This window comes from Zhongshania marina (assembly GCF_002915595.1).
GTDB classification, from domain to species: Bacteria; Pseudomonadota; Gammaproteobacteria; order Pseudomonadales; family Spongiibacteraceae; genus Spongiibacter; species Spongiibacter marinus_B.
The window spans coordinates 1-56,984 of the sequence record NZ_PQGG01000003.1 but is presented as its reverse complement, the minus strand read 5'-3'; the positions used below and the strand labels follow the sequence as shown (position 1 = coordinate 56,984).

The window sequence follows — 56,984 nt, the reverse complement described above, 5'->3', positions numbered from 1 at the left end:
AACCTTGTTATCTTGGCGTTGATGATGAGCCGGCAAGTATTCAAGATGTGCAGTCGTGGTTGGCTGACGAGCTAAATGTGGTCTACGCAACAAAGGGCCAAGCTATCGCTCGAACTGGCAGCAAGCGCTGTGCTAATAAACTATTGCGAGAAAGCGGCTATCAATTGAAATACCCAACATTTAGGCAGGGGTTTGTGCCGGTGCTAGAAGAATGGCGTAAAACAGAGGGTAACTAGAAAGATATTGGGCCGATTAACTCGGCCCAATATGAATTATTACAGCGCTAAAATAACTTCCACTTCGATCATTGCACCCCGTGGCAGCGCAGCGACTTGCACGCAGGCGCGGGCGGGATAAGGTTCGGCAAAAAACTGTGCCATTACTTCGTTAACCTGCGCAAATACACCGAGATCGATCAGCGAAATATTTACCTTGGCGGCGTCGTTCAAGCTTCCGCCAGCGGCCTCGGCAACCGCCGACAGGTTTTTAAATACCTGGGTGGCCTGCTCTTTAATACCGCCCTCAATCATTTCCATGGTCTCTGGAATCAAGGGAATTTGGCCAGACAAATACACCGTGCTGCCAACCTTAACCGCTTGGGAATAAGTGCCAATGGCTTGTGGGGCGTTATTGGTGCTGATGATTTCTTTGTTGCTCATGGTAGCTCCTGATGACTAAGTCAGGCGTCGGACGTCTGACGGAAAAGCTGTTGGGTGGATGGCGTCTTGCGTCAGACGCCTGACATCCGACGTGTAATTAATGTCTTTCCCGCGTGATCTTAATAACCGCAGGAATATTGCGAATTCGACGCATCACATTTGCTAAATGCACCCGCGAACGCACACCGACCACAAGGTGGATGGTGCTGATTTTGGGGTTTTCGTCTTCTACGCTGATTTTTTCGATGCTGCCGTCGGCGCCGTTAACGCGGGTTGCCAGTACGGCGATAATACCGCGTTGCTTGGATATTTCTATTTTCATTTCAACTGAGAAGTCGCGGTCGATATTTTCGGCCCAGCTCAGTGGCACGACGCGTTCGGGTTGGCTGCTGAGTTCAATGCTGTTATGGCAGTTTTCGCAATGCACCACCACGCCTTTCTCAGAGCTGACGATGCCGACAATATGGTCGCCTGGTATTGGATAGCAACAGCGTGCAAAGTTGACCAAAAAGCCCTCTGTGCCGTGAATGACCATAGACTGTCGGGTAAGTGGCGCGCGGAGTTTGTCGTCGCCGTCACGGATTTCATCGCGAAGGTTTATTAGCTGGCGGGCGGTTAAATACGCCACGCGGTTACCCATGCCGATTTGCTCGTAAATATTGTCTGTCGATTTGGCGTGGGTGGAGTCCACCAGTTGAATTAAATACTTGTCTTCTATGTCTGCCAGATTTTCGTCCATGCTCGCAAGCGCCCGTTCGAGCATGCGGCGACCCAAGGTGACAGCCTCGGTTTTGCGCTGGTGTTTTAAGTGGTGGCGAATGCCCGTGCGAGCTTTTGCCGTGACTACAAAGTGTAGCCACGCCGGATTGGGTTGCGCGCCGGGGGTGGTAATAACTTCTACGGTTTGGCCGCTTTGCAGTGTTTCTGACAAGGGGGCTAAACGGCGGTTGATTCGGCAGGCAACGCAGCTATTGCCGATGTCGCTGTGCACAGAGTAGGCAAAATCGACGGCGGTGGCACCGGCGGGTAATTCCATAATGTCGCCACGGGGCGTGAAGACATAAACCTCGTCGGGGAATAAATCGATTTTGACGTTTTCGATAAATTCTAGTGAATCGCCGGCGCGCTCCTGCATTTCCAATAAACCTTGTACCCATTGGCGGGCGCGGGCGTGGCTGGAGTTGCGCTTAGGTTCTTGCTCGTTGGATTTATACAGCCAGTGTGCGGCAATGCCGTTGTTGGCCATCTCTTCCATTTCGTGGGTGCGGATTTGTATTTCTATCGGCACGCCTTCTAGGCCAAATAATACAGTGTGCAAAGACTGGTAGCCGTTGGCTTTGGGGATGGCAATATAGTCTTTAAATTGCCCCGGCACCGGTTTGTACAAGCTGTGTACGCAGCCTAAAACACGGTAGCAGGTGTCGACGGAGTCAACCACAATGCGGAAGGCATAGAGATCCATAATCTCTTTTAGCGACTTTCGCTTGTTGCGCATTTTGGTGTAAATGCTGAACAGGTGCTTCTCGCGGCCAATTACATTGGCAGTGTGGCCTTCTTCGGTGAGGCAGTTTTCAATGCTTTCGCGGATGTGAGAAATGGTCTTTTTGCGGTCGCCAAAGCGGGTGGTAATCGACTTTTTAATACGTCGCGCGCGCATGGGATGCATCGACATAAAGCCCAAGTCTTCAAACTCTACCCGAATATTGTGCATGCCTAGGCGCTGGGCAATGGGGGCGTAAATTTCGAGGGTTTCGCGGGCGATGCGGCGGCGCTTTTCCGGCGGCATGGCGCCGAGGGTGCGCATATTGTGAAGGCGGTCAGCGAGCTTTACCAAAATCACGCGAATATCTTTGGCCATTGCCAGGGCCATTTTTTGGAAGTTCTCAGCCTGCTGCTCTGCCTTAGACTGGAACTCAATTCGAGTCAGCTTAGAAACACCGTCAACCAGCTCAGCCACCACATCGCCAAACTGATTACTTAGCCCTTGCTTGGTCACGCTGGTGTCTTCTATTACGTCGTGCAGCATGGCGGCCATTAAACTTTGGGCGTCCATATGCATTTCAGAAAGAATGGTAGCAACAGCTAAGGGATGGGTGACGTAGGGCTCGCCGCTGCGGCGGTTTTGACCTTCGTGGGCCTGCTCGGCGTAATAGTAAGCGCGCCGAACCTGATTAACTTGATCGGCAGAGAGGTAGTCAGAAAGAGATTTTGCAAGGGCGTCAATCGATCCCGCCGGCTCAATTTTGCCGGGATTGGGATTGAAAAAACTGTATTGATGCATTGGCGCCCCTGTCAGACGCAGAATTACAGTGCAGCTGCGCCCAGTTCAGCGCTTAGATCCAGCTCTGGTTCTTCTGCAGTAGTGTTTGCGGCCATGACTTCTTCACGGGTGATTTTGCCTTCGGCAAGTTCGCGCAAAGCGATTACTGTCGGCTTGTCGCCTTCTTCAGGAACTAGAGAGTCTTTTCCGCCGGTGGCAAGGGCGCGGGCGCGCTTGCTCGCAACCATTACTAATTCAAAGCGGTTATCGACGGCTTCTAGGCAGTCTTCAACAGTAATTCGGGCCATGATCTATATCCTGCGTACTAAATAAAATCAGCGCACAAATTGTGCGCTGTCAATTACGTGATAGTTTAACAAATAGCCAGCGCTTATGACAGTAGTGCAGAAAGTAAAGCTTGATGACGCAATTGTTGATTGGCGAGGCTCAGGCGATGGCTGCGAACAATGGCCTCTAAGTCTGCGAGCGCAGTATTGAAATCGTCGTTGATGACCACGAAATCGCTTTCAATATAGTGAGACATTTCCGCAACGGCGGCATCCATGCGCCGTTGAATTACCGCGCTATCGTCTTGGCCGCGACCAGTTAAGCGCTCATTCAAGGCCTCTTTCGACGGCGGCATAATAAAAATAGCCACGGTGTCAGGCATTAGGCGGCGAACTTGCTGCGCGCCCTGCCAATCAATTTCCAGAATGACATCCTCGCCAGCAGCAAGCTGAGACTCTACCCATTGCTGTGACGTGCCGTAAAAATTATCAAACACCTGCGCATGTTCAAGAAACGCTGATGATTCCAGCATTTTCTCAAACTCGGCGTGGCTAACAAAATGATAGTTCACACCATCCACTTCACCGGGCCGCATGGGGCGAGTGGTATGCGACACCGACACCCCAAGTCTAGGGGTGCGTTTGAGTAATTCAGCAACCAAACTGGTTTTACCTGCGCCAGACGGAGCGGAAATGGTATAGAGGGTGCCTTGGCTGTGCATAGCGAAAAGGGCGTCCTTTGTATCGTGTTCGCGTCGTTGGCCGCGAGAGAGATTAGGGATTATACGACCTGATTGGAGGGGCGTCACGGCGCTGATTTGCGATTTGTTTAAGAGCGCGGGTAATCGCAGCCCAGAAGGGGCCGGCTTAGTGCTAGCTGCGAGTAATCACGGGCATTGCGCAATATTTTTGATCAGCTCATTGAGCGGCGGCCCAACACCTAAGAAACTCAATGGTTTAGCGAAAAGAAGCCGAAGCCCTCCAAGCTGCCCGCCACTCGCTTGACAAGATAAATGAGCAACCGAGCGCCTGATGCAGCAGGTCTACAAATTGTTACAAATAAAGTAACAATTTGTAGACCTGCGCTTATTTTATAACAAAACGGTTTGACCGCGACGGTGATTAGCGGCTATGACACAGTTCCGCTATTCTTTAAACGAAAGGGATGATGGCGAACAATCTCGAGGTGCCAGCTACTTAGAAATTGCTGAATTTATTTCCAATTCTGGTGCACAAACAGAAGTTGATTTAGCGCAGTTATGGCGTCGTATCGTGTTTAATATTGCGGTGTCCAACACGGATGATCACCTACGTAACCATGGGTTTTTATTAACAAAGAATGGTTGGAAGTTATCACCAGCTTATGATTTAAACCCGATAGTGGGTAAGCACGGCCTGCATCTGAATATTACGGATACAGGCAACGCTTTAGACTACCAATTGGCCTTTGACGTAAAAGACTTCTTCCGACTCTCTCAAACCCAAGCTACTCAAATTTACGATGAAGTATTAATGCGGTTAAGCAATGGCAAACCGTTGCAAAGCGGCTGGGAATTAGCCGAGCCGAGCAAGTCATGAAAGAATCGGCGTTTAATGAGCGAGTGAAAATATCTTTTCATTTTCTAATGACTAAAGAGGTTATAGATTTGGGGCGCGTGTCGTGGGCTACCTCGCATGTACTCTGTTAAAGGCAGTATCTGAAGGACTAGCTGAACGATTAATTCAGTAGTGACCTGTCACCTTCCTGCATATTGCTAGTAGGTACTGTGGTATGGCTAGGTTTAAAGTCCATTGCAGGCAGTAACTCGAGAGTATCGCTTGTGAGTGCTGGCTTTTAATGCGCTAAATGGAAAATAACTTTGTTCTCTTATCAGTGGATGATAAGATGGTGGCTATGTATAAATGTACAGTTGCTAAGAGGTGTGCAATGGAAGAGCTTAGATTGGGTTTTAATTCTAATGATATACCGACAACGCTGAGTAATAATACATCGCCAAATGATACTTGCGCATCGTTCTATTTCCGGCAGGGTGGTGAGTACTACCTTCTCTGGGTTGAGCATCAAAACGTTGAGTATCGAGAGAGTGAAAGTTTGCCAAGATACGCCGTAAGCTGTGCCTTCAATGAAGGGAATGATGAGGCGCCGGAAATTTATAGCGATTCATCCAAAGACGATATTTTTAAATCGGATAACGTCGAAGACTTGATAGCTTATTTGAGTCCTTAGGTTTCGTCTTCAATTTTTAGTCAGTAGAGAAATATGGAAAATGCTAAGCAGCCGCGCTGTGTGATCGGCATTAAAGGGCAAGCACCCGACCCCAATTACCCTGTCGATATTTGGTTCGACTCCCTTAAATCGGTAGCCAATGTGTTATCGAAAGAAAACCAGCAGCTATTAAAAGTGATAGCTGAACAGCAGCCGCAGTCGGTGACAGAACTTGCTGAGCTAACAGGGCGGGCGGTGAGTAATGTGTCGAGAACGCTAAAGACCTTAGGTAAATACAACTTAGTAACAATGCAGAGCGCAAAAAAGAGGCTCAGACCTAAAGCCATCCATCAAGAATTTTTAGTCGTAGTGAATAATGAAAAATAGAACTAACATCTTGCAACAAGTAGAAGTGTTCCTCCAATCTTGGGCGCTGCCTCATGTTCCACCGGCAAGCGACGTAGATGCAGTTGTTGATCAGTGGATACATGCAATAGCAACGGATAGCCAATTTTACTGCAACCCTGCATTGGCAACGCCAAAGAAGCTAAAAGCCAGTGTAATAAGGCTTTTAAAAAAGAATGATTTATTTTTATCAAGAGAATTATTCTTTAGCGATGTATTTGGCGGTTTAAAATTAAAGCCAGACTTAAATGCAAAATTTCGGTTTATTGATCTTTTTGCGGGTATTGGCGGTGTTCGGCTAGGTTTTCAGCAAAATGGCGGTGTTTGCGTTTTCTCTTCTGAATTTGATAAACACGCGCAGCAAACCTACAAGAAAAATCATGGTGAAGTACCATTTGGCGATATCACACAAATACCTGCCGATGAAATACCTGATCATGATGTTCTTTTAGCTGGATTTCCATGTCAGCCATTTTCCCATGCAGGTCTCAAGCTAGGGATAGAGGACACAAGAGGTACTCTGTTTCATGATATAGCCAATATTTTAGAAACTAAAAAGCCTAAGTTCGCGTTGCTAGAAAACGTGAAAGGACTAATTAGCCATGACAAGGGATACACACTAAAGGTAATTTTAAAAACGCTAACGAAGATTGGGTATAGCTGTAATATTCCGAAAAATGTTATTGAGCATGGAACTACAAAAGAAATTCAAACCTTAGCCAAGGAAATGGTGCTTAAATCAGTGGACTTTGGAATACCGCAGAATAGGCAGCGCATATACATAGTCTTATGGCGCGATGGCGAGATCGGTAAGTTTGAATATCCAAAACCACTAAATGTTGAAGTTAAAGTTGGTGACAAGTTAGAGAAAAACCCAGATCCTAAATTAACTATTTCGGAGAGGCTATGGGAGGGTCATCGGCGCAGAAAAATTGAGAATAAAAAAAATGGCAAAGGCTTTGGTTTTGGCTTAGTAACAGAGGAGTCACCTTACACCAATACTATTTCAGCAAGATATTATAAAGATGGTAGTGAGGTTTTAATTGATCAAGCTGGAAAAACCCCAAGAAAAATTAGCCCAAGAGAAGCAGCTCGATTACAAGGCTTTCCAGATGAATTTGAACTGAGTCCTTCAAAAGTACAAGCATATAAGCAGTTTGGGAATAGTGTTACGGTTGATGTTGTGAAGGCTTTAGCAGGACGTATCGTTTCTCACATGGAGTAAAGGGATAATATGTTAAGAAAACTTGATGAAATAAAACTGAAACAGCCTTTGGTTAATAAATCTAAACTTTTCGATTACAGATTAACTTCAGAGCAAAAGGCTGCATTACAGGAACAGCTTGGTTCTATTGGATATGGTTTTGATACCTTTACTTCATTTGCAATTACGGATAAAGAAATAGATGATAAACCTGCAAATTATGCTTTGATTCCTAATCAATATTTTGTTTTTGCGAGCGAAATGTTTGAGTTTGCAAGTGAGCTGTTCAAGTACTTTGAAATATATGAAAAATTAAGACTCCACTCTAATAGCCTTCTAGGAAACTCTGAACAAATAAAAAGCAACATTCGAACTAACCAAGATTTAATGAAATGCTTTGATTCAGAATCTGATTTAGATCTTTTTGCAAGATTTTTGGATAAAGATGATGCTAAGTTTAGGCTAGGCTCGAAACGATTAATTAATGATCAGGGCAAGCCAAGAGGGTCAAGAGATTGCTTTGGTTCTGTTATTTTAAAAGAAATTAATTTGCCAGATGCGTCGTCTAGTGTATTTGGGCGTCTTGTATATGATCTTTGCCAAAATCCAAGCACATATAAAAGTGTTTATGACGCATATAGTTTAGCAACAAAAGACAATTTAACTGTTAAAAGTGATATTTTAGTAAATGAGGCTGTTTTATCAAAACCCTTCCTCCTCCTTGCCGGCATCTCCGGTACAGGTAAAACCCGCTTTGTGCGTGAGCAAGCGAAAGCCTCAGGTCAGTTTAACGAAACCTATTGTTTAACCTCAGTAAGACCCGACTGGCATGAACCCAGTGATTTGCTAGGGTACATTTCGCGCCTTGCCAAAGACGGAAAAGCAGAATACATCACAACCGATGTCCTACAGTTTGTTGCCAAAGCCTGGCGCGGTATAGCTGATAGAGGGTTAAGTATTGAAGTTCAGGATGTTGAGGAGCAGGGTAAACGGTTGGTGGTAACAGGTGAGCGTGATGTACTTGAAACGGTATTACCCTACTGGCTGTGTTTGGATGAAATGAACCTTGCCCCCGTTGAGCAGTATTTTGCTGATTATTTGTCGGTACTAGAAACCCGCGAATGGCAGTGGGATGGTGATGCCTTTACTTACAGCAGTGATGCTTTATTAAAACCTACGACAATTAGCGCAGTGGCAGATAAAAGCAAGTTGCGGGCGGATTTGGGTTTTGAATCTTCTCGTTACGATAAACTGTGGCAGTTGATTTGCGACTATGGTTTGGCGATTCCCTTTAACTTAATGGTCGCGGGCACGGTCAATATGGATGAAACCACTCATGGCTTTTCACGTAAAGTGATTGATCGTGCGTTGAGTTTTGATTTTGGTGCGTTTTTCCCGAATGACTATGATGACTTTTTTACCCCTAGCAGTTGCAATAAGCGCCTAAGTTACCCAATTTGGTCACAGGCGAGTAAAGCGGATTTAGTTAATACCATTGATACTGATGGCTCGCAAACCGTTGCGTTTTTATCGGCCGTTAATGCAGTGCTAAAAAATACGCCGTTTGAACTCGCGTTTCGTGCTTTAAATGAACTTCTTCTCGCTGTTGCCAGCAACCAACCACAAGATGACTTGACCCTAAAAGCCGTGTGGGACGACTTTATGATGTGTAAGGTTCTGCCGCGAATCGAGGGCGATGCCGATAAACTCACCACATTCGATGGTAAGGCTTTGTTGGGCGAACTCAACACTGTGCTGGCAGACCAGTTAGCCCCCATTTGGTTAGCGCCTGAAACGGACGAAGCCAATCAACGCCCTGACTTGTATCGCGAGAAAATCGTAGCCGATGGTGCTACTGATGAGGAAAAAGTACTTCGCATACCTTGCCGTTCAAAAGCCAAGTTAAAGTGGATGAGTGATCGTTTGGCGAGTGCGACCTTCACCAGTTTTTGGCCTTAATAGATTGGCATCAGGGAGAGTGGGTACATGCCAGAATTATTAAGGCTAAAAACAGACGAATTTGTATTCACCGTTAAAGCTGCATCTATCGAAAATCGCAGCCGAACTTTAAGTAAAACCCTGCGCACTCGTCATGGCGGTGATTCTGATGTTTTTTTAAAAGTCGAGCCTGCAATGCAGCTTAGTGAGCCACCGAGAGGTTTTGTTGATGGCTCGTGTTCATTTTTGCATGCAGTAGAAGATATTAATCAGAGTGACCAGGTTAATTTAGATTTCCCTGTTTTTTTTGAAAACACGCTTTATCAAGTTGAATGGATTTTTCTGCAAAGAGTACAAGAGGCGAGGCTAAATCACCGTTCTAAGACCTTTTGTGATTCGTTTATTTTTACCCCCGGTGAAGACGGATTAAATGCACGTTTAACCGGCACCATTAATACCGGTAATGACGTGGGTTGGTTGCGTTTGTCACTCACGTTTGAGCTTGATGGGAAAACTCAGACTCAGCATATTGCGTTTGAAGTGTTGCCAACCAAAATGGCACTCCACCAAGACTTGCCCGTTATGTATCAAGCGATTGACAAGGTTTACCCGCTTTGGCGCTTTAGTCTGGTAGAAAAAACCGAGCAAGATGCAGCCACTAGCCAACAGCGGGGTCATTTCCCGCTAATGTGGTTGGCTAATTTTGCAGCGTTAAGGGAGCGTTTTGAGCAAGGCTTAAAAGTGATTTGTGCTGCACCGCATAGCCGTTTGCAGCCGACGGTGGCCAATATTAAAGCCGCAAAATTAAAAGGCCGCTTGCCACATAAGTTAGCCGAGCAAGTAAAACAAGATTTTGCTAATGGCCAGCACGATAAACGCTACGCAGTTGAAAAAAAGCAACTGAGTGTCGATACCCCAGAAAACCGCTTTATCAAAATGGCGGTGAGTAGAAGCAAACGGCAATTGGCAGAGTTTGAACAAAAGCTTAGGCAAAGTAACCAAGCGCCAGAGCGTCAACGGTTATCAGATGAATTTTTAAACGAGTTACATAGCTGGCAACAGCCGTTACAAAATGTATTAAGCCAAAGTTTTTTAAAGGAGGTTAGCGCTTATACAGGCTTAAGCCGTGAATCCTTAGTGCTACAACAAAAAACCGGCTACAGCGCGGTATATCGTGTTTGGCAGGAGCTAAAGTTTTATTTAGATGTGTTTGGTAACCAGGCTAGCATTTCCATGAAATCGGTGGCCGAGATTTATGAAGTGTGGTGCTTTTTGTGTCTGAAACAAATATTGGAGCATGATCTTGGCTTTGAATTGGTGGAAAACGGTGCGGCTAAGCTCGCACAAAATGACTTTTTCGAGTACCAACTAAAAGATGGTTTTGCCGGTGCATTTCGTTTTAAGCGTAGTGACGGTGTTACTGCTAGGTTGGCACACGAGCCAAAGTTTACTAAAAAAGGTCAATCAATACGGTCGTACTTGGTTAACCAAGAGCCGGATATTGTTTTGGAAGTGACGCTCCCGAAATGGGAAAGTTCAGACTCAGGTTCATCTGAAGAGAAGCAGTTTATTTGGTTGTTTGATGCCAAGTACCGGATTAAAACCGATAAGAACCGCTTTGATGATAGTAACGAAGATATTGAAAGTACCGATTACGTGCCAGACGATGCTATTAATCAAATGCACCGTTATCGGGATGCCTTGATTCGCTTGTCTGAATCGCCATCAAGTTCTGCGGCTGCTCAACCCGCCAAGAAAAGCCGCCCAGTATTTGGTGCTTTTGCCTTATACCCAGGTTTTTTTGATCAAGCCCAAGAACGCAATCCCTATACGGCTGCGATAGAAGAAGTAGGGATCGGCGCATTCCCATTGCTGCCCAGTCAAGCTGAAAATGGTAATTCTGGTCACCAGTGGTTGTTGGCGTTTTTACAAGCACAAATTGGTACTGCACCTAATCCTCAAACAGGACAAGGTAATGAGGCTCAATATCCTATGGCAGGTATGGCCGAAAAGCTCTACGTGCAAGAAGCGGCGAGAATTCCGTATTACGGCATGCGGCAAGTCTTGTATTCAGATCTTACTCTTACCGCAGCGTTAGGTCCTCAAAAGGGGCGTGATGAAAGTTATCTTGAAAACTTCGAAAATGGCGTTGCTCGTTGGTACCACATAAAAGTAGCAGCGATTAAGCAGCTAGAAGATAAAATTGCTTCCCACCATATTGCCGAGGAAATTAGCTATTTAGCTTTAGCAACGCCATCAAATAAAAATACAGGGACTAAGTCGATAGAAAAGGTGTGGCCGGTGAAGACGGTAACGATATTGCCGCGTCGCTCCATTCCTGCAGAGAAGGCTGGCAAGGCTGTTGATTCATCTGAACTTTATTATCTTTTTCAATTAGGTAGACCATTGATTCTTCATGTACCAGTGACCCACGTTCCATTGCGAAACTTTAGTCACTCGATGAAACTCACCACCTTAACTCGCCTAGAGAGCGTGGCTAAATTTGCCGAAGTCGAAGAAGTGTATGAAGCGGCAATGGTGTGATTAAGCGAGTCCTGTCAATTACGCAAAAGGTTAACTGAATGACAGATAATACCCCGCAGGCTCCACAGGGAGAGTTTCTTCTTTTCACTAGCGCTGATGGTGAAGCTCGCGTTGAGTGTCGCTTTGAGTTCGATACATTGTGGTTATCTCAAGCTGTGATGGCAGAGCTTTATGGAAAAGATGTTCGTACAATTAATGAGCACTTGATTAACATCTTTAATGAAGGCGAGCTTGTACAAAATTCAACCATCCGGAAATTCCGGATAGTTCGATTAGAAGGTACTCGGCAAGTCTCTCGCGAGATTGATCACTACAATCTTGATGCCATTTTGGCGGTGGGCTATAGGGTTCGTTCACAGCGCGGTACACAGTTTAGGCAATGGGCAACTGGGATATTAAAAGAATATCTTATCAAAGGTTTTGCCATGGATGACGAACGCCTGAAAAACCCGCCGGTCGGCCATTCTGCTGTCCCAGATTACTTTGATGAAATGCTGGAACGTATTCGCGATATTCGAGCCAGTGAACGGCGTGTTTATTTGCGGGTTAAAGAGATATTTACTATGGCCGCTGATTACGAGCCATCTAACCAAGATACAAACCGCTTCTTTCAAACAATCCAGAACAAGCTGCATTATGCCTGCACGCATATGACGGCTGCGGAGCTTATTGCTAGTCGTGTGGATGCCAGCAAACCAGATGCTGGCCTTACCAGCTACAAAGGCGATGAGGTACGCAAGACCGATGTCACCGTCGCAAAAAATTACCTGCGGGAAGATGAAATTAAAGAGCTAAACCGCATTGTGAATATGTGGCTCGATTTTGCCGAAGACCAAGCACTGCGTCGAAAGCAGGTATTTTTACAAGACTGGGCTGATAAGCTGGATCAATTCTTGAATTTTAACGATCGGGATGTTCTGAGTGGAGCTGGAAAAATCTCCAAAAAAGCAGCGGATGAAAAAGCAAAATTGGAATTTGAGAATTTTGCAGAGCAGCGTCGCCGCTTAAAAGAAGCCGAAGGCGAGAAGACAAACATAGCAGCACTTAAGGCGATACTAAAAAAGGATAAATAGACGTCTTAAAACGACTTCAGCAAAAATACCAGCCATCCTTGGCTGTAAAAACTACTCAATATTCTGAATCTGCTACATTGACGTAACCAAGCCCTAACAAACTCAATAGCTTATCGAAAAGAAACCGTTCAAAAATGCCTGTTCGCCCACCACCTGCCTACGGGTTTTACCAAATCATAGTGGTGCTTCTTGGTTATGAGTACGGAAAAACAGTGCCGTTTTTTGCGCTGCTTTTAAGATTCAAAAGTAGTAGTTTTGAAAGGCTTTATCGATCACGATTTCTGTCGACATAGCATGGCCATTCTTTCGCTTGTATTATGCGATAGTTATGAGTCGGCAGAAAACTGGCCTAACCTAAAATGGATATCATAGTGTCTTATTTCATAAAAATAAGTTCAATATGGGTACTATGGTTTCCAAGCATGATAAGCCAGAGTGTCGAATGGCAGGCATCAAGGCCTACAGACTGAGACCTATAAGTAACTTTGTGCAGGCCTCAGGCCACTGCATCTCCCCGTTCAGTAAAACGCATGGACGAGTATTCAATTTGCATTTCACGCTTTTACGCGCATAAAAGTGTTATTGCGTTCTAGTTGAGTATAAAGCAGTCCCTCAATAGTTCTCTTTCTTCTTTGCGGATGCCCGCTTGTTGGGCAAGGCTTTCCCATTGTGAAACGGCTTTTAACAATCTTTGGTGGATGGCCTTGGCTTTACTTTCGGTAACGTGAAAATACTCTGCAACGTCCAATGCCAAGTCAATCGAAAGCGCGTTGCTTACGTCATCTATATTTAGGTGTAGACCAGTAGCGTATAACATAGGGTTGATATCGTAGGCGGGAGATAGTCGCCAACCAGTCGACTCCAGAATGAACCCGTGATTTCTAAGATGATCATCACAATTGGATACCATGATATTAAACAGTATTCTGGTCCAAAGTTGTTCAAGATCTGCCTGAGTATTCGAGCCGTGTTGGATCAGAAATTCAGCTAGCTCTAAGTAACTTGCTCCATCATCCTGACCATCAAAGTACTCTAGTTGAGTCATTGCAGAGCTGAAGTGTAGCCGCTTTCCTGTTTCGGTACGGTCGAACCTTTTTGTTAAAAAAATATGGTGTCTGCTAATGGCATCAACTTTTGATTCAGCCATTTCGATGCCAGACTCTATGGCCATTTGATAAACAATGAACTCCCATAAGCCAATATTGTAATCATCGTGACGACTAGGAAACTTGGCTAACCACAAACTGTTATCGTGATTTCTAATTGACGCCTTTGGCCTGGCTCCACCTAGTGATGAGCCCGGTGAGATCAGCATATTGAGCCATTTCAGATAATCTGGATTATCCAAATCCGGAGTTTCTTCGATTTTATTGGCGGCATGTTGTAGCTCAGGTAAGCTGGTTATTGCGGGCGCTGAGAGCTCATGGTTATCGTCTAAAAATGGACCAGTTGGCGATGTACGAAAGCGCAGTGCCCCCATGCGAAATGAATCGTGAACGCCTAGTAAGTAATCCGTCTCGTATAGGCTTTTTGCTCGCCGATTTTCTTGTATAGCAACCGCCACTTCTCTGCGTTGCATCAACAGTCGACCCCAACGATCAGGGCATGAGTCGAGAAAAGTTTTGAAATTCTTATCGTCCTGCGCATGTTGTTCGCCAACGAATAGCTTTAAAGAAGGGTCAATCTGGCGAATATAATCGGAGGTTAGCCATGTTTTGTCATAACTAAAGCTGAAATGTTCTTTGCCTCTAATTTCTGACGACCGTAATGTACCAACTAATATAGGGTCACTTGATTCAGTCCAATCAGCATAAACGTAGATTTCCATCATGCGACGCTCTTATTTTTTGTTCAGCAATTGGATGTCTTGCAGCTTTCTTCCTAGCTCGTCATCAAAGGCGACTTTGGTTAGGTCTTCCAAGAGACCTAGGGAGGCCAATACGTTGACATAGTGGCCAAGTGAAACGGAAGGATCACCCTTTAGGATTTTTCGTAGCGTTGGTTTAGACAGCCCTGTTCGACTATGCATCATTTCTTGGGTAATGCCGCGTCGCTTCATTGCTAGAGTTAAGTTCTCACCTAAGATGCTTAACACCTTTTTGTGCTTTGGAAAAACGACAGCGGTGCGCTTTGATGTTGGTTTGATGGCATTCATAGTGAAACTATAATTTCTCAAATATCTAAATAGTGAAAGTATAGCTTCACTTTTTGCTTTTAGTAAAGTGGAAGTTTGATCATCAGTCAAGCTTAAGTGAAACTATATTTTCATTTATTGATGAATAAAGAGTCTATAGTTTCACTTTTACGCTTTGCCTCATGCTTCATTTGTTGTAGTACGCCATCCTTGGCTGTAAAAAACTACTCAATATTCTGGATCTGCTCCCGCATCTGTTCTATCAGCACCTTCAGTTCCACCGCTGCCTGCGTGCTTTCTGCAACGACTGCCTTCGATGACAGGGTGTTGGCTTCGCGGTTGAGTTCTTGCATGAAGAAGTCGAGGCGTCGGCCGCTGGCGCCGCCCTTTTTTAGTACGCGCCGCACTTCTTTTACGTGGGTGTCTAGGCGGTCGAGTTCTTCGTCTACGTCGGCCTTTTGGGCGATGAGTGCAATTTCTGTTTCTAGTCTGCTGGGGTCGAGTTCGACTTGGAGTTCGGCGAGGCGCTGTTGAAGTTTGTCGCGCTGTGCGGTGACGATGCTGGGCATTTTGCTGCGAATGTCGGTGACGATGTCGCTGATGCTCGCTAGGCGTTGCTCAATGAGTTGGGCGAGTGCATCGCCTTCACGCTGGCGGGTGGCAATGTGTTCGTCTAGCGCGGTGTTGAATCCTTCTAAAAGCTGTTTGCTTAGGGTGTCGTTGTCTAGGGTTTGTGGTTCGAGTACGCCGGGCCAGCGCAGTAGTTCTAGGATATTGACGGGGGCGGTATGGGCGATGTGCGCTTTTAGGCCGTTAGCGGCGTCTAGTATTTGATTGGCAAGTGCGTCGTTGAGTTGCAGTGCTTGTTGTTGATTTTGTTGCTGCACGCGGAGTGCGCATTCTACTTTGCCGCGCTGGAGTTTGCTGCGCAGGGCGTCGCGCAGGCTGGGTTCTAATTGGCGCCAGCTCTCCGGTAGTTTAAATGACAGTTCTAGGTAGCGGTGGTTAACAGAACGTAGTTCCCACGTGACACTGCCCCAAGGGTATTCAAAACGTTGATGGGCAAAGGCGGTCATGCTGCTGGTGGTCAAAGGATTCCCCTGTGGTGCTAATGTGTAGATGGTCAGTGTAAGCGTAAACCCTCGCTGAAGGTAAGCATTGCGTGCGGCGGGCATTACTCGCTTTGCTATTCGTCGCCTGCACTTGCTTGAGAGAGGTATACTATGGGCTTACACAAAGGAGAGCAATATGACTGTAGTCCGTCCGAGCGAACGCGCATACGATGAAAAGCGCGCTTTGCGCATTACCCGAAATTTTACTTGTCATGCCGAGGGCTCGGTTCTGATCGAGATGGGCAATACCAAGGTTATTTGTACTGCCTCGGTGCAAAACAGTGTACCTGGGTTTTTGCGTGGCAAGGGGCAGGGCTGGGTGACTGCGGAGTACGGTATGTTGCCACGCTCGACGGGTAGCCGCATGGATCGTGAAGCGGCGCGGGGCAAGCAGAGTGGTCGCACCCAAGAAATTCAGCGCTTAATCGGTCGTTCTTTGCGGGCGGCAATCGATTTAAACATGCTGGGTGAAAACACCATCTATTTGGATTGCGACGTGATTCAGGCTGATGGTGGCACCCGTACCGCGTCTATCACCGGAGCCTATGTTGCATTGGCGGATGCGGTGGCGAGCTTGCAGGCCAAGGGTTTAATTGAAGGCAATCCTTTGCTGCAACAGGTTGCGGCGATTTCGGTTGGGGTGTATCAGGGCGTGCCGGTGTTAGATCTGGATTATGCCGAAGATTCGACTGCTGAAACCGATATGAATGTGGTGATGGACGACAAGCAGGGCGTTATTGAGGTTCAGGGCACCGCTGAGGGGGCGACCTTTAGCCGTGCTGAAATGAATGCAATGATGGATTTGGCTGAAAAGGGAATTGCTGAGCTGGTCGCCGCGCAGAAGGAGGCGCTGAAGGCTTGACGGGAGAGAGGGGACGCTAAAGATTCCGGAGTCCAGAGGTGTAACGCTAACGCGGGAGAGGTAAGTTAGGGAGCCATCGAGGATCGTGGCCTTGCCTCTCCCGTCTCCCGTTCAGCATCAAGCTGGCTTAAAACGGGCTCTCTGGTAGTTCAAAGTCGTAGTCCATGATCAGCGGCGCGTGTTTGCCAAATTCCTGAACTTTGTAAATTGCGCCGTATTCTACCCGAGGGGTCATATGCTCCGAGGTTACTTGCATATCTACCCGCCAGCCGTTGCTGCCGCGCTCGCCATCTGGCCACCAGCTGAACTCGTCAGCGTCGTTATTCACTAAGCGGAAGGCGTCTGCGTAATGCTGTTCACGGAATAAGCGATCCAGCCACTGTTGTTCTTCTGCCAAGCTACCCGGTTTGCCGTGATTGCCGCGCACGTCTTGGATGTCGATGGCGCGATGGGCAATATTCCAGTTTCCACAAATGATGAAGTCGCGACGTTTGTTGCGGACTTTGGTCAAGTGGTTTAAATACTGCTCAAAAAATTGGTTTTTGCGGATTAGGCCGGCGTTGTCACCCTCATCTGCGGTGGGTGCGAGCAAACTGCCAATACTGATATTGTCAAAATCGGCCTGAATGTAGAGGCCGTCCATGTCGAAGTCTAAAAAGCCCAAGCCGGTCATGATGGCTTTGGGAAGCTGGCGGCAATAAATCGCAACGCCATTGTGTTTACCGTCGGCGGCATCGAAGAAGTAAGGGTTGTAATCGCGGGGAAAGTACACGTCGTCGCGAAGTTTGTATTCGGCGATACCAAGGTTTTGAATGCAGATTATGTCCGCGTCTTGTTTAGTGACCCAGTCAAAAAAGCCTTTTTTGGCGGCATCTACTATGCTGTCAGCGCAAAAGCTGATGATTCTCATGTGTTTCCTATCGCGTCGATCATAGCCAGTGGTGTGGCTAAAGGGTGTGCAGTCTTAGTGGCTGGGCGCGCCAGACTAAGATGGTTAAATACTATAAAATCAGCTTGTTCTGGATTTTAGATATAAACAGGGGCTTAGACTACAATGAAACCCTAACGACAACAATCACAGCGGTTAATATCTACTAAAAAACTCTGTAATTACCGTCGACGCCTACAGTAGATCATGACATTTACGTGCATTTGTCGCCAATTCTATGGTTTTCGCTAGTAGCCAGCCAAGGTGGCCGCGTAAAATGGCGCCACTACCACTTAGCCAATTTTTTAGAGGGTGCGGATGAGCATTCAGAAATACCAGCAGCAATTTATTCAACAAGCTATCGCCAGCGAGGCGCTTTGTTTTGGCGAATATACGTTGAAGTCGGGCCGCGTTAGCCCTTATTTTTTTAACGCAGGCCGCTTTAGCAGTGGTGGGGCGCTGGCGGCTTTGGCCCGTTGCTACGCAGATGCCATCGTTGCGTCTGGGGTGGAGTTTGATGTTTTATTTGGCCCAGCATATAAGGGCATTCCGTTGGCGGCGGCTACAGCGTGTGCCTTGGCGGATCATCATCAGCGCGATATTCCCTATGCTTACAACCGCAAAGAAAAGAAAGACCACGGTGAGGGCGGCAGCATTGTTGGTGCGGCATTGCAGGGTAAGGTACTCATAATTGATGACGTAATTACCGCCGGCACGGCAATTCGCGAAGCTATTTCAATGATTGAGCAGGCGGGTGCCAGCGTTGCCGGCGTTGCTATTGGCCTAGATCGTCAAGAGCGCGGTCAGGGTGAGCGCTCAGCGATTCAAGAGCTGGAGCAGGATGCGTCGCTTGCGGTTATTAGTATTGTTGGTTTGAATGATATCGTCGATTACTTGTCTACTGCCGCGAGCGATGAGGCATTGGTGGCGCGTATTAATGCGTATCGAGATCGCTATGGTGTTGAGGTATAAGACCCTATAAAGCATTTATGCGTTTGAGAATAGGAAAGATTGTGACTGCGAGTCCTTGGTTTTTGTCGGTAATGTTAATGTTAGTAGGGGCGCCCTTATTGGCGGAAACCCTCTATTACCGTTACCCGAGCACCAACGGCACGGTGGTTATCGACAGCAGCGTGCCACCTGACGCGGTGCCGCGCGGCTACGATGTTATTCGTATTGATGGTTCGGTGGTAAAGACGGTTCCTCCGCGGCTTAGCGAGGCTGAATTAAAGGCGCGCGCCTTGGAACTTGAGGTTGCCGCAGCCAGAGCTGAGGCAGATGCTAAGACCCGCAAATGGGACGAATCTCTATTGCTCCGTTATAGCAGCGTTCAAGATATTGAGGTTGCGAAGGTGCGGGCGCTGAATGACATCAAAGTTAGAATTTCTATTCTAAAAAGTAATTTGTCGACGATTAAGCAGCAAATACTAAAGAACCAGAGTGAGGCGGCGGAGTTAGAGCGTCGTGGTCAAGATGTGCCAGAGGCGCTGATGGAAACGCTAGCCTCTTTGCGGCGAGAAGTAACAACCACCGAGCAGCACATAAACAGCAGGACGTTGGAGCTGGATAGTGTGGCGAATAATTATGAGCGCGACAAAGCGCGCTTTGCCCATCTGCAAGAGCAGGTCGAAAAGCGTATGCAGTACTACGCTCCCCACAATAAGTAGCGCTAGCGGAAAATCGCGGCGCTGAGCTGCTGCCATTGCTCGTCCCAGTGTTCGGTGGGCTGGCGTTTAAAATCACTGCGCACAAATTGCCCGATGCGGCCTTCGGCGGCAGATAGCAATAAATTAGCGGTGCTATTTACTGTGATGACCGTGCGCAAACCTTCCCGTAATTCTGCCTCTCGCAATATAGTTTTTAGCTGAGTTTCTAGACGGTCGTAAAACTGCACGACACGGTTGCGCAGGCGTTCGTTTTCGCCGGCAAGGGCGTCGCCGTTGAAAATACGAGTAATGCCGGGGTTGCGCTCGGTAAAGCCAAGTAATAGCTGCAAAATGTGACCGATTTGCGCGATGCTTTGGCTTTCCTCTTTCAAAATCAAGTTGACGCGACTGAAGATGGCGTCTTCTACAAACTCAATGAGACCTTCAAACATTTTTGCCTTGCTGGGAAAGTGTCGGTACAGCGCCGCCTCTGACACGCCGACTTCGGCGGCCAGTTTGGCGGTGGTAATGCGCGTGCCCGGTTGGGTTTCCAGCATGGTGGCGAGGGCTTGTAAAATTTCTTCGCGTCGTGAGGGACGTTTGTTCATAGGGTGTAGCTGACCTTAGCGGGCGCGGGGCCCTCGCTGTGTAAAATATTGTCGACAAACTTAAGCGAGTAATTTCTGGCTATTGGTTATGAGGGTGCCCACGCCAGTGTCGGTGAAGATTTCTAGCAGCACCGCATGGGGAACACGACCGTCGATAATATGCGCGCTGGTTACGCCGGCATTAACGGCGTCGAGTGCGCAGCCAATTTTGGGCAGCATGCCGCCGTAAATTGTGCCGTCTTCGATTAAGGCATTGACTTGCTCTGTGCTTAGTCCGGTTAAGACTTTGCCAGATTTATCCATCAAGCCTTCAATATTGGTAAGCAGCATCAGCTTTTCTGCTTTTAAAACTTCTGCGACCTTTCCTGCGACCAAGTCGGCATTGATATTGTATGAGGCGCCATCTGGCCCCACGCCAATCGGTGCAATAACGGGAATAAAGTCGCTGTTTACCAGCATATCTAGAACTTCGGTATTGATCTTTTCGACTTCACCGACGTGACCGATATCAATAATTTCAGTTTTTGCTAGGTCGGGTGTGCGCTGGGTGACTTTAAGTTTTTTGGCGCGAATTAATTGGCCATCTTTACCGGTTAAGCCAATAGCTTTGCCGCCATTGCGGTTGAGCAGCGATACAATTTCTTTGTTAACAGAGCCGCCGAGTACCATTTCTACCACGTCCATTGTTGCGGTGTCGGTGACGCGCATGCCGTCAACAAAGTGAGATTCGATGGCCAGGCGCTTTAGTAGGTCGCCAATTTGCGGGCCGCCGCCGTGTACGACTATCGGGTTCATGCCAACTAGTTTCATAAGCACGATATCGCGGGCGAACTGCTCTTTCAGCTTGTCGTCGATCATGGCGTTGCCGCCGAATTTGACCACGATAGTTTTATTCGTGAAGCGCTGGATGTAGGGAAGGGCTTCGGTAAGTACGCGGGCGACATCGCCTGCGGCGGAGCGACTCATAGACATGATGAATTCTCGTAAAGTCGGTGGCTGAAAAAAGGACGCCTATTAAAGACTATCTGCCAGCGTTGGATCAATCCTTAGCAGCAAATCCTTAAAGTCATTTTGAATCCTTGCGAGTGAGGCCTCACTTTCGGCTTCAAAACGCATGGTTATTGCGGGGCCGGTATTCGAGGCGCGAATTAGACCCCAGCCTTGGCGAAACTCAACCCGTAGGCCGTCGATATTTATCAGCGCGGCGTCGGCGAAATTTTGGTTTTCGGCAAAGGTTTCAACAAGGGCGAATTTACGCTCATCGGCAACGGGAATCAAAATTTCTGGGCTGCTAATTAAGGTGCGCTGGCTGTCTAGGGCTTCATCCATAGTGCGGCCGGACAGGGTGAGAATTTCCAGCAGGCGGGCAGCGGTGTACATGCCGTCGTCGAATCCGTACCAGCGCTCCTTGTAAAAAATATGGCCAGAAAACTCGCCGCCCAACAGCGCGCCGGTGTCGGCCATTTTCTGTTTCATAAAGGAGTGGCCGCATTTCCACATGGTGGGGCGGCCGCCGGCATCTACGATTAGCTCAGAGAGGAGTCGAGAGCACTTTATGTCGAAGAGAATTTCAGCACCGGGATTGCGTGCGACCATGTCGGTGGCGAGTACCATCAACAATTGGTCTGCGGCGGGGCTGCGGCCCTCTGCGGTGACGACGGCGACGCGATCACCATCGCCGTCGAAGGCGATGCCGATATCTGCGCTGTGTTCTGCCACGGCGGCTTTGAGGGCGCTTAAATTCTCCTCGACGGTTGGGTCGGGGGCGTGATTGGGGAAGTTACCATCGACTTCGCAAAATAAGGGGATGACTTCGCAGCCTAATTCTTCAAATAGCGCGGGGGCGATGTTTGATGTTGCGCCATTGCCGGCATCAATGACGATTTTTAGGGTTTGGGCGATGACAACGTCGCTGATGACGCGATCGATATAGCGCTGTTCTATGCTGTCGCTGTCGAGGCGGCCTTTTCCGGTTTCAAATTCCTGGGCGTCAATGCGGTGGCGCAGTGCTTGGATGTCCCGTGAGCTCAGCGATTTAAATTCCAAGCTAATTTTCATGCCATTGTAGTGGCCGGGGTTGTGGCTGCCGGTGATCATAATGGCATTGCCAATATTGAGGTCTTGGCAGGCGTAGTGAAGCATTGGTGTAGCGAGTAGGCCGAGGTCGGTGACATCAATGCCGGTGCTGAGTAGGCCTTTTATTAAAGCGTCGTGAATACGAGAGCTGCTCAAGCGGCCATCTCGGCCTAGTAGCAGCTTTGTTTGGCCGCGGCTGAGGGCTTCGCTGCCCACTGCGCGACCAATGGCAAAGCAGGTGTTGTCGTTTAGCTCGGTGTCGGCAATGCCGCGAATATCGTAGGCACGAAAACAGTTAATGGCGAGGCTTGGGGCCTTGCTTGATGATTTGGTTTCTGGATCGTTAAGTTCGGGTAGCGGTGGTGCGCTGTCTGGTGCTGGAAAGTTGTCGCGCTTTGCAAAATTACCTTGGCGGCTGGCCGCGAGCTTTTTGGCAAGTGCTTGCTCAAGACTCGGGGTTTCGGGTGTTTTGGGTGCTGGCGCTTTAGGGCTCGCCTTGGGTGCTGCTGGAATTTGGTAGCTGCGCACAAAGAAAATAGCGTGGCTGGCGGCAATGAGGGCAACGCAAAGGACGCAGATCAGCCACAGCAGGGTGCTGTCTGAGCTGAGGCTTTGCACGGTAATGTCTTGTGGGTATACCTGCAGGGTCCAGCCTGGCACAGGCAGGGGGCGACTCTGCATGGCTTCTGGGTAGCTGATTGCGGAGGGCTTAATAACGCTGTCACGGCGGGTCTTGTAGGTTTGAATCAGTTCTATGCTGACCGCGTTGCCGGCTAGACTTTTTAGCATTCTTTCAAAGTATTGGGCATTGAAGGTGACGTATACCGCGCCGTGTTTGCTAGCGGTGCCTACAAAGGAGATTAGCCATTGCTTGTCGTGTTTGTAGGCTTCAATCACTAGGCCTTTTTTCTCTATGCTTTTGCGCAGCATATCGATTTCGATATTGTTGCGCAGCCGCTGGGTTTCGCTGCGCTCGTCGGCAATACCTTGTTTGCCGATATAAATGATTTTGGTGTCGAGGGCTTCGGGGAAGGCGCGTCTCAGGCTTTGCGCAAACAGGCTGTCGTCACTGATACTGCCTTGTTCAAGGGCGGTGAGTAGTTCGGGGTTGCTGGTTTGCTTGTTGACTCTGTCGCCCAGCTGGTCGATAACATCGCGCACAATGCCTCGTTGGTGGTCGGCAATATTTGAGGTGACGGTGTCTATCCGCTGGTTTAGCGCGCGGGGTTCTTCGACGTGTTGTATCCAATAAAATGCGCCGAATACCATGCCGATACAGGCCAGTGCCGAGATGAGGATGTCGCGCTGATGTGCGGAAAATCGAGGGACGCGGTTGCGGGTGTTGGTCTTGGCAGTGGGCGCATTTTTTTTCATTGCAGCAGTTATCTGATCCTTGCGGGCGGTGGTTTTATTCTAATGTTGCGATCCAAGTAACGTCATAATGGTAGCGCTGGCGCAGTCTGTCTAGTTTTTCGCGGTAAAGAATTTTTCGGCGATTAGGCTAATCAATTGGGCTGCGAGCTGGCTTTTACCCATTTGTGGGATTTGGCAGTCGCCGTCCTTCCATATCGCGGTAACGGCGTTGTCATTGGCATTAAACCCAATGGCGGTATTGGAAACGTCATTGGCGATGATCAGGTCGAGATTCTTGCGCTCTAATTTGCCCCTTGCGTAGTGCAGTAAATCTTGGGTTTCTGCGGCAAAACCGACGGTGATGGGGCGCTTGCTGTGCTTGGCAACGGTGCTGACAATGTCAGGATTGCGCACTAATTCAATGTGCATGCTGTCGTTGTCTTTTTTGATCTTTTGCTCCGCAATACTGCTAGGGCGATAGTCGGCTACGGCGGCGCAGCCAATAAAAAGCTGGCAATTGTCTAGGGTGCCCATGGTGGCGTCGAACATGTCTTGGGCGCTGATGGTGTCTACCCGTGTAACGCGCTCAGGGCAGGGCAGATTGGTGGGGCCGCTGATCAGTGTCACTATTGCGCCGGCGTCTGCTGCTGCGGCGGCAAGTGCATAGCCCATTTTCCCCGAGCTATGGTTGCTGATATAGCGCACAGGGTCGATGGCTTCGCGGGTGGGGCCAGCGGTAATAGTGAGGTGCACGCCATCTAAGCTGCGGGAGTTAAAGATGCCGGCGGCGTGTGCGGCGAGTTCTTCAGCCTCTAGCATGCGGCCAGGACCTACGTCGCCACAGGCCTGTTCGCCGGCGGCGGGACCAAAGAGTGCAATTTTGCGACTGGCGAGGGTGGCGGCATTGGCTTGGGTTGCGGCGTCGCGCCACATACCTTGGTTCATAGCTGGTGCCAGTGCGACCGGCGCGGCGGTGGCTAAACACAGCGTGGTGAGCAAATCGTCGCCTCGGCCGTTGGCAAGCCTCGCCATAAAGTCAGCGCTGGCGGGGGCGACTAAAATAAGGTCTGCCCAGCGCGCCAGTTCAATATGGCCCATGCCTGCCTCTGCCTCTGGATCAAGTAGTGTGGTGTGAACAGGGTTGCCAGACAGCGCCTGAAGGGTGAGGGGCGTAATAAACTCCATGGCAGCCGCAGTCATGACGACTCGTACCTCTGCGCCGTGATCTTTTAAGCGCCGTATTAGCTCCGCACTTTTGTAAGCTGCAATGCCGCCGGTGACGCCAAGAAGAATATGCCGGTTGCTAAGTTGTTTCATATTGCCATGTCGCTATTGCCCTGTATGGCGCTATTATGAAGCTTATCGAGGCCGCCGACTACCGCGCCGCCCGATAGCATGAAATTGAATGGACTCGGGTATTCCATGCTCACCAAGGAGGGTGTTATGGCAATTACTGACTGGCCGGCGGATGAGCGGCCAAGGGAAAAGTTGCTGCAGCGCGGCGCGGCAGCACTGGCGGACGCGGAGCTGTTGGCGATTTTTCTGCGCACGGGCGTCACCGGCAAATCGGCGGTGGATTTAGCCCGCGAGCTATTGCATGAGCACGGCGGCCTCGCAGCGTTGATGGCCGCCAGTCGCGAGCGCTTTTGCGCATCTCATGGTCTTGGCGATGCTAAATTCGTGCAGCTGCAGGCCGTGGTCGAAATGTCTCGCCGCTATTTGGCGGAGGAGCTGCAGCAGCGACCGGTGTTTAGCAGTGCGGCGTCGACACGACAATTCTTGTTGGCACAGCTGCGCCAAGAGGTGCGGGAGGTGTTTGCCGTCTTGTATCTCGACAATCAGCATCAATTGCTCTGCTATGAACCGCTATTTTACGGTACCATTGACGGCGCTGCGGTTTACCCCCGAGAAATCGCACGGCGGGCGCTTGAATTGCACGCAGCGGCACTGATTGTGGCGCACAATCATCCCTCCGGCGTTGCCGAGCCAAGTGATGCTGATATTCGGATTACCCGCCGTATTCGCGATGCGTTGGCTCTGCTTGATATGCGCTTATTAGACCATTGTGTGGTGGCGGGGCCTGAGGTGATTTCCCTCGCAGAGCGGGGTTTGATCTAAGTAAAAATTTAAGACAAAACTTGCTTGCTGTTCTACGTTCTGGTATAAAGTCGCGCTCCATTTGGGCTGTGTCCGGGATGCCACAATTTCTCAGGGCACCCGAGTATTGTCAGAAGCACGCGGCGGCCCAGTTTGAACCTGATTTTATAAAACCTTTTGCACCGTTATACGGATAAAGGTTGAAGAGGCGACTATCATGTCTAGAGTATGTCAAGTTACTGGCAAGCGTCCGGTAACCGGAAACAATGTATCACACGCAAAAAACCGCACTCGTCGCCGTTTTTTGCCAAACCTGCACAGCCATCGTTTTTGGGTTGAAGCAGAAAAGCGTTTTGTTACTTTGCGTGTTTCTAGCAAAGGCATGCGTATCATCGACAAAAAAGGTATTGAGTCTGTGTTAGCAGATCTTACTGCCCGTGGCGAAAAATTCTAAGGAGACTGGTCATGGCTAAGAAAGGCGCAAGCGATAAAATCCGTTTGGTTTCTAGTGCGGGTACTGGTCACTTCTACACGACCACTAAAAACAAGCGTAACACTCCGGATAAATTTGAATTCTCAAAATACGATCCAGTGGTACGTAAGCACGTGATGTACAAAGAAGCTAAAATCAAGTAATTCTTGGTTTCGTGCTTCCATAAAAAAACCGCGCAATGCGCGGTTTTTTTATGCCTGCTGATTTTAGGTGAAAAATCTCGCAGCTCAGATTAATTAACGACTGTGAGATTGTCTTTTACGTCATTGACGTGATCAAAGCCTTTGGCAATCTCAATGGCTAAGTCGTGAGCGGTATCACTTTTAACCGTACCGCTTAGCACCACGACACCATTCTTGGTGTCTACATCGATGCTGGTAGCCTCAATGTCATCATTGGCAGCGTACTTTATATTTATGCCTGCAGTGGTGCTTATGTCATGCCAAGTGCGGCTAAATTTTTTGCCAGTTTCTTCGGCTTTGCTGCTGTAGTTTTTATCGACCTTTAATTGATTGTCTACAGAATTAACGCCGTCGACGTTCTCGGCAATTTGCCCCGCCAAATCTTTTTCAATTTCGCTATTCACTGTTCCCTTGAGGGTGACCTTGGACTGCTTAACGTCGGTGTCTATAGTGAAATTATTTAACTCACTGTTTAGCATTAAGGCGGTTTCTATCTTGCCGTCTAGCCACGCATCATTTGTTTTGCCTTGCCAGTCGTTGGCCAGTACAGGGGTGATGCTGATTGATGAAAGCACAATGGCGCTTGCTAGCGTTTTTTTAATAGTCATATTCTTCTCCATGAATTTTATAGATAAAAATCTTTCTATTTAAAAATAATTTTAAGAAACTTTCTTTTTAAGTTCTTCAAATTGTTTTTTAGCTTCATCCTTTGCTAATCCATAGCGTTCTTGTATGACGCCAATAAATCGTTCGTTATTAGCTTGAGCGTAATCAATGTCATCGTCGGTTAGGTCAGCCCATTTTTCCTTGATCTGACCTTTTAACTGCTTCCATTTACCTTCTGCGATATCCTGATTCATAAGATACTCCTCGTGATAACGAATGTTTGCCTTTTTAGGCGTGGTGAAATTGCAATTAAAGCCGTGGTGGCTTGCCTCGCAAAATTTGCATTAATAAAGAAATAACGAGCAGCGCTAAAAATATAAAGAATAAAATTTTAGCAATACCGGCTGCTGTTCCTGCTATACCGCCAAAGCCAAGTGCCGCAGAGGCTATGGCGACAAGAAAAAATACAAGTGACCATCCCAGCATAATAATTTCCTTGTTTTTTGTTGCAGTGATAGTTCTGACATCGATTAGAAATTAAGTTCAAAGTATGTTTTTTTTATAAATTCAAACTTTGTCTTAGATGTATTGTCCACACAGTGACGGCCTATATTTAGTAGTTTGTTAATTAATAGGAGAGATGATATGGCGAATGCAGCAGTAAATAGTGATAAGGCGCATGCTAAAGTTGATGGCGCAGCTGAAAAAATTCATGAAGCAGTTGATCGTGCGGCAGCAGTGGCGGGCACTAGTGAAGAGCGATTAATCGAATTGGCAAATGAGTTGCGAGAGCACGCAGATAAGCTTGCAAAGTCGGCTAAGTCGCGCTCTGAGGCGGTTACTTCGGCGGTGGGCGACTACACCCGTGAGAACCCAACAAAAAGCATCGGTATTGCTTTTTTACTGGGTGCGGTGCTCGCCTTTTTATTCCGTAAATAGTTGATTGCATATGAGTACGGTACGAGAGAAAGATAGATTGTTGGCGGACGCTATACTGAAAGAGACGGCCGCCCAGCAAGAGTCGCCTTTGCAATCAAGTGATGATTCGATGGCGAGTCTATTGAGTTCGTATCGTGATTATTTGGCCGGATATTTAACGCTGGCTGAATTGCATGGCCAGCGCTGGATATTGCTAGTTTGTAAAATATTGGTGTTAAGCCTAGCAGTATTTATGCTCCTGCTGGCGGGGTGGTTTAGTGTGCTTACGGCATTGGTTGGTATGTTGATGCAAGCGGGTTTGTCGCTTGCATCGGGAATGTTGTTAGCCAGTTTTGCAAGTTTGACTTTGGGGTGGTGGTGCTGGCGATCCTTGCGCCGATGTATTCGGGCTTTCGCACCATCGTCCTTGATAGAACGACCTGGTGAAGAGAGCAATAAGCCAGTGAAGGGGCATTAACTATGGCCAGTGCAGAGGCACAGTTACTAGATGCTATTAAACGCAAGAAAGCGCAGCAGCTTCATGATAAGGAAATGCTCCGGCGTCGAAGTGAACTGTATCGCGATCAGCTAGTGAATGACCTTGCGAGGCCGGAGTATGTCTTTGGCGGTATGTGTATAGCCGTCGTCTTATTTTCACATTGTAGGCAGCAGCGTGGCGCTTCTGGTAATGAGCAGCGCGAGGAGTTGGGCGATCAAAAGCCATTTTGGCATCAGATTATTGTTGATGTTTTAGATCGCCAAATAAGCCGCTTATTGAATGCAAAGATTATGCGGTGAGGTGGTCGCTTTGATTAAAGCGAAGAAGTTGCCTGCTGTTCAAGCAAAGTTCTGAAAATGCGGTATTGCCTTTGCTGTATTTTGGCCATTGGGTAGTGTCGTCGTCGATAAAATGGGCCAGTGCAATACTAATTGCGACGCCGTGAGAAACAATTACCACGTTCTCATTTTGGTGCTTCTCGTTAATTTCATTAATTGCCGCAAGCATTCGGGCTTTTACGACATTTTGTGATTCACCATTAGGGCTACAGAAATCTGGGTTGTGGACTAACTCGTGAAGAGTGTTATTCCCCGCACTACTCAATGATTTAAAGGTCTTTCCTTCCCAATCACCTAGGTCAAATTCCATTAAACGTGGATCTTGAATAACCGCAAGATTAAAACTTTGGCCGATAGCCTCAGCGGTAATGCGGGCGCGCTGTAGTGGGCTGCTGTATATAACACTTGGTGTGGTGTAGTGACTAAAATAGGCGCCTAGCTTGCGTGTTTGTTCATAACCTTCTGGTGTTAATTCAGTGTCGGTTTGGCCGTGCCATACTTTGTCGATATTGGCGTAAGTTTGTCCGTGGCGAACAAAGTAGATTTTTCCTTGCATCATTTTTTCACAAACCATTTTATTTATAAGGCAGCACGAACATCGTTGTGCGGTGAATAATTGCCTTATAGTAAGTGAAGCAAGCGTGGCTTGCCATGACTGTGGGGTAAAAGGTGATTTGAGGAAGGCGCACCAAAGCAGAAATGCTTGGGCACGCTGGCGGGTGGGCTCTAATTTTAGCTGTGAAAATATTGCTGTTCTCGGAATAGATTCAATCTACAAAGACGCAAAAAGGGGGCGCATACGCCCCAAAGCCTGGATGCGAGTATATTTAGAAATTATATGTCGCTTCGAGTCCGTACATCATTGGGTCGCCGATCATGTAGTAATCGATACCAAAACTCGCTTGTAAATTAATGCTATAGGTTTTGTATTCCTCGTCTGTAATGTTTTTACCCCAGAGGGCGATTTGGTAGCGCCCGTCGTTGTCGTACCATCCCAGTCTTGCGTTGTAGATGGTGTAGGCGTCTTCGCGGCCCTGCTCGTAACCGGCTGCGTCGTTGTAAGCACTAAACCACTGCTCATCTTGATAGTTGGCATTTAGATTGAGCGAGAGGTAGCCGCTGTCGCCGGTGTAAATGTCGTAGTCTGCAGAAATACTCACATTAAGCGGTGGTGCCGAGATCAACTCGTTGCCATCTAGTTTTATCGTGTCATCAAGGTCTGCCAGAGTGCTGGTATCGCGAAGCTCTAGGTCGGTGTACTCGGTTTCTAATATACCAACACCAAGTTGGATGGTGAGGCGTTCAGAGGCGCGCCACCAAATTTCAGCTTCGGCACCAATAATTTCTGAGGCGCCTGCGTTTTCTAGGAAGTTAGATATTCCCACCACATTAATAAATTGTTGGTCGGTGTACTCATACATAAAAGCCGCGGCATTGATGCGGAGGCTGTTGTCGAGTAAGTCTGCTTTGAAGCCGATCTCATATGCGTCGATATACTCAGGTGCCGCGTAGGACGAATCTAAGGGGCGAGCCTCATAGTAAATGCCGCTGTTAAAAGCGCCGGCGCGATAGCCTTTGCTGTAGTTGGCATAAACCATCCACTCATCACTGAAGCGGTAATCTGCGCCGATTTTTCCCGTCCACTCTTGTTCGGTAGATTTCTGCTTGGGCCCGCTTTCCAGTGTGTATGGTCCCTCGGTATAGCCGGGTAAGCCGTAGGCGGTTAATTGGGTGAGGTAGCTCGTCGGGTTGGTGAGGAAGCTGATAATGGCATTCGGGTCACCGCTAACAATGGGTGGTAGAAATACGGGAACAAAGGCTTGATCGTAGCCCGTGGTGTTGCCGGGCAAGAAGGTGCCTCGGGGCGTGCCGTCTAGGCCGACTCGGGAAACGTTGATGTAGGTCAGGCGGTTGGTGTCTTGGGTGTAGCGCAGACCAACATCAATGCCGAATTTAGGCGAAATATCGAAGCGCATCTGGGTGTAGGCCGCAAGCGTTTCTTTTTCGGTATCTTGGCGTTGATCGACGGCGCCAAAATCAAGCACGAAGGGTGCTTGTCCTGCTAAGTCGGGTTTGGCGATCGCTGCGCGGGGGTCTAAAAGATCACCAAATAACTCGTAAATATTATGCATTTCTAATTCTTCGAGACCGTAATATAGGCCGCCGATAATTTGGAAATTATCGTCGAAGTTAGAGACAAAGCGGAAATCTTGCGAGAAGGAACGGCTCGCGGTATACCAGTCAATTTCGAGTAGTCGGGTCGGGCCGCCATCGTCATTCGTGAATTTATCTAACTGGGTGTCGTAAAACGAGGTGACCGATATGAGCGAGTATTTTTCTGCTTCGTAATTTAATGTGCCGATAAATAGATCCATGTCGAAATCATTGCGGTTTCTATGGCCGGTATTGTCTTCTACTTGGTTCCAGTCAAGATTACGTGCGCTGCGGTCATAGCCGGTGTAATCGATATAACCGTTAGAATCGTAGGGGTTGGTGGGTAATTTTACCGCTTCTAATCCTCGGACATCGGTGCGAGCTTCGGCGCGAGGCACTTTCATATTGCCTCTGTTTTTGGCGTGGGTAAATTTGAAAACCCCGTTTAAGGCATCGGTGATTTGCCAATTTAAAGACATACGAGCAGCGCTAAAGCCGAGCATGCCGCGATCTTCACCGGCACCTAAGTTTTCTTGAACACCGTCATTTTCCTTAATTTTAAACGCGAATCGCCCCGCTAGCTTTTCGTCAATCAAGGTGTTCGCAATTGCGCCCTCAAAATTAGTCATGCCGAAATTGCCAACGCCAGCTTTAATTTTTCCTTCCAGTGGGTCGCCAATCATTGGGGTTTTTGTAATGATATTTATAGCACCGCCTGTGGTGTTTTTTCCGTATAAAGTGCCTTGTGGGCCGCGCAATACCTCTAGACGTTCTACGTCGAAAAAGCTGGTGCCGTGGGTAAACACCGCGCCTAAATAGGCTTCGTCTACATAGACTCCAATGGGGCTGGCTTGGTTAGAGCTGTAGTCAGACATGCTCACACCGCGTATTGCAAATATCGGCTGCACCTCACCATAGGGCCCGCTCACCTGCATATTGGGGACTTGTGCAGAAATATCGTTGGCGTTTTCAAAGCCTAGTTTATCTAGAGCGCTATCTGCTAAGCCGGTAATGGCCACTGGTGTATCTTGGACGCTTTCCGCTCGGCGTTGGGCGGTAACCAACACTTCCTCTAATACTTGGGAATAGCTGCTGGGTGCGTAAGCGCTGCTTATTGCTAGCAGAAGGCCTAATTTTTTAAATGGCTTTTTTGTTATTAGATGGTTCATTTTTTTGCTCCAGGCTGTATGGAAAATATAGTTTTTTTTAAAATTCTATTGGGCTGATTGCAGAATCATGTCGGCTGCTTTTTCTGCAATCATTATTGTGGGGGCATTGGTGTTGCCGCCGATGATGTTGGGCATAATAGAGGCGTCTACTACGCGCAGACCTTCAACACCACGCACTTTCAGGGTGTTATCGACTACCGCCATTGGGTCGCTGTCTGGCCCCATCTTGCAGGTACTGGTGGGGTGGTATTGGGTGTCGGCGCGGTTGCGGATGTCGGCTTCGATCGCGGCATCATCCCGCCAGTCCACGGGATAAATTAACTTCGGTTGGTATTTTGCGAAGTGTTCCGACTCCAATATTTTAGATTGAAATTTGGCGCCTTTTACAAGGCGTTCGATATCGTCGCGTTCACTCAAAAATTGCGGATCAATACGCGGTGGGTCTAGGGCATGGGCGGAGTTCAGGCTGACTTCGCCTCGGCTTTTGGGGCGTAGTACTTCGATGTGGCAGCTATAGCCATGACCTAAATGCATTTTTCGGCCGTGGTCATCAACGACGGCGACGACAAAGACCATTTGTAAATCGGGTTCGCTTAGATTTTCTTCTGAGTACACAAAGGCACCGGCTTCTGCATAGGGGGTGGTGATAATTCCTTCCCGTTTGCTTGCCCACTGTGCTGCGCCCGCCGCTACTCGGGCTGAGCCGCGCAGAGAAATACCGAAGGTGTCGCGGTTGTAATTGGTTTTATAGGCAACGGTGTAATCGATGTGGTCCTGCAGATTTTGGCCTACACCGGCGAGGTGCTTTTGTACTTGAATGCCATGTTTTTGCAGGGTTTCTGCTGGGCCAATGCCAGATAGCATCAAAAGCTGTGGAGAGCCAAAGGTGCCGGCACTGATTATGACTTCTCGCCGAGCGCGCACTTCTTGAGTTTGCTCGCCCTGAAAGTAGCTCAGGCCGACGGCACGCTGACCTTCGAATATGATTTTGTTGAATGGCGCATTGGTGACGACCTTAACATTGGATCGACTCATAGCTGGGCGCAAGTAAGCAGCGGCGGCGCCCCAGCGTTCGCCATTCTTTTGGGTGACCTGATACTGAAAGCAGCCGTGTTGCTCTTTGCCATTGTAGTCGGGGTTATGGGGAAGACCCTGTTCTTGAGCAGAGCGAATAAAGGCCTCGTTAAGCGGGCTAGGGCAGGCCAAGTCGGCTACGTTTAGCGGGCCGGCATTACCGTGAAACTCTTGGTCGTGACCAAAGCTTTCATTGCACTCAGAGCGGATAAAGTAGGGTAGTACGTCGTCGTAGCCCCAACCTTTATTGCCTAGCGCCGCCCAAGCGTCGTAGTCGTTGCGGTGGCCGCGCACATACAGCATGGCATTGATGGCGCTGGAACCGCCTAGGCATTTGCCGCGGGGTTGGTAGCCGCGACGGCCATTTAAACCCGCTTGAGGGGTAGTTTGGAGCGCCCAGTTATTGATTTTTGAACGCATCATCAACACCAAGGCCGCAGGCGCTTTGACGATGGGGCTATTGCCATTGCCGCCGGCCTCTATCAGGCACACACTGTATTTGCCGCTTTCGCTTAGGCGATTAGCCAAGGTACAGCCAGCACTGCCAGCACCGACTATAATGTAGTCGAAGGTTTCGAACGGCATGTTGAATCTCTCCCCAAATTATTATGTGCTGGCGGGTATTTATGCGAAATGAAGACGCTAACCAGCTTTTTGAGTGAGAATAATAGAGTTTAAATCATGCCGACGTTTTTCATTCAGCGCAGACTTGTTATCCTTTTACGCAAAATTATAAAGAGCCAACGCCGTCAATGAGCAAGCCATGGTTGCCTGGGACACAAACGACTACCGGTACTTGGGGTCGTATTCTTAGCGAATGTCTAAAGGATGCGAATATCGATCCGCGTCCGCTATTTGAGCAGGTAGATTTAGACTATGAAGACGCTATAGCCCCTGATACCCGTATTCCCGATATCAAACTCCGGCATTTATACCCCTTGGCGATAGCGGCAACCGGCACCGAGAGTTTCAGTATTCAGCTCGGTGGCTATGTGAAAGCACACAGCTTTCATGCTCTGGGCATGGCCATCTTGGTAAGCAAAACCGTCGGTGATGCCCTGCAGCGATTTCAGCGCCACAGTGCGATTATTTCGGACTCGGGTTACATCGAAATGAGTTTTGTCGGGGATAACTGCCGTTTTGAGGTGAATGTTGATCGCGATATTCACGATATTCGCTTGCTGCCTTTTGCCGCCATCAATGCCTTCACCTTTGGTGTGGTAAGCATGATGCGGGAAATCACTGAGGATGCCGACCTCAACCCTATTGGTGTTGAGCTATGCGAGCCCCAGCCAAAAGATAGCAAGCCATATGAGAATGCCTTCCGCTGCCCGATAGCGTTTGGCAAGCCGCGCGAGGCGCTTATGTATCGCATTGCGGATTTGGATCGACCCGTTAGGTATGCGAATGAGTCGCTGGCCAAGCAGCATGATCAAATCACCGAGTCATTTATCAAAAATATGTCGCCGGCTTTTGAGGACGAACTTTACCGTCAAATACTAAATGAATTGCCCAATGGTGAATTGAGTGTCGATAGGCTGGCCTCGCGCCTAAATATGAGCTCCCGTAAATTGCAGGGCAAGTTGCAGCAGCAAAACACCAGCTACCAACAATTGCTTGATAAGGCGCGCAAAGAATTGGCTAGCAAATACCTGAGCAGTACAGCCTACAGTATTACCGAGATTTCGTTTTTATTGGGATTCGCTAATACCGCAGGATTTTGCCGAGTATTTAAACGCTGGTTCGAGTGTTCGCCAACGGATTATAGGCTGCGAATAGCGGCCCATGGCTGAGTTGGCTAGGCAATGATAAATATTATCTAAATGCTTAGTTTACACAAAAGCGCTTAATCATCTGCTGTAATACATCAATAGTCGGCTGGATTTGATCTAGCGCCATAAACTCGTCTGGCTGGTGAGCTTGGTCTATGGAGCCAGGCCCCATCACGATTGTTTGCATGCCTAACTGTTGAAAGAAGGGGGCTTCCGTTGCAAAGGCGACGGTGCCTGCTGCTTGTCCGGTGAGTTGTTCAACGAGAGTGACAATTTCTGAATTCGCGGGTTCTTCATAGGCGGCTAAGCCCGGCATTAAAGCGCGTAAGCCAATATTGATGGCACGGCGCTCGGCGACAGGGCTGAGGATGTTTTGTATCAGGGTGTCTAACTCCTCATTGTTCATTCCCGGTGTGGTGCGAATATCGAAGTGTAGTTCGCATTGACCGCAAATGCGGTTGGGATTGTCACCGCCGTGGATGCATCCAAAGTTCATCGTTGGGGTGGGGATTGAGAAGCCGGGGTGCTGATATTTTTGCGCAAGTTCCTGGCGTAATTGCATCAGGCCGGTCATGACCTCGTGCATGGCGTCCAATGCATTATTGCCTAGCAGGGGGTTGGACGAATGGCCTGAGCGACCTTTGATGGTGATGCCTTTCATCACTATGCCCTTGTGGGCGCGCATGGGTTTTAGGCCGGTTGGTTCGCCCACCACCGCGTAGCGAGCGCCAGACAGATCGGATTGCACTAATGAGCGTGCGCCGTCCATGCTGCTTTCTTCGTCGGCGGTGGCCAGAATGATAAGGGGCGCTTTTAGGGTTTGGTCTAGAAACGGTTTTAATGCTTCGATGGCAATGGCGAAGAAGCCTTTCATATCGGTGCTGCCAAGTCCGTATAGTTTGTTGTCGAGTTCGGTGAGGGTAAAGGGATCGCTATTCCATAGGGATTCGTTAAACGGCACCGTGTCTGTGTGGCCGGCGAGCACGAGGCCGCCGCTGCCGCTGCCGAGGGTGGCAATTAAATTGGCTTTGTCTTTATGGCCGGCTATGGGCTGAATGTGGATACTAAAACCCAGCGGTTCTAGCCATGTGGCCAGTTGCTCGATAACGCGAATATTGCCCATATCGCAGCTGGGGAGTGTTGAGCTGACCGAGGGGAGTTTAACGAGTGCTGTCATCATCGACAGAACGCTGGGGGTGTTTGCTGATTTTGCCACGATGAGTCCGCGTATATTGCTAGGTAACAGGCCATTGTAGCGAGTCGCGCAAACAAAGCCAGTGGCTTTGTTTGCGCTGGTGAAGGCTTAAAGAGACGGGGCTAGAATAGTGCTTTTAAAATAAAGAAGAACAATATTGCCAGTCCCGCGCCGGCTGGCAGAGTAATTATCCACGACATAAAGATATTGCGAATAACGCTCAAGTTTAGCGCTGCAATACCGCGTGCCAAACCAACACCTAATACCGCCCCTACCAGTGTATGGGTAGTAGAAATAGGAAGCCCAGTCGCTGACGCAATAACCACCGTAGAAGCCGCGCCCAGTTCCGCTGCAAAGCCACGGCTAGGCGTTAATTCAGTTATTTTGGTACCAACGGTGGCAATAACTTTAAAACCGTAAGTAGCCAAACCAAAGACAATACCGCCCGCGCCGACCAATAGAATCCACGGCGGCAGTGAGGATTTTGCACCAATTTCGCCACCAGATTGAATGACGCTAACGATGGCGGCGACGGGGCCGATGGCATTGGCGACATCGTTTGAGCCGTGGGCGAAGGCCATAGCGCAGGCCGTGAAAACCATCAAGACGGCAAACATGCGTTCAACACCGGCAAAGCGAGACGTGCTCGCGTTTGCTGGGGTGTCTTTGATGCCACGCATAAATAGCTGGCCAATCAATGACACGATAATGCCGACCACAAAGGAGTACATGATGCACTCATTGAAGTCGAGCCCTAGGCCAACATGCTTTAAACCCTTGGTCATGGTGACCATCGAGATCATGAAGCCGACTAAAAATAAGTAGTAGGGGATGTATTTTTTTGCGGCGGCGAATGGGTCTGAGGCATTAAGGATTAAGCGCTGAGCACTTAAAAACAAGCCAAAGGAGATGGTGCCGGCCAGCACCGGCGACACCACCCAGCTAGCAACAATCTGGCCCACCTTGCCCCACTCAACGGCATCGGCGCTGATGCCAACGGCGGCAAAGCCCACCAGCGCACCAACAATAGAATGGGTGGTTGATACTGGCCAGCCCATGAGACTGGCGACAAACAGCCATACTCCTGCGGCGAGCAGGGATGAGAGCATCCCAAACACTAAGAGGTCGGGGTTTCCTGCTACAAAGGCGGGGTCGATAATGCCTTTTCGAATGGTTTCAGTAACTTCGCCACCAGCGAGGTAGGCGCCGCAGAATTCGAACAGCATTGCGATCAAAATCGCTTGTTTAATGGTGAGGGCCTTGGCACCAACAGACGTACCCATCGCATTGGCAACGTCGTTTGCACCGACACCCCAGGCCATGAAGAAGCCGAATAAACAAGCTAAAATCAGCAATAACTGCCCGTGTTCAGCAATAATTGACATGTGAGTTCCTTATCTAGGCAAAATATCGCGCGTTTAACGCGCGATGATGATTTGCAGACGTGAGCCTACTTTTTGTGATTTGTCAGACAGTTCGCCAATCAAATTAATGGTTTGATATAGGAACATGACGTCAACAGGCGGTAATTCTTTTTCGATTAAATAGAGTTCAGCGCGAATTGTTATTTGTACTTTGTCAGCTGAATGCTCTAAGCGATCTAGCTCTTCAATGAGCGTTTCTACGAGCTTGACCTCGCGGCCGCGAAAGCCGGTTTCCAGAAGCTCATCGAGCTCTTCAATGGCCTTCATGGCTTGGGCAGAGGTGGCGATGGCCAAGTCTACGTATTCGCCCATGGTTTTAATGAGTTGTTCGGGGATTTTCATCTGCCGCCCCAGCATTAGCCCAGCAATGTCTTTGCTGCAGTTGGCAATGCGATCTTGCATGCTCACAAGGTCAAGAAGATCGGCGCGGGGTACTGGTAGAAACAGATTGCTTGGCAGTTGCAAGCGCACTTGCTTTTTGAGTTTGTCGGCCTCATTTTCAAGATCAACAATCACACTATGTGCTTCACTGGCTTTTTCCCAGTCACCTTCCATTGCCGCGCTTATAAAGGGCTTTAAAGCTTCGGCGCAATTTTTCGCCTGCTTCATATGCTCTTGAATCGGCGCAAACGGTGATTTACCAAATAAATTACCAAGCGAGTTTAGGGGCACGGTGCAACTCCTGTTGTAGTCGAACGTTAAGTGGCCGGAATTATACGGGCCTCGATCAAACGTCACCAGTGAATAAACGCCCTGGTATCCATTCCCACAGTTGTTAAGTTCTAATGACTTGCCATAATGATAGCGATAACGATCAAGGATTTACGCTTATATGCACAGCAATATCAATAAAGCCGGACCGTTAGAGGCCGCATCAATCATCCGCCAACTTGTAGAAGACGGCGTGTTAGATGCGTCGGTGGCAAAGCGTGTGCGGCCTAATCCACCACGTATTGGCGATAAAATTCAGCACGTTCTCAATTATCTCGCCGCTGAGCAGTTACCAGATGCCAGTCGCAGCGGTCGAGTGCTAACAATGGATCGATTGCTGGAGTGGTTGTCGGCGAGCTGCGGGCAACTTCCCCAGCGCATAGACCCTTTAAAAATCGACGTGCCGGCGGTTACGGAGGTGATGTCTTTTGCTTTTGCCCAGCGACATCGAATTTTAGCGGTGGCGGTGTCCAAGCAAGAGGTGGTTATCGCCGGTAGCGAGCCCTTTGTAGATGCATGGGAGAAGGATTTACAACAGGTTGTGCGTCGCCCTATTCGGCGTGTCCTTGCCGACCCCGAGGCCATAGACCGTTTTACGGTTGAATTTTACAGCTTGGCTAAATCGGTTAGAGGGGCGAGTGGCGACAATAGGCGGGGCGCTCAGGTAAACACCAATCTCGAGCAATTGTTGGAGATCAGCAATCTCAAGGATCTGGACGCGAATGACGGTCATGTTGTTAATATCGTTGACTGGTTGTTGCAGTATGCCTATGACCAACGAGCTAGCGACATTCATATTGAGCCGCGCCGCGAGCAGGGCAATGTGCGTTTTCGTATCGATGGCGTGCTTTACAATGTGTATGAATTGCCGGCGACGGTGCTGACGGCGGTAGTGAGCCGTTTGAAAATACTTGGGCGGATGGATGTGGCGGAAAAGCGTCGCCCCCAAGATGGCCGATTGAAGACCAAAAATGCTCATGGCGACGAAATTGAGCTGCGGCTTTCGACTCTGCCCACGGCCTTTGGCGAAAAAATGGTCATGCGTATATTTGACCCCGAAGTCTTGCTGCGTAGCTTTGACGAGCTGGGCTTGCGCGGTGAAGATCGCCAGCGCTGGGACGGCTTGATTCGCTCCCCTCACGGCATAGTGCTGGTAACGGGTCCCACCGGCTCGGGCAAAACCACCACCTTATATTCCAGCTTAAAACAAATTGCGACCAGTGAGGTGAACGTCTGCACCATTGAAGATCCGATTGAAATGGTCGAAGACGCCTTCAATCAAATGCAGGTGCAGCACAATATTAATCTCGATTTTGCCGGCGGCGTGCGCGCCTTGCTAAGGCAAGACCCTGACATCATTATGATTGGTGAGATCCGCGATTTAGAAACCGCTGAAATGGCCATTCAAGCAGCTTTGACTGGGCATTTAGTCATTTCAACGCTACATACCAATGATGCGCCCTCGGCGGTGACGCGCTTATTAGAATTGGGTGTTCCTGCGTATTTAATCCGAGCGACGGTGCTTGGTGTGATGGCGCAACGCCTAGTCCGAAGTCTGTGTCCGCATTGCAAGCAGCCGGTTGCTTTAGATAAAACCGAATGGACGACGTTAACCGCGCCGTGGAAAATTAGCCCCCCCGCCCAAATTTATCACGCGCCGGGCTGTCTTGAGTGTCGCAATACCGGCTTCTATGGTCGTCAGGGTATCTATGAAATTTTACCCGTAGAGGGTCAGATCCAAGCGGCGATAGGCGATGATGTTGAACTCGACAATTTGCGGCGAATGGCCATGAAAAATGGTATGCGAACCCTGAGATTAAGTGGTGCTCAAAAAGTGGCGAGGGGCGAAACCACCATTGCCGAAGTGCTAAGGGTGGCGCCACCGGTGCAGACGGTTTGAGCCTAGTGGTAGGCAGTAACGAAAATAATACCGAGTAAGGATGTGACAATGACGGCGCCAAGCCAACATCGCAGTTTAGATATTTTGGAGGCAGAGCTGCCGGCAATTCTGGCCAGCGAGGTAGAGCGCTGCTGGCAGCGGTTATTGGATCGCTGCGACGCCGATCAGCGCACTTGGTACGCCGAGTTCGCAGCGTCTGATCAGCGTCAGCATTTGCTAAGCGCTTTTGCCGGCAGCCCAGCACTAGCCGATATGTGTGAGCGGCATCCCGCGTGGTTGCCGGATCTGGTCGCAAACAATGCCTTGGGTGTTCGCTTGCTGGATGAAGCGTGGCATGAAGAATTGAGTGCGGCCTGTGCCGAGTGCGTTGATGCCGACGACTTGGCGAAGGCCCTGCGAGATTTTAGAAATCGCCACTGGCTGCGCATTGTGTGGCGCGACCTCAATCGCCTAGCGACGATGGAAGAAACGGTGCGAGATTTGTCGGCGCTTGCCGATGCCTGCGTCGAAGTGGCGCTGGCATTTTTGCATAAGCAACTCGTTGCCGAGCGCGGTGAGCCTCGCTCAGCCGATGGCACTCCCCAGCAATTGGTGGTGATTGCGATGGGTAAGTTGGGGGCGGGGGAGTTAAATCTGTCTTCAGATATCGACCTTATTTTTGCCTATCCGCAGGCCGGAAGCACCGTTGGCGCCGCCCGCAGCGATGACAATCAAGCGTTTTTTATTCGCCTTGGTCAGCGCCTAATTAAAGCGCTGGACGCCCGCACCGCTGATGGTTTTGTATTCCGCGTAGACATGCGCCTGCGCCCCTATGGGCAAAGTGGTCCGCTGGTCATTAGCTTTGACGCCCTGGAGGAGTATTACCAAGATCAGGGGCGGGACTGGGAGCGCTATGCGCTGATTAAGGCGCGCTGTATTGCCGGTGATCGTAGTGAGGGCGAGCGCTTGTTGACCCAGCTGCGGCCCTTTGTATATCGCCGCTATTTGGATTTTTCTGCGATTGAGTCGCTGCGGGATATGAAGTCTATGATCCAGCGCGAGGTGGCGCGCCGGCATCTGCAAGACAATATTAAACTCGGTTCTGGCGGTATTCGTGAAATCGAGTTTATCGCCCAGTGCTTTCAATTAATTCGCGGCGGCCAAGAGCCAGCCCTGCAGGCCTTGAAGTTGCAGGCGATTTTGCCAGAGTTGGCAAAAATGGCTTATCTGCCTGAGTCGGTGGTTGATGATTTACAAGGGGCGTATCGCTTTTTGCGAAATACCGAACATGCGATTCAGGCGTGGCGAGACGAGCAGACCCAGCAGTTACCAGAAGCCGACCCAGCGCGGGTGGCGCTGAGTTTTTCGATGGGCTTTGGCGATGATGTTGCCGCCTTCCTGTCTGCGCTTGAGCAGCACCGGCAGCGGGTTGCGACGCACTTTGCCAATGTTATTGCGCCACCAGAGACCGAGCCGGATGGCCAGCATCTCAGCAATAATCGCTGGCGAACCATGCTGGATGAGCTAAAGAAAGACTCGGTGCGCCAAACCTTGGAGGAGGCTGGTTTCGACGATGCCGACGAAGCGGCGCGATTATTGGTGGCGCTACTAAGCGGCGCCAGTGTGTTGCGGATGCAGGGCAGTGGCCGCGACCGGCTATACGATTTCTTGCCGCTGATTTTAGAAGATTTGTGCGATGCCGAGTCGCCTGCGGCAACCCTGCTGCGCTTAATTCCGCTGATCGAGGCGGTACTGCGTCGAACCGCCTATTTAGTGCTGCTGATTGAAAACCCCGGCGCTCGCAAGCGCTTGGTTGAACTGTGTGATGCCAGCCCGTGGATTGCCCGTCAGCTGGCCGCTCAGCCCGTGCTATTAGATGAGTTATTAGATGCCAATAGCCTGTTTTCTGTGCCAGAAAAGGCCGGTTTAGCCAGCGAGTTGCGACAGCGCTTATTGCGTATCGAGAATAATGATCTTGAGGCGCAAATGGAGGCGCTGCGTTATTTTCGCCTAGCGCATGTGCTAAAGGTTGCGGCGTCTGAAGTCACCGGCAGCTTGCCGCTGATGAAGGTCAGCGACTATTTAACCTATATTGCCGAAGTGGTACTGGATGCGGTACTTGATATCGCGTGGCAAAACTTAGTCGACAAACACGGCAGCCCAGTCCCTGCGGGGGATGATCAGCGGCATTTTCTGATCTTGGGTTACGGCAAGCTGGGGGGCTTAGAGTTGGGCTACGGCTCCGACCTCGACCTCGTATTTTTGCATGATTTGCCCTCAACAAATGTCAGTGACGGTGCGCGACCACTAGACGCAGCTACATTTTTCACCCGCCTAGGGCAGCGCATTATCCATATTCTCACCGCGACTACTCGCTTGGGCGATCTTTATGAAGTGGATATGCGACTGCGGCCATCGGGTAATTCAGGTTTGCTGGTGTCCTCCTTTACCGCGTTTAGTGACTATCAACATAGCCAAGCGTGGACCTGGGAGCATCAGGCTTTGGTGCGAGTGCGTGCGGTAGCCGGCGATGAAAATGTGGCACAAAAGTTTGCCAAGTTGCGAGCCGAGGTTCTCTGTAAATCGCGCGACATTTTGGTGCTTAAAGACGAAGTCGTGGCCATGCGTCAGAAAATGCGTGATCATCTGCTGTCTGGCAGCGATAAAAATGCGGAATTTGATATTAAACAAGGTGCTGGAGGTATCGTTGATATTGAATTTATGGTGCAATATGCGGTTTTAGCATGGTCGCAACAGCACCCACCGCTTACATACTACACTGATAATATTCGCATACTGGAATCGCTGTCTGAACAGGGCCTGATTTCGGCAGCGGATACCCGGACACTGGTTGACGCTTACAAGGCGTTCCGCAGTCAGGCGCATCGCCTCAGCTTACAAGAGCAAAAAGGGCTGATAGCCGAATCGGCATTGGGTACAGAGCGGGAAATTGTAAGCCGTTTCTGGCAGCAACTGATGTTGTCTCCATAATGGTATTTGCCTGAATTTGTTGAGGAGTAACACACGATGTCTATGGCTGATCGTGACGGCCTGATTTGGTTTGATGGTGAAATGGTGCCTTGGCGCGATGCGCGGGTACACGTTTTAACTCATACACTGCACTACGGTATGGGTGTTTTTGAAGGCGTTCGCGCATACAAAACAAACGACCGCGGCACCTGCATATTCCGTATGCAAGAACATACCGACCGCCTATTCCGTTCTGCGCATATTATGCGTATGGAAATGACGGTGACTAAAGAGCAGGTGAATGAAGCACAGCGCGCCGTAGTTCGTGAGAATGGCTTAGAAGAAGCGTATTTGCGCCCCATGTGTTTTTACGGTTCAGAAGGTATGGGCCTGCGTGCCGACAATCTGAAAATGCACGTGATTGTTGCCGCCTGGGATTGGCCTAGCTATATGAGCCCAGATGCTCGCGACAACGGCATCAAGGTGCGCTGCTCATCTTATACGCGCCACCATGTGAATATCTCTATGTGTAAAGCCAAGGCCAATGGTCACTACATTAATTCGATGTTGGCATTGCGCGAGGCCTTAGATAGCGGCTGCGAAGAAGCGCTGTTGTTAGACAACGAAGGCTATGTTGCAGAAGGCAGTGGCGAGAACGTGTTTATTGTTCGCAACGGCAAACTGTATACACCTGAGTTAACGAGCTGCTTAGACGGTATTACCCGTAACACCATTTTTGAATTTGCCAATGAGCTAGGTTTGAAAGTGGAAGAAAAGCGTATTACCCGCGATGAAGTTTACGTGGCGGACGAGGCCTTCTTTACCGGCACGGCGGCAGAAGTACTGCCGATTCGTGAGTTAGATGGCCGTAAAATTGGTTCGGGCTCACGTGGCCCAGTAACTAATTTGCTGCAAAAAATGTACTTCGACCAAGTTAAAGGTCGTCGTGAAGAGTTTCCTGAATGGTTGACCCCAGTTAGCTAAGGGCTCTTTTTATAAACGCCGTGGCAGCTCTCGCCGCGGCGTTTAGTTAGCGGCTTGTTCTTTGCCGTATCTGCACTCCCCGCGAATTACCACGTCATTTAACACCGCATATTGGTCTATGACGACATAGCCCGCTGGGCAGTATTCTTTCAGTCGTGGATCTAACTCTAGGTCGCGCAAAGTACGTTTTAATTGCGATTCGCTGTCTTCTCGCGGTTTACCGGTACCGTCTTCTTGTCTATTTCTTGCAGTAATCGGGCGAGCTTTCTCGCGGAATAGCGGTTGGCTGTAACTAAAAAGGCGAATATCACCGGCTTTTATCGAGGTTTCAAATTTACCAATGGGTTTTCGCGGGCTTGGTTGGCTGGCGCAACTGGCGGTAAAAGCGATTACGAGGCTAAAAAACGTGCAAAATATGGCGTCTGTACGCATGTAGGTCTTATTCTCTTTGGGCAATTTTAGGGCCTTTGTGAGTTTAACATGACAAAGTCTTAATGCTAGATCGGGCTTTGCTTGCGCATCGTCGGTGGATTTATACTCACCCCGTGGTTAGAATCCTGTTACTTAGTGAGGCGGTATTCGTCTTTTTGTGCCCCGTGACTCTGGAATTGCGTGTGGTATGACCTTGGCAACCCCAACAGGTTTCCGAGTTGAGGAGAATCCCTCGGTGCTATATTGATAGTCATCCGAATAACAGTAATCAGAATAAATAGTGACTCCGTTTTATGCCCTCAGATCCAGCCCTTATTGCGAGCCCGTCCCCAATACAGCCACTAAAGGCCAGTGTTACCCCATTGCGCGAGGTGGAAGCTAGGCGCGCCTTAAAGATTTGTTTATTAGGTTATCGCAGTGCGCCTTACGGCGGCGGGCAGGGGATCTATCTCAAATATTTAAGCAAGGCTTTGGTTGAGGCCGGTCATCAGGTAGATGTGATCTCAGGTCAGCCTTATCCGCACCTCGATCCGCGGGTTAAGCTAATTAAAATGCCGGGTATGAATTTATTTGAGACGGGACTAGGCTCAATTCGGCCTCATCACCTCACTTCGCTGACGAATATTTACGAATGGACCGGCAAATTGACGGGTGCGTTTTCGGAGCCCTATTGTTTTGGGCGGCGGGTACTCAAGTATTTAAAAAAGCACGGCCGTCACTACGATATTATCCACGACAATCAATGCCTAAGTTACGGCATGCTCGCGCTGCAAAAGCAGGGTTTTCCGCTGGTAACAACTATCCATCACCCCATAACCAGTGATTTAAATATTGCCTTGAGCGCAGCGAAAAGTTGGACTGAACGCCTGTTGATTCGGCGCTGGCACAGCTTTTTAACCATGCAGCGCAAGGTCGCCCGTGAGCTGCATCATGTGGTGACCGTGTCTGAGCGTTCCCGTATGGATATTGCCGCCGCCTTTGACATTCAGCCGGCGGGTATTAGCTTGGTGCATTGCGGGATCGACACCGAAGAGTTCAGGCCATTAGACAATGTCGAGAAAAATCCCAATCGTATTATGGCTACGGTGTCTTCAGATCAGCCCCTGAAGGGCATGCGCTATCTGCTAGAGGCGGTGGCGGCGGTGCTGCCTAAGTATCCTAATCTCGAATTGCTGCTGGTCGGCAAGCCGAGAGAAGATGGCGAAAGTGGTCAATTAATTCGCGAGCTAGGTCTAGGCAAACATATTCGCGCCGTTAGTGGCATCAGCACCGAGGACTTGGTGAAGTATTACAACGAAGCCTCGGTGGTTGTAGTGCCCTCTGTTTACGAAGGGTTTGGTCTGCCCGCCGGTGAGGCTATGGCCTGCGGTACGGCTTTAATTTCTACCGACGGCGGCGCCTTACCCGAGGTGGTTGGCGACGCGGCGATTCAAGTGCCGGTGCGCAATAGCCAGGCTATAGCCGAGGTGTTAGATACCCTGTTGGCGTCGCCAGCGTGGCGGGAGGAATTAGCGGTGGCAGGTCGCAAGCGTATTGAAGAATTGTTCTGCTGGACACGCGCAGCGCAACAAATGACGGACTACTACTGGCAGGTAATACAACGTGAAAACAGTTGATTTTCGTCATTTCCAACTGAACGCGGGCGATAAAATCTTAGATTTAGGCTGCGGAGAAGGTCGTCATGTGATTTCTGCCTATGTGGAGGCAGATGTAACGGCGATTGGTGTTGATTTGTGTCTGCGAGATTTGCAGACCGCGCAAAGCCGGTTTACTGAATTTTGTAGCGCCGAGCAGGACAATAAAGCCTTTGGCTTGGCCAATGGCGACGCGATGCAACTGCCCTTTGCCGACAATACCTTCGATAAAATTATTTGCTCAGAGGTGTTAGAGCATATTCCCGACTACCATTCAGTGTTAAAAGAAATTGAGCGGGTACTAAAGCCTGGCGGTTTGTTCTGCGCCAGTGTGCCCAGAGCGTGGCCAGAAAAAATATGCTGGGCCTTAAGCGAGGCCTACCACAAGGTCGAGGGTGGCCATCTGCGCATATTTAAAGCCAGCGAATTACGTAAGCAAATCCAAGGCTTGGGTTTTCGCTTTTATCGGCGCCATTGGGCACATGCCTTGCATTCCCCCTATTGGTGGTTGAAGTGCGCGTTTTGGAAAAACCAGGACTCAAATCCCATTATTAAACAGTACCACCGTTTTTTGGTGTGGGATTTGATGGATAGGCCACTGTTTACTAGAACCCTAGAAGCAGGCTTAAATCCGGTACTGGGTAAGTCTGTTGTCATGTATTTTGAAAAGGCGGGGGCGGCATGAGCGGTCTATTTTTAAGCAAGGGCCTGTTTCCGCAAGAATTTTTCCGGCCAACAGTAGAGTTTTTACTGCGGGCTCAGCAGGCGGATGGCAGCATCCCTTGGTTTGATGGTGGGCACTGCGACCCCTGGGATCATGTTGAGTCGGCAATGGGTTTGAGTATCGGCGGCGAATACGGCGCCGCAGAAAATGCCTATCGCTGGCTTAAAAATACTCAGCTTGAAGACGGAAGTTGGTGGGCAGCGTATCGAGCCGGTGAAGTAGATAATCGAGAGCGCCGCGAAACCAATTTTGTTGCCTATATTGCAACCGGTATTTGGCACCATTATTTGATCACCCAAAACAAAACCTTCCTTCGCGAGATGTGGTCCTGCGTTAGACGCGCAATCAGCTTTGTGTTGGCGCAGCAGTCTCGTCATGGCGACATAAACTGGGCGGTGAATGCACAAGGGCAGCCAATGGCTGACGCTCTGATTACCGGTTGCTCGTCAATTTATAAAAGTCTTGAGTGTGCGGTAAATATTTCTGTTGTGCTTGGCGAGCCACGTGCCGATTGGCGAGACGCCCGCACCGCCTTGGGTGACGCCTTACGTAATAAACCTGAGCGCTTTGACCGCACCTGGGAAAGTAAATCCCGCTATTCAATGGACTGGTTTTATCCAGTATTAACCGGCGCGATTCCAAGCGCAAAGGCGAGTGCGCATTTGCAAAAGCGCTGGGACGATTTTGTTGAGCAGGGCTTGGGCTGCCGCTGCGTAGCAGATCAGCCTTGGGTGACGGTGGCAGAATCCTGTGAGTTAACGATGGCATTGCTGGCGGCGGGTGATCACGCCCGTGCGGTGATGGTATACAGTTGGCTGCATCAATGGCGCGAGGCCAGCGGCGAATACTGGACGGGCTATCAATTTGTAGAAGACGTGCTGTGGCCAGACGAGCGCCCAACCTGGACTGCGGCAGCTATCTTGTTGGCTGCAGATGCCTTGACGGAACACACCGCAGCCCATCGCTTGTTTAAAGAGGTGTGTATTCTCGATTTAAATGGTGGGGCGGAAATTGCGCCAGCGGCGGGTCGTATGCGGTCTTTGTAGTCCCGCGAACGCTAGGTTTTATCTCGGTTTCGCTCTTATCTAGTGAGCATTAGATCACAGATATCTAATGCCAATTGTTTTACTGTCATCCTTTGAAATTACGTTATAGTTATTTCGCAGAATAATAGTTCCGCTAATTTAAATGCGGATTTCGATTGAAAAGGATGAATTCATGAAGACAAAAACCCTCAGTATTTTAGCTGGCGCAATGCTCAGTGTTTCCACTGCGCATGCTCAAGTTCCTGGCCTTGATAGTATTCCTGTTTTGGGTGGCTTATTAGGTGGCGGCTTGCCCGGATTAGATGCCCTACCGCTGGGTGCATTACCCGTTAATCCCTTGGATCAACTGACCTCGCTAACGTCCTTAGGCACATCTTTGCTGGGTAATCCACAAACACTGATTAACATTGGTACAGGCACGGGCTTGCCCTTGGTGATGGACCTTGTTCCAATTTTGGGTGTGTTGAGTAGTGATCCGGCTGGCCTGCCAGGCTTTCTTATGGATGGGGGCACTCTAATTACTCCATCTTTGGGTGGCGCGCTGCCAATCCCATTTGTTGTCGTGCCTTTATAAGATTAGGTTTTCGTCACCACTCTTGGCGGCTAATTATTCATTGCAATAGTTAGCCGCCATTTGTTTCTACTCTATTACTACCACCCTCTAATTTTGTTCTTTGTCCTCGTGCAGCGCCAGTTGAGCTTCTAGCTGCCGCGATACGGTGTGCGGAGATTTGCTACCTTTGGCGAGTAGGCGATAGGCCATGGGTATAACAAACAACGTCAATACCGTTGCAGAGCTGACCCCAAATACCACCACTATACCAATTACATAGCGGGACTCACTGCCGGGCCCAGAGGACAGTAGCAGCGGCATGGCGCCCATGATGGTCGTGATGGCTGTCATAGCTATTGGCCGCAGGCGTTGGCGTGCGGATTGTAAAATGGCTTCTTCAAATTCTAAGCCTTGATCGCGCAGTTGGTTGGCAAACTCCACCAGCAATATGCCATTTTTTGCAGCCAGCCCCACTAGCATGATCAATGCAATTTGACTGTAAATATTCAGACTTTGGCCAGCAAGGTAAAGGCCGATTAACGCGCCTGCGATTGCCAAGGGGACGCTAAGTAAAATAATAAAGGGATGAACAAAGCTTTCGAACTGCGCGGCAAGCACAAGGTAAACCACCAGTAGCGCCAGTGCGAAGGTGAAATACACCGAGTAGCCAGCTTCGTGGTAATCCAGCGATTCGCCCTTGAAGTCTATGGTTGCGTTAGGAAACTTCTCTGTCGCGATATTCTCCATATAGGCGAGAGCTTCACCCAATGAATAACCATTGGCGAGGTTAGCGTCTATGGTAATGGCGCGCACACGATTATAGCGATTGAGTACCGCAGCATCACCGCGCTCCTGCAAGCTAACTAGGTTGCCAAGTGGAATAAGATTTCCCGTGGTGGCTGAGCGCACGTATATATTGCTAAGGTCCTCTGGGCTGTGTTGGGAGTCGGGTTCGCCCTCTACGATAACGTCATACTCTTCGCCAGCCATCATAAATGTAGTGACCCGTCGCGAGCCTAGCAGTGTTTCTAGGCTGCGGTTAATTTCACTGGCGTCCACCCCGAGGGTGGCAGCACGGTCGCGATTAATAGTCACAGCAAGTTGGGGCTTGGTTTGGCGAAAGTCGCTGTCGATGCCTAATAAGCCTGGGTTGGTTTTGGCTTCTTTAATCAGCTGCTCAGACCATTGGGCAAGTTCTTCATAATTACTGCCGCCAAGTACAAACTCCAGTGGTTTGGTGAAACCGCCGCCCAGCGATTGCGGCGTAATAGGAAAAACACTCAGGCCGGTGAAGCCGGCTAAACGTTGGCGTATTTCGCCGACTACCTCGGCGACTGGCTGGCGTTCACCCCAGGGCTTTAGAACTAATATACCCACGGCTTCATTATAGACGTCAGCGCCGCCGCGACCGCCTGGGGCGCGCAGCAAAAGCCGGTGAATAATGCCGGCGTCTACCATTGGCATCAGCCGCTTTTCTATCTCTGCTAGCTGGCGGGTGACGTAATTATAAGAGGCGCCTTCGGGGCCGCGAATGACCATAAACACCACGCCGCGATCTTCTTTGGGGGCAAATTCTGCGGGTACTTTTTGCAGGAAAAACACGCAGGAGCCGATAGTGAGCGCAAGGGCAAGTGCGGCGATAATTGGGTGCTTCATGCTGCCGGCCAAAAATTTACCGTAGCGAGTTTCCATGCGATGTAGCAGGCCTTCCACAAAGTTGGCGAGACCGCCGTGCATGGCGTCGCGGTTAAGTACCTTTGAACATATAACCGGCGACAGGGTGAGAGCGACAATGCTAGAGAACATTACCGCCACCGCCATTGCAACGGCAAACTCACCGAAGAGGCGGCCAACATCGCCGTCTAAAAAGCTAATGGGAATAAACACCGCGACCAATACCGCTGTTGTTGCAATGACGGCAAAACCGACTTGTCGGCTGCCGCGATACGCGGCCACCAGCGGCGGTTCGCCACTCAGTAAGCGGCGGTGAATATTTTCTAACACCACAATGCTGTCATCTACCACAAGCCCGATGGCGAGTACGAGGGCAAGTAGGGTGAGTAAATTGACGGTGTAGCCCAGCGCATACAAAACAGTGAAGGTGGCAATGAGCGATACCGGCACCGTAATGGCGGGAACCAGCATGGCGCGAAAGTCGCCTAAGAATAAAAATATAACCAGCACAACCAAGGCGGCGGCAATAAACAGTGTGCTGTATACCTCGGATATGGCGCGGTCTATAAATACCGAACTGTCAAAGCTGGAGTGCAGTTGAATACCGTCGGGCAATGTTTTGCGTACTTTGTCAGCCTCGGCGTGAACCGCCTCCGCCACCGCAAGGGTATTGGATACACTTTGTTTTACAATGCCGATACCGACCATGGGAACGCCGTTGCCTTGAAACGACTGGCGGTATTCCGCTGCGCCTAGTTCAACCCTAGCAACATCACTTAGTCTGGTTAGGTAGCCCTGTTCATCGCGTTTTACCACCAAGCCTTCAAAGTCGGCGGGGCTGAGATAGTGGCGATTAATTTTGACGACAAAGTCGCGGTCCAGCGATTTTAATGTGCCGGCGGGCAGCTCGACGTTTTCGCGGCGCAGGGCATTTTCAATATCGCCCACGGTGAGTTGGCGGGCGGCCAGCGACTCGCGGTTGAGCCAAATACGCATGGCGTATTCTGGGCCACCGCTAATTCGCACCCGCGCTACGCCGTCGATAACGGCAAAGCGATCGACGATATAACGCTGGGCGTAGTCGGCAAGCGCCAATATGCTACTGTTTTCCGAGGTTAAGTTGAGCCACATGATCACCTGTTCATCGGCGTCGGTCTTTTGTACCTCTGGCGGGTCGGCTTCTTCGGGTAGGTCGGCAAGTGCGCCAGATACTCTGTCGCGCACATCATTGGCGGCGGCATCAATATCTCGCGACAATTTGAATTCAATATTGATAGATGAAAAGCCGTCGCGGCTACTTGAATCAATGGTTTTGATGCCTTCAATACCGGCGATGCGATCTTCAATAATTTGGGTGACGCGGGACTCAACGACCTCGGCTGAGGCGCCAACGTAAACCGTGCGAATAGAAACTATCGGCGGGTCGATGTCGGGGTATTCGCGCAATGGAAGGCGCTCAAAAGCGAGTAGACCAAAGGCGACGAGGAGCAAGCTAATAACCGTCGCAAAGACTGGTCGTTTAATCGCCGTATCAGAAAGCAACATAACTTAATCGCTCCCCTGCGGTGCAACGGGGGCACCATCTTGCAATGCGCTAAAGCCTTCATAAATAAGTTGCTCGCCGGACTTGGCACCGCTGCGAATCTCAACAAAGCCAGGTTTGCGAATACCTAGCTTCACTTCGCGGCGCTCCGCTATTTTTTCAGCTGTCATAATCCACACATAATGGTGTAACTGAATACTTTGCAGCGCAGATTCGGGAATCATCACCGCCTCGTGCTCGTCGGTAATCAGCGTCACTAGCATTAACATGCCGGGTTTTAATTTGCCCTCTGGATTATCAATCAGGGCTCTGGCGGTAATGCTGCGATCGACAGGGTTGATGCGGGTGGCGATGGCAGAAATAGTGGCGTCGAAATCTTCCCCCAAGGCCTCGCTGTGGGCAACGACGGATTGGCCGGTGGCAATGGCGCCAATGCCCAGACTGGGCAGTTGGAAGTCTAGGCGCATAACGCTGATATCATCTAGAGTGCTAATACTGGTGCCGGGGCTAACAAGCGCGCCGGGGCTTAGCTGACGCAACCCCATGACGCCGCTGAAGGGGGCGCGAATATTGCGCTCGGCCAATAGCGCTTGTATTTCTGCAATTTTACTTTCGGCGCGGAGCTTGGCGGTTTGGCGTTGATCGTATTCGGTTTGCGCCGCAGATTGTTTTGCGATCAAGCCCTTCAGTCTTGCTAGCTCGCGTTCTTGTTCCGCAAGGTCGGCGCGGGCAGAACTAAGTTGAGCCGCTTCTTCATCTTGTTGCAGAGTGATGAGAGGTTGCCCCGCTTTTACCTTGTCGCCGTCGTCGAAATGTAGCGCAGTAATTTTTTCGGTGACGTTGCTGCTAATGTTAATTGATTCCTTGGCCAGCAAGGTGCCCAGGGCCTGCACGCGGTTTTGTACAAGTTCGGCTTTTAATGGGCTAACTTTTACGGCGGTGGGGGGGCGAGCGGCGACGGTGGTATTGTCGGCGGGGCTGCAGGCTGCGAGTGCGGTAACAATACCGCTGCAGAGTAGCAGTTTATATTTTGCGCTTATCAAGACGGCACTCCGTTTTACACCTAAGAGGTGCTAGCTGAAAATAGTTATATACGCAGGCTAATGTAACGGCTGATCAGAGATTAATCATCTTTTTGCGATTTTAATTGTAAACAGTGTTGGAATTTACATACCGCCAAGGTTTCAGGCCTTGGCGGTGTAGTGGCGAATCAATGTAATTCGCCGTTGTGTAACAGGAGATTTAGCTGCGTTTATTCAGGCGATTTTCTGCACGCTCTGCGGCGGCAAGAACTTGTTTGGGGGCGGTACCACCAATGTGATCGCGGGCGTTTACCGAACCTTCTAGCGTGAGTACATCGAAAACGTCCGCTTCAATGTCGCTGCTAAATGTGCGCAGTTCTTCCAATGTCATTTCAGACAAGTCTTTGTTTTCAGCTACGCCGTAAGCAACAGATTTACCGACCACTTCGTGGGCGTCGCGGAAGGGTAGACCTTTACGTACCAGATAATCTGCTAAATCGGTGGCGGTAGAAAATCCGCGCATGGCGGCTTCGCGGGTAACGTCTTCGTTTACGGTAATGGCGGGCACCATGTCGGCATAGGCTTTTAAGCAGTCTTTTACGGTGTCGATAATATCGAAGATGGGTTCTTTATCTTCTTGATTGTCTTTGTTGTAGGCCAGCGGCTGAGACTTCATCAGCGTGAGTAAGCTAACAAGGTGGCCGTTAACTCGACCGACTTTTCCGCGAATGAGTTCTGGCACATCGGGGTTTTTCTTTTGCGGCATAATCGATGAGCCGGTGCAGAAGCGATCTGGCAACTCAATAAATTTAAATTGCGCTGAGGTCCACAGCACTAATTCTTCGCTAAAGCGCGAAAGATGGGTCATTAACACACTGGCGGCAGCGGCAAATTCAATGGCGAAGTCGCGGTCGCTTACTGAATCTAAGGAGTTTTCAGTTGGGCGCTCAAAGCCTAACAGTTCTGCGCTGTAATGGCGGTCAATGGGGTAGGTGGTGCCAGCTAGTGCAGCGGCGCCTAGCGGGCATTGGTTTAGGCGAGTGCCGCAGTCTTGAAAGCGGCTGAAGTCGCGTTCCAGCATTTCATTCCACGCCAGCATATGATGCCCAAAAGTGACTGGCTGAGCAGTTTGCAAATGGGTGAAGCCGGGCATGATGGTCTTGGCTTCGCGCTTGGCAAGATTGATCAGCCCAAGTTGTAAGCGGCTCAATTCTTTGCAAATAAGCGCTAATTCGTCGCGCACGTACAGGCGAATGTCAGTGGCGACTTGGTCATTGCGCGAACGGCCGGTGTGGAGCTTTTTGCCGGTAATGCCAATCTTGTCGGTTAGGCGCGCTTCAATATTCATATGCACGTCTTCAAGGCTGACCGACCATTCAAAGGTACCGGCGAGGATTTCTGCACGAATTTCTTCAAGGCCGCGCTGAATATCAGCTAGCTCTGCAGCGGTTAATACACCGACTTTTTCTAGCATGGCAGCGTGGGCTAATGAGCCATTAATGTCGTGGTGATAAAGGCGCTGATCAAAGCTGACCGAGGCGGTAAAGCGCTCTACAAACTGATCGGTGGGTTCGCTGAAGCGGCCGCCCCAGGGTTTGATGCTCGGTTCTTTATCACTCATTTCGCTGTGTTCCCGTATTGCTAATTGGCCTAGCGTGGATGTGTTTGCGACCCACCGCCGAAAAGGGCGCCATTATAGCAGTTTTAGCGGGCTTGGCGTCCCCGCCGAATTCCCGCTGCGGTGTGCGTGTTGCGGGTAATACCACTGTCATATTTCTTGGCCATACTGCTGTTCCTAAAAATGCCCCAGTGATTCCGAGGAAGTCGAATGAGCGACGTCACGTCCCCACGCGCCAAGCTAGTCGAGATGCTTTGGCAGCTTAAAAAAACCTACGACAAGCAGGGCGACAAGGGTGTGCGCTACGTTCATTTTAATACCTTGTTGAATGATCCCGCCTATCGCAAAGAGCTGATTGAACAGGCAGCGGTGAGCACTAACCCCGATATTCGCCAACTGGGCATAGGTCTATTGGGCATCAATACCGGTGGTGCTTTAACCCACGGTCGTCACGACCGCCCAGCGGTGATTAATCCCGATATTGCTGAAACCGTTGGCTATAAATCAAATTCCGAAAAGCCGCCCCAGCGCTCAATGCGCAATGTGGTTTTGGCGATTGCTGTGCTTATATTGCTAGGCGCCATTGGCGCGGCGATATTTAGCAAAGACATCAGCAGAGCCATGAGCGGTACTCAATTGGTGAGCGGCTCGCTGCGCGGAGAGCAGCTGTGGACCAACGATAAAGTCTGGGTGCTAGACGGTATTGTGTATGTAGAAGCGGGGGCGCGATTGGTGATTGAACCGGGCACCACAGTGCAGGGGCGCTCGGGCAGTGCATTATTAGTCACCCGCGATGCCAGCATTATGGCGCGGGGCACCGCGCAGGCACCCATCGTGTTTACCAGCTCTGTGCCGGCAGGCAAACGTCAAGCCGGCGACTGGGGTGGAGTGGTATTGCTGGGGAATGCGCCGGTAAATACCGCAGATGCGCAGATAGAAGGTTTAGATGCGGGCGATACGCGGGGCATGTTTGGTGGCGCCGACCCACGGGATAATTGCGGGGTGCTGGAATATGTCCGCATCGAGTTTGCCGGCTTTGAGGTCTATGCTAATAACGAGCTCAACGGATTAACCTTGGGCGGCTGTGGCAGCAAAACCATTGTTCGCAATGTGCAGGTGCATCGCGCCTTAGATGATGGCATCGAAATTTTCGGCGGCAATGTGGATCTGCGCCATATCTTAATTACCGGCGCGGCGGACGATTCGCTGGATTGGGATATGGGGTGGACGGGGCGCGTACAGTTTTTGCAAATCCAGCAATACGCTGGCATTGGAGATAATGCCTTTGAGGCGGATAACCGCGAAGGCGCGTATCAAGTAGAGCCGGTCTCTGAGCCAACGCTCTATAACGTCACCTTGTTAAGTATGAATAGCTTAGAAAAATATCAGCGCGCCATGACACTGCGCCGCGGCACCGGCGGTCATTTTAATAATGTGGTCATTGCTGGGTTTTCTGGTGAATCGATTGACATTAAAGATAGGGAAACCGTCGCCCGTATTGACGAAGGCAAGCTGAGTTTTGGCGGGCTGATGATCGCCAATATTGGTGCTGACGGTAATCGCTTCTTTGCCTCGGAGCTTGCCGATCAGGATGACGATGGCGGCTTTGATGAGGCGAGTTACATTTCACGCTTCGCCAGCCTAGGCGTGAATCCTCAGTTTTTAAAAGTGACGCAAAGCGAGAGTCAGCCAGATTTTCGGGTGGCGGCGTCATCTCCAGCAAAAGATAATGCCGTTGCCGTGCCGCAGGGCGAGTTCTGGGATGAGGCGGCGAATTATCGCGGCGCTATGCGTCCTGGCGTCTCCGCCAGTTGGACAGACGGCTGGACTGACTTCCCCGTAAATTAATGTCCGCCATCAACTTGCGGGTGTGGATATACCCGCAAGCCGCTTTGCAGTGTTACAAGCTGCTTCTCATCTCAGACCGCCCGCAAACATCCTAGCGGGCTGAATCACTGTCGAATAATCACGGGTTTTCTTTTTTCAGGAGCCACAGGCTCCCTATCACGGTATGCGTGGCGCTAACTGTTTGATTTTTAATAAGTCAGGTATATGATCAAGAGAAAGGGAATTCACAAGTAATAGAGGGAACGAGTCTTGCTAACATCAGTGACCAATTTCACAACATTCTATCAACCCCTTGATACAAATGGGGTTTCTGACGTCAATCCAAATCCAATTCTGGAGATAGGGAGCCAAAGTGATATAAGGCCCCAGTCTTCATAATAAAACTGTTAAGTTTAAAATCATGTATCGAGCATTTCTCTTTTTTTATTTTTATCTGGATTAGTAATGGCTGAAAATATTGAAGTAATTGATGTAGAAACTGGAAATGTTTCTGTAGTGCCGGCTGATGAAATCGGTCCAGGAATGGTGCGTGTCAGTTACGAGGGAAAAGAATACTGGGCAGATAGCGCGCAGCTTCAGCAAAACGATTATCAACATGCACCTTTCGAAGGGAAAATGAAAGCGCGTATAGAATCTATCATGGTAAATCTATCCGAAGTGTACCCTCTTACATACGAGGAGTGGGAAGATGGATTCAGACGTGATCAAAATCCAATAAATGAAATTGCAATTTGGGAGCGTATTGTTTCTATCTATCAAAGCTATTCCAGTCAAACCACTGAACTAGCCACGAAAAAGGAAATATACTCGGTAGTAGTTACGTGTTCGTATAGTGAACCTAATCAAATTCTAAACCAATTAGCACTTAAAACACTTTCTCAGGACAAAGCAAAGGAAATTATCCGTGCATATTACAAAAAAACTTAATCGGGTAGCCGAGGGTCTCTAACCCTCAGCCCCCACAACACCCTGCATGCGGATCCGCACAGGGCGTTTCACTAAGAATGGTGAAGCTTGATCCAGCCATCGCGCAATTCGTACAACCCCTGAGATTTTAAATAGGCATTGGATAATGCCTGATTAATCCCCGGTGTTTTGGAGCTGCGCCATGGGCCTTTGCTGGTAATACC

The 56,984-nt window shown here is 49.6% G+C and carries 52 protein-coding genes (1 of these 52 running past the window's edge); 27 read left to right on the top strand and 25 right to left on the bottom strand.

Annotation, left to right across the window (positions count from 1 at the left end; translation table 11 throughout):
• Positions 1-236 carry the 3' portion of a Rossmann-fold NAD(P)-binding domain-containing protein gene (locus C0068_RS00920; RefSeq protein ID WP_103682616.1) on the top strand. 631 nt of this gene lie to the left of the window's left edge, so the window shows 236 of its 867 coding nt (coding positions 632-867); the start codon falls outside the window, past its left edge; its stop codon occupies positions 234-236.
• 39 nt (positions 237-275) lie between these two features.
• Here C0068_RS00920 and C0068_RS00915 read toward each other — a convergent pair whose 3' ends face one another.
• The 4 genes from C0068_RS00915 to gmk all read right to left on the bottom strand — a co-directional run bounded on the left by C0068_RS00915 (position 276) and on the right by gmk (position 3,928).
• Complete coding sequence (locus tag C0068_RS00915; RefSeq protein WP_103682615.1) at positions 276-659, bottom strand: RidA family protein; 384 nt, start codon at positions 657-659, stop codon at positions 276-278.
• Between the two features lie 97 nt (positions 660-756).
• Positions 757-2,940, bottom strand: a complete 2,184-nt coding sequence (locus C0068_RS00910) for a RelA/SpoT family protein (protein WP_103682614.1) — start codon at positions 2,938-2,940, stop codon at positions 757-759.
• A 23-nt stretch (positions 2,941-2,963) separates the two neighbouring features.
• Positions 2,964-3,227, bottom strand: a complete 264-nt coding sequence (rpoZ, locus tag C0068_RS00905; protein WP_103682613.1) for a DNA-directed RNA polymerase subunit omega — start codon at positions 3,225-3,227, stop codon at positions 2,964-2,966.
• Positions 3,228-3,310: 83 nt separating this feature from the next.
• Positions 3,311-3,928 (bottom strand): guanylate kinase, encoded by a 618-nt coding sequence (gene gmk / locus C0068_RS00900; protein WP_103682612.1) that lies wholly within the window; start codon positions 3,926-3,928, stop codon positions 3,311-3,313.
• A gap of 409 nt (positions 3,929-4,337) precedes the next feature.
• Between gmk and C0068_RS00895 the strand changes: the two genes are divergently transcribed.
• The 7 genes from C0068_RS00895 (at position 4,338) to C0068_RS00865 (ending at position 12,576) form a co-directional block, all read left to right on the top strand.
• Positions 4,338-4,784: a HipA domain-containing protein gene (locus tag C0068_RS00895; RefSeq protein ID WP_233208696.1), complete on the top strand. Its 447-nt coding sequence runs from the start codon at positions 4,338-4,340 to the stop codon at positions 4,782-4,784.
• Between the two features lie 349 nt (positions 4,785-5,133).
• Positions 5,134-5,433, top strand: a complete 300-nt coding sequence (locus C0068_RS00890) for a hypothetical protein (RefSeq protein WP_103682681.1) — start codon at positions 5,134-5,136, stop codon at positions 5,431-5,433.
• A gap of 33 nt (positions 5,434-5,466) precedes the next feature.
• Complete coding sequence (locus tag C0068_RS00885; RefSeq protein ID WP_103682611.1) at positions 5,467-5,799, top strand: HVO_A0114 family putative DNA-binding protein; 333 nt, start codon at positions 5,467-5,469, stop codon at positions 5,797-5,799.
• Entirely contained in the window at positions 5,789-7,042 is a 1,254-nt protein-coding gene (locus C0068_RS00880; protein WP_103682610.1) for a DNA cytosine methyltransferase, read from the top strand. The genes C0068_RS00885 and C0068_RS00880 overlap by 11 nt, the downstream gene beginning before the upstream one ends.
• Before the next feature lie 9 nt (positions 7,043-7,051).
• Positions 7,052-8,980, top strand: a complete 1,929-nt coding sequence (locus tag C0068_RS00875) for an McrB family protein (RefSeq protein ID WP_199176073.1) — start codon at positions 7,052-7,054, stop codon at positions 8,978-8,980.
• Between the two features lie 27 nt (positions 8,981-9,007).
• Complete coding sequence (locus C0068_RS00870; protein ID WP_103682609.1) at positions 9,008-11,503, top strand: restriction endonuclease-like protein; 2,496 nt, start codon at positions 9,008-9,010, stop codon at positions 11,501-11,503.
• A 38-nt stretch (positions 11,504-11,541) separates the two neighbouring features.
• Positions 11,542-12,576 carry a virulence RhuM family protein gene (locus C0068_RS00865; protein ID WP_103682608.1) on the top strand — a complete coding sequence of 345 codons (1,035 nt, stop codon included), beginning with the start codon at positions 11,542-11,544 and terminating at the stop codon, positions 12,574-12,576.
• 589 nt (positions 12,577-13,165) lie between these two features.
• Here C0068_RS00865 and C0068_RS00860 read toward each other — a convergent pair.
• The 3 genes from C0068_RS00860 to C0068_RS00850 form a co-directional block, all read right to left on the bottom strand.
• The gene (locus tag C0068_RS00860; RefSeq protein ID WP_199176072.1) at positions 13,166-14,407 is read right to left on the bottom strand and encodes a type II toxin-antitoxin system HipA family toxin; all 1,242 of its coding nucleotides are present in this window, start codon (positions 14,405-14,407) and stop codon (positions 13,166-13,168) included.
• Positions 14,408-14,416: 9 nt separating this feature from the next.
• Complete coding sequence (locus C0068_RS00855; RefSeq protein WP_103682607.1) at positions 14,417-14,731, bottom strand: helix-turn-helix domain-containing protein; 315 nt, start codon at positions 14,729-14,731, stop codon at positions 14,417-14,419.
• A gap of 203 nt (positions 14,732-14,934) precedes the next feature.
• A complete protein-coding gene (locus C0068_RS00850; RefSeq protein WP_103682678.1) occupies positions 14,935-15,786 on the bottom strand; it encodes a YicC/YloC family endoribonuclease in 852 nt (283 codons plus the stop codon).
• Between the two features lie 172 nt (positions 15,787-15,958).
• Between C0068_RS00850 and rph the strand changes: the two genes are divergently transcribed.
• Entirely contained in the window at positions 15,959-16,684 is a 726-nt protein-coding gene (gene rph, locus C0068_RS00845; RefSeq protein ID WP_103682606.1) for a ribonuclease PH, read from the top strand.
• Positions 16,685-16,811: 127 nt separating this feature from the next.
• On the opposite strand, the gene C0068_RS00840 is transcribed toward rph, so the two are convergent.
• On the bottom strand, positions 16,812-17,594 hold the full coding sequence (locus tag C0068_RS00840) for an exodeoxyribonuclease III (RefSeq protein WP_103682605.1): 783 nt from the start codon (positions 17,592-17,594) through the stop codon (positions 16,812-16,814).
• A 342-nt stretch (positions 17,595-17,936) separates the two neighbouring features.
• Here C0068_RS00840 and pyrE point away from each other — a divergent pair, with 342 nt between their 5' ends.
• Both pyrE and C0068_RS00830 read left to right on the top strand, forming a co-directional pair.
• Entirely contained in the window at positions 17,937-18,584 is a 648-nt protein-coding gene (pyrE, locus tag C0068_RS00835; RefSeq protein ID WP_199176075.1) for an orotate phosphoribosyltransferase, read from the top strand.
• Between the two features lie 41 nt (positions 18,585-18,625).
• On the top strand, positions 18,626-19,279 hold the full coding sequence (locus C0068_RS00830; protein ID WP_146047812.1) for a hypothetical protein: 654 nt from the start codon (positions 18,626-18,628) through the stop codon (positions 19,277-19,279).
• A 2-nt stretch (positions 19,280-19,281) separates the two neighbouring features.
• On the opposite strand, the gene slmA is transcribed toward C0068_RS00830, so the two are convergent.
• From slmA to coaBC, 4 genes are all read right to left on the bottom strand, one after another.
• On the bottom strand, positions 19,282-19,866 hold the full coding sequence (slmA, locus tag C0068_RS00825) for a nucleoid occlusion factor SlmA (protein WP_103682602.1): 585 nt from the start codon (positions 19,864-19,866) through the stop codon (positions 19,282-19,284).
• Between the two features lie 60 nt (positions 19,867-19,926).
• Complete coding sequence (gene argB / locus C0068_RS00820; protein ID WP_103682601.1) at positions 19,927-20,838, bottom strand: acetylglutamate kinase; 912 nt, start codon at positions 20,836-20,838, stop codon at positions 19,927-19,929.
• Between the two features lie 42 nt (positions 20,839-20,880).
• Positions 20,881-23,316: a phosphomannomutase/phosphoglucomutase gene (locus C0068_RS00815; RefSeq protein WP_103682600.1), complete on the bottom strand. Its 2,436-nt coding sequence runs from the start codon at positions 23,314-23,316 to the stop codon at positions 20,881-20,883.
• 90 nt (positions 23,317-23,406) lie between these two features.
• Positions 23,407-24,612, bottom strand: coding sequence for a bifunctional phosphopantothenoylcysteine decarboxylase/phosphopantothenate--cysteine ligase CoaBC (gene coaBC, locus C0068_RS00810; RefSeq protein ID WP_103682599.1), 1,206 nt, complete (start codon positions 24,610-24,612; stop codon positions 23,407-23,409).
• Between the two features lie 126 nt (positions 24,613-24,738).
• Here coaBC and radC point away from each other — a divergent pair, with 126 nt between their 5' ends.
• From radC to rpmG, 3 genes are all read left to right on the top strand, one after another.
• Positions 24,739-25,413, top strand: coding sequence for a RadC family protein (gene radC / locus C0068_RS00805; protein WP_103682598.1), 675 nt, complete (start codon positions 24,739-24,741; stop codon positions 25,411-25,413).
• Between the two features lie 196 nt (positions 25,414-25,609).
• A complete protein-coding gene (rpmB, locus tag C0068_RS00800) occupies positions 25,610-25,846 on the top strand; it encodes a 50S ribosomal protein L28 (RefSeq protein WP_103682597.1) in 237 nt (78 codons plus the stop codon).
• Between the two features lie 11 nt (positions 25,847-25,857).
• Positions 25,858-26,028 (top strand): 50S ribosomal protein L33, encoded by a 171-nt coding sequence (gene rpmG / locus C0068_RS00795; RefSeq protein ID WP_008252729.1) that lies wholly within the window; start codon positions 25,858-25,860, stop codon positions 26,026-26,028.
• A gap of 89 nt (positions 26,029-26,117) precedes the next feature.
• Here the strand turns inward: rpmG and C0068_RS00790 are convergent, their stop codons facing one another.
• From C0068_RS00790 to C0068_RS00780, 3 genes are read right to left on the bottom strand one after another with little or no spacing between them, the layout of a single operon-like run.
• A complete protein-coding gene (locus C0068_RS00790) occupies positions 26,118-26,675 on the bottom strand; it encodes a BON domain-containing protein (protein ID WP_103682596.1) in 558 nt (185 codons plus the stop codon).
• A gap of 51 nt (positions 26,676-26,726) precedes the next feature.
• Positions 26,727-26,927, bottom strand: coding sequence for a CsbD family protein (locus tag C0068_RS00785; protein WP_103682595.1), 201 nt, complete (start codon positions 26,925-26,927; stop codon positions 26,727-26,729).
• A 55-nt stretch (positions 26,928-26,982) separates the two neighbouring features.
• The gene (locus C0068_RS00780) at positions 26,983-27,159 is read right to left on the bottom strand and encodes a DUF1328 domain-containing protein (protein WP_103682594.1); all 177 of its coding nucleotides are present in this window, start codon (positions 27,157-27,159) and stop codon (positions 26,983-26,985) included.
• 159 nt (positions 27,160-27,318) lie between these two features.
• On the opposite strand from C0068_RS00780, the gene C0068_RS00775 reads away from it, so the two are divergent.
• Genes C0068_RS00775 through C0068_RS00765 form a run of 3 tightly spaced genes read left to right on the top strand, consistent with a single transcriptional unit; the run spans position 27,319 to position 28,389 of the window.
• A complete protein-coding gene (locus C0068_RS00775; RefSeq protein WP_103682593.1) occupies positions 27,319-27,612 on the top strand; it encodes a DUF883 family protein in 294 nt (97 codons plus the stop codon).
• Positions 27,613-27,622: 10 nt separating this feature from the next.
• A complete protein-coding gene (locus tag C0068_RS00770; RefSeq protein ID WP_103682592.1) occupies positions 27,623-28,069 on the top strand; it encodes a hypothetical protein in 447 nt (148 codons plus the stop codon).
• A 2-nt stretch (positions 28,070-28,071) separates the two neighbouring features.
• Positions 28,072-28,389: a hypothetical protein gene (locus C0068_RS00765; protein WP_103682591.1), complete on the top strand. Its 318-nt coding sequence runs from the start codon at positions 28,072-28,074 to the stop codon at positions 28,387-28,389.
• On the opposite strand, the gene C0068_RS00760 is transcribed toward C0068_RS00765, so the two are convergent.
• From C0068_RS00760 to C0068_RS00750, 3 genes are all read right to left on the bottom strand, one after another.
• Positions 28,379-28,987 carry a histidine phosphatase family protein gene (locus C0068_RS00760; RefSeq protein ID WP_158249885.1) on the bottom strand — a complete coding sequence of 203 codons (609 nt, stop codon included), beginning with the start codon at positions 28,985-28,987 and terminating at the stop codon, positions 28,379-28,381. The genes C0068_RS00765 and C0068_RS00760 overlap by 11 nt on opposite strands.
• A gap of 268 nt (positions 28,988-29,255) precedes the next feature.
• Complete coding sequence (locus C0068_RS00755) at positions 29,256-31,751, bottom strand: TonB-dependent receptor (protein ID WP_103682589.1); 2,496 nt, start codon at positions 31,749-31,751, stop codon at positions 29,256-29,258.
• A 45-nt stretch (positions 31,752-31,796) separates the two neighbouring features.
• The gene (locus tag C0068_RS00750) at positions 31,797-33,410 is read right to left on the bottom strand and encodes a GMC family oxidoreductase (protein ID WP_103682588.1); all 1,614 of its coding nucleotides are present in this window, start codon (positions 33,408-33,410) and stop codon (positions 31,797-31,799) included.
• Positions 33,411-33,577: 167 nt separating this feature from the next.
• Between C0068_RS00750 and C0068_RS00745 the strand changes: the two genes are divergently transcribed.
• A complete protein-coding gene (locus C0068_RS00745) occupies positions 33,578-34,618 on the top strand; it encodes an AraC family transcriptional regulator (protein ID WP_103682587.1) in 1,041 nt (346 codons plus the stop codon).
• A 34-nt stretch (positions 34,619-34,652) separates the two neighbouring features.
• On the opposite strand, the gene argE is transcribed toward C0068_RS00745, so the two are convergent.
• From argE to C0068_RS00730, 3 genes are all read right to left on the bottom strand, one after another.
• The gene (gene argE, locus C0068_RS00740) at positions 34,653-35,813 is read right to left on the bottom strand and encodes an acetylornithine deacetylase (protein ID WP_103682586.1); all 1,161 of its coding nucleotides are present in this window, start codon (positions 35,811-35,813) and stop codon (positions 34,653-34,655) included.
• Positions 35,814-35,914: 101 nt separating this feature from the next.
• The gene (locus C0068_RS00735; protein ID WP_103682585.1) at positions 35,915-37,177 is read right to left on the bottom strand and encodes an inorganic phosphate transporter; all 1,263 of its coding nucleotides are present in this window, start codon (positions 37,175-37,177) and stop codon (positions 35,915-35,917) included.
• A gap of 33 nt (positions 37,178-37,210) precedes the next feature.
• Positions 37,211-37,888 carry a TIGR00153 family protein gene (locus tag C0068_RS00730; RefSeq protein ID WP_103682584.1) on the bottom strand — a complete coding sequence of 226 codons (678 nt, stop codon included), beginning with the start codon at positions 37,886-37,888 and terminating at the stop codon, positions 37,211-37,213.
• Positions 37,889-38,048: 160 nt separating this feature from the next.
• Here C0068_RS00730 and tfpB point away from each other — a divergent pair, with 160 nt between their 5' ends.
• Genes tfpB through C0068_RS00715 form a run of 3 tightly spaced genes read left to right on the top strand, consistent with a single transcriptional unit; the run spans position 38,049 to position 43,760 of the window.
• On the top strand, positions 38,049-39,827 hold the full coding sequence (gene tfpB / locus C0068_RS00725; RefSeq protein WP_103682583.1) for a type IV pilus assembly ATPase TfpB: 1,779 nt from the start codon (positions 38,049-38,051) through the stop codon (positions 39,825-39,827).
• Between the two features lie 48 nt (positions 39,828-39,875).
• Positions 39,876-42,797 (top strand): bifunctional [glutamate--ammonia ligase]-adenylyl-L-tyrosine phosphorylase/[glutamate--ammonia-ligase] adenylyltransferase, encoded by a 2,922-nt coding sequence (glnE, locus tag C0068_RS00720; RefSeq protein ID WP_103682582.1) that lies wholly within the window; start codon positions 39,876-39,878, stop codon positions 42,795-42,797.
• Between the two features lie 36 nt (positions 42,798-42,833).
• Entirely contained in the window at positions 42,834-43,760 is a 927-nt protein-coding gene (locus tag C0068_RS00715) for a branched-chain amino acid transaminase (RefSeq protein WP_103682581.1), read from the top strand.
• A 42-nt stretch (positions 43,761-43,802) separates the two neighbouring features.
• Here C0068_RS00715 and C0068_RS00710 read toward each other — a convergent pair whose 3' ends face one another.
• Positions 43,803-44,192, bottom strand: a complete 390-nt coding sequence (locus C0068_RS00710; protein WP_103682580.1) for a hypothetical protein — start codon at positions 44,190-44,192, stop codon at positions 43,803-43,805.
• A 293-nt stretch (positions 44,193-44,485) separates the two neighbouring features.
• Between C0068_RS00710 and C0068_RS00705 the strand changes: the two genes are divergently transcribed.
• From C0068_RS00705 to C0068_RS00690, 4 genes are all read left to right on the top strand, one after another.
• Positions 44,486-45,808 (top strand): glycosyltransferase family 4 protein, encoded by a 1,323-nt coding sequence (locus C0068_RS00705; RefSeq protein WP_103682579.1) that lies wholly within the window; start codon positions 44,486-44,488, stop codon positions 45,806-45,808.
• Positions 45,795-46,511: a class I SAM-dependent methyltransferase gene (locus C0068_RS00700; RefSeq protein WP_103682578.1), complete on the top strand. Its 717-nt coding sequence runs from the start codon at positions 45,795-45,797 to the stop codon at positions 46,509-46,511. Before C0068_RS00705 ends, C0068_RS00700 begins: the two co-directional genes overlap by 14 nt.
• Positions 46,508-47,596 carry a prenyltransferase/squalene oxidase repeat-containing protein gene (locus tag C0068_RS00695; protein ID WP_103682577.1) on the top strand — a complete coding sequence of 363 codons (1,089 nt, stop codon included), beginning with the start codon at positions 46,508-46,510 and terminating at the stop codon, positions 47,594-47,596. Before C0068_RS00700 ends, C0068_RS00695 begins: the two co-directional genes overlap by 4 nt.
• Positions 47,597-47,768: 172 nt before the next feature.
• Positions 47,769-48,170 (top strand): hypothetical protein, encoded by a 402-nt coding sequence (locus C0068_RS00690; RefSeq protein WP_103682576.1) that lies wholly within the window; start codon positions 47,769-47,771, stop codon positions 48,168-48,170.
• Between the two features lie 87 nt (positions 48,171-48,257).
• Here C0068_RS00690 and C0068_RS00685 read toward each other — a convergent pair whose 3' ends face one another.
• The 3 genes from C0068_RS00685 to argH form a co-directional block, all read right to left on the bottom strand.
• Positions 48,258-51,368 (bottom strand): efflux RND transporter permease subunit, encoded by a 3,111-nt coding sequence (locus C0068_RS00685; RefSeq protein WP_103682575.1) that lies wholly within the window; start codon positions 51,366-51,368, stop codon positions 48,258-48,260.
• A 3-nt stretch (positions 51,369-51,371) separates the two neighbouring features.
• Positions 51,372-52,409 carry an efflux RND transporter periplasmic adaptor subunit gene (locus tag C0068_RS00680; protein WP_103682574.1) on the bottom strand — a complete coding sequence of 346 codons (1,038 nt, stop codon included), beginning with the start codon at positions 52,407-52,409 and terminating at the stop codon, positions 51,372-51,374.
• A gap of 199 nt (positions 52,410-52,608) precedes the next feature.
• Positions 52,609-54,009 carry an argininosuccinate lyase gene (gene argH / locus C0068_RS00675; protein WP_103682573.1) on the bottom strand — a complete coding sequence of 467 codons (1,401 nt, stop codon included), beginning with the start codon at positions 54,007-54,009 and terminating at the stop codon, positions 52,609-52,611.
• A gap of 207 nt (positions 54,010-54,216) precedes the next feature.
• Between argH and C0068_RS00670 the strand changes: the two genes are divergently transcribed.
• Together C0068_RS00670 and C0068_RS00665 are read left to right on the top strand one after the other, a co-directional pair.
• Positions 54,217-55,854 carry a beta-helix domain-containing protein gene (locus tag C0068_RS00670; RefSeq protein ID WP_103682572.1) on the top strand — a complete coding sequence of 546 codons (1,638 nt, stop codon included), beginning with the start codon at positions 54,217-54,219 and terminating at the stop codon, positions 55,852-55,854.
• Positions 55,855-56,298: 444 nt separating this feature from the next.
• Positions 56,299-56,781, top strand: a complete 483-nt coding sequence (locus tag C0068_RS00665) for a hypothetical protein (protein WP_103682571.1) — start codon at positions 56,299-56,301, stop codon at positions 56,779-56,781.
• The last annotated feature ends 203 nt before the right edge of the window (positions 56,782-56,984 follow it).

What these genes read in the sequence shown, in the direction of transcription:
- slmA (WP_103682602.1), bottom strand. Translation starts at nt 19,866, where the DNA reads ATGAACAAACGTCCCTCACGACGCGAAGAAATTTTACAAGCCCTCGCC.
- C0068_RS00685 (WP_103682575.1), bottom strand. Translation starts at nt 51,368, where the DNA reads ATGTTGCTTTCTGATACGGCGATTAAACGACCAGTCTTTGCGACGGTT.
- C0068_RS00855 (WP_103682607.1), bottom strand. Translation starts at nt 14,731, where the DNA reads ATGAATGCCATCAAACCAACATCAAAGCGCACCGCTGTCGTTTTTCCA.
- C0068_RS00790 (WP_103682596.1), bottom strand. Translation starts at nt 26,675, where the DNA reads ATGACTATTAAAAAAACGCTAGCAAGCGCCATTGTGCTTTCATCAATC.
- C0068_RS00815 (WP_103682600.1), bottom strand. Translation starts at nt 23,316, where the DNA reads ATGAAAAAAAATGCGCCCACTGCCAAGACCAACACCCGCAACCGCGTC.
- radC (WP_103682598.1), top strand. Translation starts at nt 24,739, where the DNA reads ATGGCAATTACTGACTGGCCGGCGGATGAGCGGCCAAGGGAAAAGTTG.
- C0068_RS00690 (WP_103682576.1), top strand. Translation starts at nt 47,769, where the DNA reads ATGAAGACAAAAACCCTCAGTATTTTAGCTGGCGCAATGCTCAGTGTT.
- rpmB (WP_103682597.1), top strand. Translation starts at nt 25,610, where the DNA reads ATGTCTAGAGTATGTCAAGTTACTGGCAAGCGTCCGGTAACCGGAAAC.
- C0068_RS00670 (WP_103682572.1), top strand. Translation starts at nt 54,217, where the DNA reads ATGAGCGACGTCACGTCCCCACGCGCCAAGCTAGTCGAGATGCTTTGG.
- C0068_RS00850 (WP_103682678.1), bottom strand. Translation starts at nt 15,786, where the DNA reads ATGACCGCCTTTGCCCATCAACGTTTTGAATACCCTTGGGGCAGTGTC.
- C0068_RS00865 (WP_103682608.1), top strand. Translation starts at nt 11,542, where the DNA reads ATGACAGATAATACCCCGCAGGCTCCACAGGGAGAGTTTCTTCTTTTC.
- C0068_RS00785 (WP_103682595.1), bottom strand. Translation starts at nt 26,927, where the DNA reads ATGAATCAGGATATCGCAGAAGGTAAATGGAAGCAGTTAAAAGGTCAG.
- C0068_RS00780 (WP_103682594.1), bottom strand. Translation starts at nt 27,159, where the DNA reads ATGCTGGGATGGTCACTTGTATTTTTTCTTGTCGCCATAGCCTCTGCG.
- C0068_RS00755 (WP_103682589.1), bottom strand. Translation starts at nt 31,751, where the DNA reads ATGAACCATCTAATAACAAAAAAGCCATTTAAAAAATTAGGCCTTCTG.
- C0068_RS00775 (WP_103682593.1), top strand. Translation starts at nt 27,319, where the DNA reads ATGGCGAATGCAGCAGTAAATAGTGATAAGGCGCATGCTAAAGTTGAT.
- C0068_RS00870 (WP_103682609.1), top strand. Translation starts at nt 9,008, where the DNA reads ATGCCAGAATTATTAAGGCTAAAAACAGACGAATTTGTATTCACCGTT.
- C0068_RS00750 (WP_103682588.1), bottom strand. Translation starts at nt 33,410, where the DNA reads ATGCCGTTCGAAACCTTCGACTACATTATAGTCGGTGCTGGCAGTGCT.
- tfpB (WP_103682583.1), top strand. Translation starts at nt 38,049, where the DNA reads ATGCACAGCAATATCAATAAAGCCGGACCGTTAGAGGCCGCATCAATC.
- argH (WP_103682573.1), bottom strand. Translation starts at nt 54,009, where the DNA reads ATGAGTGATAAAGAACCGAGCATCAAACCCTGGGGCGGCCGCTTCAGC.
- gmk (WP_103682612.1), bottom strand. Translation starts at nt 3,928, where the DNA reads ATGCACAGCCAAGGCACCCTCTATACCATTTCCGCTCCGTCTGGCGCA.
- C0068_RS00885 (WP_103682611.1), top strand. Translation starts at nt 5,467, where the DNA reads ATGGAAAATGCTAAGCAGCCGCGCTGTGTGATCGGCATTAAAGGGCAA.
- C0068_RS00765 (WP_103682591.1), top strand. Translation starts at nt 28,072, where the DNA reads ATGGCCAGTGCAGAGGCACAGTTACTAGATGCTATTAAACGCAAGAAA.
- rph (WP_103682606.1), top strand. Translation starts at nt 15,959, where the DNA reads ATGACTGTAGTCCGTCCGAGCGAACGCGCATACGATGAAAAGCGCGCT.
- argB (WP_103682601.1), bottom strand. Translation starts at nt 20,838, where the DNA reads ATGTCTATGAGTCGCTCCGCCGCAGGCGATGTCGCCCGCGTACTTACC.
- C0068_RS00880 (WP_103682610.1), top strand. Translation starts at nt 5,789, where the DNA reads ATGAAAAATAGAACTAACATCTTGCAACAAGTAGAAGTGTTCCTCCAA.
- C0068_RS00875 (WP_199176073.1), top strand. Translation starts at nt 7,052, where the DNA reads ATGTTAAGAAAACTTGATGAAATAAAACTGAAACAGCCTTTGGTTAAT.
- C0068_RS00840 (WP_103682605.1), bottom strand. Translation starts at nt 17,594, where the DNA reads ATGAGAATCATCAGCTTTTGCGCTGACAGCATAGTAGATGCCGCCAAA.
- C0068_RS00910 (WP_103682614.1), bottom strand. Translation starts at nt 2,940, where the DNA reads ATGCATCAATACAGTTTTTTCAATCCCAATCCCGGCAAAATTGAGCCG.
- C0068_RS00915 (WP_103682615.1), bottom strand. Translation starts at nt 659, where the DNA reads ATGAGCAACAAAGAAATCATCAGCACCAATAACGCCCCACAAGCCATT.
- coaBC (WP_103682599.1), bottom strand. Translation starts at nt 24,612, where the DNA reads ATGAAACAACTTAGCAACCGGCATATTCTTCTTGGCGTCACCGGCGGC.
- glnE (WP_103682582.1), top strand. Translation starts at nt 39,876, where the DNA reads ATGACGGCGCCAAGCCAACATCGCAGTTTAGATATTTTGGAGGCAGAG.
- C0068_RS00745 (WP_103682587.1), top strand. Translation starts at nt 33,578, where the DNA reads ATGAGCAAGCCATGGTTGCCTGGGACACAAACGACTACCGGTACTTGG.
- C0068_RS00710 (WP_103682580.1), bottom strand. Translation starts at nt 44,192, where the DNA reads ATGCGTACAGACGCCATATTTTGCACGTTTTTTAGCCTCGTAATCGCT.
- C0068_RS00705 (WP_103682579.1), top strand. Translation starts at nt 44,486, where the DNA reads ATGCCCTCAGATCCAGCCCTTATTGCGAGCCCGTCCCCAATACAGCCA.
- rpoZ (WP_103682613.1), bottom strand. Translation starts at nt 3,227, where the DNA reads ATGGCCCGAATTACTGTTGAAGACTGCCTAGAAGCCGTCGATAACCGC.
- C0068_RS00695 (WP_103682577.1), top strand. Translation starts at nt 46,508, where the DNA reads ATGAGCGGTCTATTTTTAAGCAAGGGCCTGTTTCCGCAAGAATTTTTC.
- C0068_RS00860 (WP_199176072.1), bottom strand. Translation starts at nt 14,407, where the DNA reads ATGATGGAAATCTACGTTTATGCTGATTGGACTGAATCAAGTGACCCT.
- rpmG (WP_008252729.1), top strand. Translation starts at nt 25,858, where the DNA reads ATGGCTAAGAAAGGCGCAAGCGATAAAATCCGTTTGGTTTCTAGTGCG.
- C0068_RS00895 (WP_233208696.1), top strand. Translation starts at nt 4,338, where the DNA reads ATGACACAGTTCCGCTATTCTTTAAACGAAAGGGATGATGGCGAACAA.
- C0068_RS00715 (WP_103682581.1), top strand. Translation starts at nt 42,834, where the DNA reads ATGTCTATGGCTGATCGTGACGGCCTGATTTGGTTTGATGGTGAAATG.
- C0068_RS00890 (WP_103682681.1), top strand. Translation starts at nt 5,134, where the DNA reads ATGGAAGAGCTTAGATTGGGTTTTAATTCTAATGATATACCGACAACG.
- C0068_RS00735 (WP_103682585.1), bottom strand. Translation starts at nt 37,177, where the DNA reads ATGTCAATTATTGCTGAACACGGGCAGTTATTGCTGATTTTAGCTTGT.
- C0068_RS00760 (WP_158249885.1), bottom strand. Translation starts at nt 28,987, where the DNA reads ATGATGCAAGGAAAAATCTACTTTGTTCGCCACGGACAAACTTACGCC.
- C0068_RS00770 (WP_103682592.1), top strand. Translation starts at nt 27,623, where the DNA reads ATGAGTACGGTACGAGAGAAAGATAGATTGTTGGCGGACGCTATACTG.
- C0068_RS00665 (WP_103682571.1), top strand. Translation starts at nt 56,299, where the DNA reads ATGGCTGAAAATATTGAAGTAATTGATGTAGAAACTGGAAATGTTTCT.